Source organism: Kitasatospora phosalacinea, assembly GCF_000717185.1.
GTDB classification, from domain to species: Bacteria; Actinomycetota; Actinomycetes; order Streptomycetales; family Streptomycetaceae; genus Kitasatospora; species Kitasatospora phosalacinea_A.
This window is the reverse complement of sequence record NZ_JNYE01000044.1, coordinates 1-54910: the sequence shown is the minus strand read 5'-3', so window position 1 is coordinate 54910 and position 54910 is coordinate 1. Positions and strand designations below refer to the sequence as shown.

Here is a 54910-nt window from a genome sequence, read left to right as displayed (position 1 = left end):
AAGATCTGGGACTTCCCGCTGCAGGGGATCCCGTTCCCCGGCCACAGCTTCCAGGTGCTGTCGATGGACTACAACATCCTGGCCAACCAGTCCGGCGGCTCCACCAAGGGCGACCCCGGCAAGTACGGCCAGTGGCGCGACCAGGCCCGCGACGCGTACCTGGCGGGCTTCGACCGGGCCTACACCACCAACCGGGCGCCGTTCTTCGTCGGCAACCACTTCGAGCAGTGGAACGGCGGCATCTACATGGACGCCGTCGAGGAGACCATCAAGCGGATCGCCGACAAGCCGGACGTCCGCCTGGTCTCCTTCAAGGAAGCACCGGCGAAACACCCAAGTACATCCAGTACGAGGGCGTTCCGCCGGCACTCCCAGCCGGGCGCCCGACGCCGCGCGCTGATCCGACAAGATCGACCGGACAGGGCCTAGCGCACCCGGAGGAGCTCCGCCGCCAGGCGCTCGGACCAGATGATCGAGTAGTGGTTGGTGTCCGCGACCGGCTCGGCGGGGACGGTGACCCCCGCCGCCGCCAGCCGGGCCGGGTCGTAGAGGGCCCGGGGCTCGTCCAGCAGGCCGCGCTGCGCGTAGAGCAGGCGGGCGGGGACGGTCAGGCGGTGGACCGCCCCGGCGGCCTCCGGGTCGAGCAGGACCTGGGTGCCGTCGGTGGTGACCGCCTCGTGGACGCAGGAGGAGACCAGCTCGGGGGCCTCGCCGACCAGGTCGCGCTGGGTGTAGGCGTCCAGCTCCGCGGTCCACGGGACGAACGCGGGGTGGGCCTGCCAGAACGCGCGGTAGGCCTCGCGGTCGGCGAAGGTCATCGAGAGCCGGGCCAGCGCCGGGCCGAGGACGGCGGCGAGGGCGCCCCGCTCGTCGACGCCGGGCGGCAGCGGGAAGGTGACGCCCCCGTCGACCAGGGTGAGGTCGGCGACCAGGGCCGGGTGCCGGGTCGCGGTGAGGGCGGACACCCAGGCGCCCATCGAGTGGCCGACCAGCCGGACCGGGCCCGCGTCCAGCGCGGTGACCAGCGCGGCGACGTCCTCGGCGTGGCGGGCCAGGCCCCACGGGCCGGGCAGGTCGCGGCTGGCGGCCCGGCCGCGCAGGTCGGGGGCGTACAGGGCGGCGCGGCCGTCGAGCAGCCGGGCCAGCCCGGCCCAGGCGAGGGCGTTCGCGGTGATGCCGTGCACGGCGACCACCACGGGGGCGCCGGGCGCGGCCGCGGGCCAGTGCAGGACGGCGAGGTCGCCGCCCTCCACCGGGACGGTCAGGGTCTCGGGCCGGGGGACGGTCATGCGGCGCCTTCCGGGAGGGCGGTGGCGGGGGCCGCGGCCGCGGGGGCGCGGCCGGCGCGCAGCCGGGCGGGGAGCTTGGCGAGGCCGCCGGGCAGGAGGTAGACGACGGCGACGAAGAGGGTACCGAGCAGGAAGAGCGGCTGGGAGAGCGGGACGCGCAGCACCGGGGGGAGGTCGGCGACGGTCGCGGAGTTGGCGAGGTCGCCGAGGCGGTGGGCGGCCCAGGTGTAGAGGACGCCGCCGAGCAGCGGACCCCAGCGGGTGCCGGAGCCGCCCAGGACGACCATCACCAGCAGGGCGAGGGTGGCGTCGGAGCCCGCGGCCTGCGGGGTGGCGCCGCCGGTGAGCAGCAGGTGGACGACGCCGCCCGCACCGGCGAGGGTGCCGGAGACGGTGAAGGCGAGGAGCTTGAAGCCGTACGGGCGCAGGCCCAGGACTTCGACGCGGCGCTCGTTCTCGCGGATGCCCGCCCAGACGCGGCCGGTGGGCGAGGAGGTGGTCCAGTGGACGACGGCGAGGGTCAGGACGAGGTAGGCCAGGGCGATCCAGTACAGGTTGGCGGTGTTCTGGATGCCGACGAGCGCGTCGGGCAGGTGCTGGGCGGGGGCGGAGCGGCCCTCCTCGCCGCCGGTGCGGCCGCCCGGGTTGCGCTGGACCAGGATGGCCCCGGCCTGGGCGAAGGCCAGGGTGACCATGGAGAAGCCGATGCCGGTCACCCGCAGCGAGACCGAGCCCAGTGCGAGGGCCAGGACGGTCGAGCAGGCGGTGCCGAACACGGCGGCGGGCACGAGGTCCAGGTCGAGGTCGAGCATCGCCAGGTCGGTGGCGTACAGGCCGGTGGCGAAGTAGAGGGCGTGGCCGAAGGAGAGCAGTCCGGTGCGGCCCAGCAGCAGGTCGTAGCCGGTGGCGAGGCCGCCGTAGAGCAGGCACAGGGCGATCAGTTGCAGGCTGCCGGGGCTGCCGAGCGGCCCGTCGAGCAGGCCGGGCAGCGGCAGGGCGCTGTACGGCGCGGCGGTCAGGGCGAGCAGCAGGGCCAGCGGCCACCAGCGCTTGAGGGGGGCGGTCACGCGAGTCTCCCGGTGAGTCCTCGGGGCTTGACGAGCAGCAGGACGGCGAGCAGGACGACCACGGACAGGTCGCCGAGCCCGGCTGCCCCCAGACCGGGAACCGCAGCGTAGTTGGCGAACTGCTGGACGAGGCCGACGCCGACCGAGGCGACGGCGGCGCCGGTGACCGAGCCCGTGCCGCCCATCACGACGACGACGAAGGCGAAGACCAGCAGGCCGGTGCCCTGGGAGGGGTTGACCGAGCCGAAGTACAGCCCGGCCAGCGCCCCGCCCAGCGAGGCGGCGGCGCCGCCGATCGCGAAGACCAGGGTGAAGGCCCTGCGGACGTCGATGCCCAGGGCGGTGACCATGGCGCGGTCCTCGACCCCGGCCCGCACGATCAGCCCGTAGCGGGTGCGGGCCAGGAACAGCCGTAGCAGGAGCAGGACGGCCAGGGCGGCGGCCACCAGCACGAAGCGGTTGACCGGGACGGTCGCGCCCAGCAGGTCGACGGTGCCGGAGAGGGCGGCGGGCTGGGGGAAGGGGCGGGCGTCGGAGCCCCAGATGCCCATGAGCAGGGCGGGCAGCGCCAGGCCGACGCCGACGGTGGCCAGGATCTGGTCGCGGGGGCGGGCGTACAGCGGCCGGATCAGGACGAGTTCGAGCAGCACCGAGGCGGCGGTGCCCACCACCGTGCCGAAGGCCACCGCGAGCCAGAAGCCCAGGTGCCCGTCGGTGGCGGCCCACCAGGCGGCGTAGGCGCCGACGGAGAGCAGGGCGCCGTGGGCGAAGTTGAGGACGTCCATCAGGCCGAAGACCAGCGACAGGCCGGAGGCGACCAGGAAGTACAGCGCGCCGAGCCCCAGTCCGGTGCAGGCGAGCAGGACGACGGTGCTCATCGGGAGTCCCCTCCGGGGGTGGCGTGGTGGGTGCCGACGCCCAGCAGGCGGCGGGCGGCGTCCGCGTCGGCCAGCAGCGCGCCCGCGTCGCCCTGGTGGGCGGTGCGCCCGTCGGCGAGGACCGCGCAGCGCCCGGCGATGCGGCGCACCAGGGCGAGGTTCTGCTCGACCAGCAGGACGGGGACGGACGCGGCGGCGCGGGCCAGCACGTCGGCGACCTCGGTGACGATCTTCGGGGCGAGGCCCTTGGTGGGCTCGTCGGCGATGACCAGCCGGTTGCCGTTGAGCAGGGTGCGGGCGATGGCGACCATCTGCTGCTGCCCGCCCGAGAGCGTGCCCGCGGGCTGCCTGTGGCGCTGCTTCAGCTCGGGGAACAGCTCGAACACCAGGTCGTAGGCCGGGTTCGGGTCGCGTTCGGCCAGCCGCAGGTTCTCCGCGACGCTCAGGTGCGCGAACACGCCCCGGTCCTCGGGGGCGTAGCCGATGCCGCGCCGCACCACCCGGTGGGTCGGCAGCCCGGTGATGTCGGCGCCGTCGAAGGTGATGGCGCCGGTGCGCGGGACGAGGCCCATCACGGCCTTGACGGTGGTGGTCTTGCCCGCGCCGTTGCGCCCCAGCAGGGCGGTGACGCCGGTGGCGGCGACGTCCAGCTCCACCCCGTGCAGGATGTGCAGGCCGTCGATCACCACCCTCAGGTCACGGACCGTCAGCAGGCTCACAGCGCCTCCCCGAGGTAGGCCCCCTGCACGGTGGCGTCGGCCGTCACCGCGTCCGGGGAGTCGAGTGCGAGCAGGGTGCCGTGGTGCATCACCGCGAGCCGGTCGGCCAGCCCGAGGAGCACGTCCATGTGGTGCTCGACCATCAGCACGGTGCGGCCCTGCTCCCGGTGGACCGAGCGGATCAGCTCCACCAGCGCGGGCACCTCCTCCGCGCTGACCCCGGCCATCGGCTCGTCCAGCAGGATCAGCCGCGGCTCGCCCACCAGCAGCACCGCCAGCTCCAGCTTCCGCTTGCCGCCGTGCGACAGCGACGCGGCCACGTCGTCGGCCCGGTCGGCCAGGCCGGTGCGCTCCAGCGTCTGCTCCACCTGCTGCCGGTAGCGGTCGGCGCGGCGCCAGATCCGGTACGAGGCGCCCGGCCCCGCCGCGGCCTGCGCGGCCAGGCGGACGTGCTCGGCCACCGTCAGGCCCGGCCACAGCGAGGAGGTCTGGAAGGTGCGGCCGATCCCCCGCCGGGCCCGGGCGGGCACCGGCAGCGCGGTGATGTCCGCCCCGTCCAGGTGCAGCGTGCCGTGCGAGGCGGGGTGGATGCCGGAGACCAGGTTGAACAGGGAGGTCTTGCCCGCCCCGTTGGGGCCGATGAACGCCACGAACTCGCCCTCGGCCACCTCGAAACTCACGTCCTGCACGATCGGGACGCCGCGCACGGACCAGCCCAGCCCGTCCAGCCGCAGCACCGGGGCGGAGGTTCCCATGCCGCTCAGCCCGCCATCTTCACGACCGGCGGGGCGACCTGCTCCGCGGTCAGGATCTTCTCGGCGGCGGGCACGGCGGCGGCGCCGGTGCCGGTCAGCTTGACCTGGAACATCGGCTGCAGCAGCGCGTGGTCCTCGGCCCGGACGGTCAGCCGGCCCTTGACGCCGTCGAAGCTCCAGCCCTCCAGCGCCTTCACCAGCGCGTCGGTGTCCGCGTCGGAGCCCTTGTTGGCCTCCAGCGCGTGCACCACCATCTGCGCGGCCGTGAAGCCGTCCGGGGTGAACAGGTCGGGCTCGGAGCCGGCCTTCGTGACCGCGTCGGTCATCGCCAGTTCGGCCTCGGTGCCGCCCGCCGCGCCCGCGAAGTAGTGGTTCAGGAAGTCGATCTTCTCGGCGGCGGGGCCGAACAGCGGGTACGAGGCCGCCACGTCCAGGCCGGTGACCACCCTGGTCGCCGAGAACACGTCCTGCTGGGTCAGCGAGGTCCACAGCGCCGAGGCGGTGTCGCCCGCCCACGCCACGTACAGCAGGTCCGGCTTCGCGGCCTTCGCCTGGGTCGCGAACGGCGTCAGGTCGGTCGCCGACGGCGGCGCCAGCACCGCGTCCACGGTGGCGCCCTCGCCGCCCAGCACCTCCTTCACCGCCGCCACGTTGGCCTGCCCGAACGCGCTGTCCTGGGCCAGCACCGTGACCTTCTTGCCCTTCGCGTCGCCGATGAACGACGCCGCCGCCTTCGTGTCCTGGTACGACTGCCGCCCCGAGCGGAAGGTGTACCGGTTCAGGCCGGTGACCTTGTCCGCCGCCGCCGGGCCCGAGATGAACAGCACCTTGTTCTGCGCCGCGATCGGCCCGACCTGCAGCGCCACGCCCGACGCGGTCGAACCCGCCAGGATCCGCACGTCCTTGCCGATCAGGTCCTTCACCGCCGAGACCGCCTTCGCCGGGTCGCCCGCGTCGTCCTGCTCGGTGATCTCCACCGGGTGCCCGTCCACCGCGCCGGTGCCCCCGGTCGCGTACGCCAGCCCCGCCTTGAAGCCCTCCAGGTACTGCTTGCCGTACGCGGCCAGCGGGCCGGTCCGCGAGTACACCAGGCCGACCTTGACCGGGCTCCCGGCGCCCGCCCCGGTGGAGCTGCCCGCCGTCCCGGCCTTCGCGCAGCCCGCGGCGAGCAGCACGCAGGCCGCCAGCGCGGCGAGCTTCCGGACGGGGCGTCCGGGGGTGGCGTCCGTGACTGACATGGTGGGGGCTCCTGACGTTCCGGTGCTGGTGGGATGCCGGAACCGTAGGGGCGCGCCCACCGGGAGGACATGTGGCGGGCCCACGCATCGGCCGTCGGCGCTGTGTGGCCCGCCGCCACCCCGACGCCACCCCCGGGGGCCTGCGCCCGGCCTCCCCCGCCGCGAGCCGCCACCGGACCGCCACCGGACCGCCGGCCCGGCCGACCGAACGCCGCGGGGCCCGGGAGCGGTGCGCTCCCGGGCCCCCGCGGCCGTGCGGTCAGTCCTTGAGGTTCGGGATCTGCCAGTCGACCGGCTTCTGACCGAAGCCCTCCAGGGCCGCGTTGATCTGCGAGAACGGCTTGCTGCCGAGGAACAGCTTCGCGGACAGCGGCGAGGGGTGCGCGCCCTGCACCACCACGTGGCGCCCGGTGTCGATCAGCGGGAGCTTCTTCTTCGCGTAGCCGCCCCAGAGCACGAACACGCAGGGCTCCTCGCGGGCGCTGACCGCCTTGATCACCGCGTCGGTGAACTTCTCCCAGCCCTTGTTCTTGTGCGAGTTGGCCTCGTGCGCCCGCACCGTGAGCACCGCGTTGAGCAGCAGCACGCCCTGCTCGGCCCACGGCATCAGGTACCCGTTGTCGGGGACGGTCAGGCCGAGGTCGGTACCGAGCTCCTTGTAGATGTTGCGCAGCGACGGCGGGGTCTTCACGCCCGGCAGCACGGAGAAGCTCATGCCGTGCGCCTGGCCGTTGTCGTGGTACGGGTCCTGACCGAGGATCAGCACCTTGACGTCCTGGTACGGCGTGGCCTCCAGCGCCGCGAACTCCTGCCCGGCGGGCGGGAACACCTCGTGCTCGGCGCGCTCGGCGGCCAGGAACGCGGCCAGCTGCGCGTAGTAGGGCTTGCCGGTCTCCTCGGCGAGCACCGCCTGCCAGGACGCGGGCAGTTCCGGCACGCCGCCCGTGGACGCCTCGGCCAGCTCCGTCACGTTGTACCTCCCACCGGCCGCGCCGCACGGCGACCGTTCTCGTTCGTACGTACCGTTCCGCGGGCCCGTCCCGGACCCACCGCGCTGAACGCTACACAGTCGCGCCGACAGCCCGCTCGGCCGCCGCGGCGGCACCGGCGCCCGGCGGCCGTCCCGCCGCGGTCGCACGTGCGCGCAGGGTCCCTGCCCGGCTGTCCCCCCGGACCGCTATCTTTGTGCCCTGGCGCCCCGTGCACCCGCCACGGGAACGGGCCCGCAGGGCCCCTGGGGAGTGGGCGCCGACATCTGAAGCAGGGAGGGGCGCGGCAGGCCGCGCCCACGGGGGAAGGGGAACCACGATGCTCGAGGCATCCAGCGACGGGGGCGGCGGGGGCACCGCGCCCACCGGCATCCTCGGCAGCGCCGTGGGCGCCGCCGCGTTCGCGGCCACCCGGGCGCTGGCCGGCCAGGTCGGCGCGAGCGCGGTCAAGGTCGAGATCGAGAGCCTGCAGACCTTCAAGTCCCGGGTGGACGCCATCCTGAGCACGCTCAACAGCTCCCCCGCGAGCCGGGGCACGATCTCGCAGCAGCAGTTGACGCCCGGTCAGCTCGGCCAGAACTTCGGCCAGGCCGGCGACCTGATGAGCGCCTACAGCACCGTGCACGCCAACCTGGAGCAGCTCTCCCAGACGCTGTCCCTCCAGATCGAGGCGATGAGCGCCAGCATCGACATGGCCGCCCGCGGCTACGACAACGCCGACGCCGAACAGCAGCAGCAGTTCCACTCGATCCTCAACCAGGCGGGCGCCCAGGCGAGCCGCCCGCCGGTCGGCGGCTACGGGCAGGCCGGAGCGCAGCAGGCCGGCCACCCGGCCGCGCAGGCTCCGCAGGCCCCGCTCACCGGCACCCAGCAGGGCTCGTACTGACCGTCGGCCGGTCGGCCCACACCTCAGGGGGAAGAAACGCGATGGAACTCGAAGAGAGAAGACTGGTCCGCCTCCAGCCGGGCGAGATCGGCCGTGCCAGCCACGAGGAACTGCTGGCCATGGTGCAGGAAGCGGACCCGTTCGCGGTGTCCTACGTCGGCCGCCAACTGTCCGACGCCGCCGCGCAGATGGACCAGATCAGCGAGGAGCTGCACGCCCACATCAGCGGCCTCGACTGGGAGGGCACCGCGGCCGACAGCTTCAAGGCCTGGGGCGGCCAGGTCTCCCGCTCCACCATGGACCTGGCCTCGTACTCGCGGACCGCGGGCACCTACATGACCTCCGCGGCCGACACCCTCAGCAACGTCAAGTACGGCCTGCCGCCGGTCCCGCAGGAGGACATCGAGACGCTGCGCCGCTACGAGGCCCAGGACAACACCGCCGCGACCATCGGCGGCGCCGTGGTCGGCAGCGTCCTGATGCCTGGCGTCGGCACCGTCGTGGGCGGCTTCGTCGGCGGCAAGGTCGCCGGGATGTTCGACTCCGACTGGGTCAGCGAGGACCAGGCCCGCGCCGCGTCCGACCGCATCTTCGAGGCGCACCAGGAGGCCATCACACAGATGGAGCGCCTCAGCCAGTCGTACGAGCACGCCACCACGCAGCTCAACTCGGCGCAGGTGCCGGTGTTCCCGGCTCCGCCGGGGGCGAAGCAGAGGGACGACCTCCAGGACGTGCCGATCGGCGGGGGCGGCGGCACCGGGGGCGGCGGCGGCTACACCGGCGGTGGCGGCGGTGGCGGGTACACCGGCGGCGGGGGCGGCGGCATCGGCGGGGGCGGCGGCGGCGGGGGTTCGACGTACCGGCCGCCGACCTGGTCGCCGCCGACCACCGGCCCGACCCCCACGCCGACCCCGGGCCCGAACCCGACCCCGACCCCGCCCTGGACCTCGCCGCCGGTCACCGGCCCGACGCCCCCGCCGCTGCGGATCGCCCACACCGACCCGCCGGTCGTCACCCCGCCGGTCGGCGGCGGTGGCGGCTACACCGGTGGCGGTGGCGGTGGCGGCTACACCGGCGGCGGTTACGGCGGTGGCGGCGGCTACGTGGCCGGGGGCGGGATCCCCGGCGGCCGGGGCGGCGTCGGCGGGAGCACCCTCGGCGGCGGCGCCACCGGCGGCCGCACCGGCGGCACCGGCTCGGCCGGGACCGCCGGGACGGGTGCCCGCCCGGGCACCGGCGGCACCGGCTCCTCCACGGGTGCCGCGGGCGCCGCGGGCCAGGCCGGCCGCGCGGGCGCGGGCGGCATGGGCGGCGGCATGCACGGCGGCGGCGGTGGCGGCGCGGGCGGTGCCCGCGGCGGTGCGGGCGGCTCGCGCGGCAGCGGGATGGTCAGCCGCGCGGGCGGCACCGTCGGCGGCAGCCGCGGCACCGGCGGGCGCGGCGAGTTCACCCCGGGCGGCACCGGCCTGCGCGGCCGGGCCGAGCGGGGCGCGGACGGCCGGGCCGGGGGCTCGTTCGGCGGCGGCCAGGGCGGTGGCGGCGGCGCGAGCCGCAAGGGCAAGGCCCAGGGCAACCGCCCGGACTACCTGACCGAGGACGAGAACACCTGGACGTCCGGGATGGGCCCGGTCAACCCGAACGTGATCGAGTAGCGACCGGTTCGGACGGCCCGGTCGCGGGGGCTGCGGCTCCCGCGGCCGGGCCGAACCGTGCGGCGGGGACGCCCCGGTGCACACGACGGAGCACGAGGGAGAGTGTGATGCGGCGAACGGACAGGGCAGGACGGGGGCGGCGGTTCGCCGCAGCGGCGGCGGTCGGCGCCGTCCTGTGGGGGTGGTCGGCCGGTCCCGCGTCGGCGGTGGACTCGATCCGCGCGCAGGAGTGGCACCTGGACGCCATGCACGCCGAGGAGATGTGGCGGACCAGCACCGGCAAGGGCATCGTCGTCGCCGTGGTCGACACCGGCGTGCAGGGCGACGTCCCCGACCTGGCGGGTCAGCTCGTCCCGGGCACCGACCTGAGCGGCCTGTCCGGCGGGGAGCTCTCCGACCCGGCGGGCCACGGCACCCACATGGCCAGCGACATCGCCGGCAGCGGGAAGAGCCTGAACGGCCAGGGCGCCTACGGGCTCGCCCCCGGCGCGAAGATCCTCCCCGTCAAGATCAACGACATGGGCGGCGGCACCTTCGAGAACGACGACCGGTACACGGACCAGTTGTCCCGGGGGATCAGCTACGCGGCCGACCACGGCGCCAAGGTCATCAACGTCTCCCAGGGCACCACCAGCCTCACGGCCGCCAACCGCAGCAAGCTCCAGGCGGCCGTCGACCACGCCAACTCCCGCGGCGCGCTCGTGGTCGCCGCCGTCGGCAACGAGGGCGCCGACGGCAACCCCGTCGCGTACCCGGCCGCGCTGCCCGGCGTCGTCGGCGTGGCCGGTGCCGACCGCGACGGGAAGGCGTGGGCGAAGTCCCAGCACGGTCCGCAGGTGGCGCTGGCCGCCCCGGCCGTGGAGATCTACGGCGCGTGCACCGGCACGTCCGGCTACTGCAAGGGCGACGGCACCTCCGACTCCACCGCCCTGGTCTCCGCCTCCGCCGCGCTGGTCTGGTCCGCGCACCCCGACTGGACGGCCAACCAGGTGCTGCGGGTGCTGATCAACACCGCGAGCGGCCAGGGCCAGCGCAGCGACTTCCTCGGCTACGGCGTGGTCCGCCCCCGGATCGCCCTGACCACCCCCGGCGACCCGGGCCCGGCGGACGTCAGCCCGCTGCCCGCGGCCGCGGCCGGGAGCGGCGGCGGGGCCTCGTCCGCGCCGTCGGCCGGTGCGGACGACCAGCCGGGCGGGGCGGCGGGCGACGCCGCCGGGGCGCCCTCGGGGGCCGCTCCGGACGGGACCGCGTCCCCGGCCGCGGCGCCGGTGGCCGAGGGGGAGAAGTCGTCCGGGTCGAGCAAGCTGCCGCTGGTCGTCGGCGGTGCAGTGGCGGGCGTCCTGGTGGTGGTGCTCGTGGTGGTGCTGGTCGTGCGGCGCAACCGCTCCGCGGGCTCCGGCCCCGGCCCGGTGCCGCCCGGCGCGCCGTACGGCCAGCAGCCGCCCCAGCAGCCCTACGGCCAGCAGCCGCCCGCGTACGGCCAGCAGCCCCCCGCGCAGCCGCCCTACGGCGCCCCGCCCGCCCCTCCGGCGTACGGCCGGCAGCCGCCCGCGCCGCCCGCGTACGGGCAGCAGCCGCCGTCGGGCGGGAACCCGTACGCGAGCTGACGGCGGGCCGGTGCGGACGGCGGGCGGCGCGGGGTGTCCCGGGCCGCCCGCCGTCGGCGTCCGCGGGTGTCCCCGGCGTCCGCGGACGCGGACGCCCCTGTGGCCGACCGGCCCGGACGACTAGGCTGATCGGCGTTGGGGCAGCCTGTGGCGCCCGACCGGCCAGCGGTGTCCGGTCGGAGCGATCACGAAGATCGTTCGACCATTGCAAGACCGAGGAGACACCCACGTGGCAGACCGCAAGCCCATCGAGACCTGGCTGACCGACATGGACGGAGTCCTCATCCACGAGGGCGTGCCGATCCCCGGGGCCGATGCCTTCATCAAGCGGCTGCGTGAGTCCGGGAAGCCCTTCCTGGTGCTCACCAACAACTCGATCTACACCCAGCGCGACCTGCACGCCCGCCTCGCCCGGATGGGCCTGGACGTGCCCGCCGAGCACATCTGGACGTCCGCGCTGGCGACCGCGAAGTTCCTGGACGACCAGCGTCCGGGCGGCACCGCGTACGTGATCGGCGAGGCCGGTCTGACCACCGCGATGCACGACGTCGGCTACGTGCTGACCGACTCCGCCCCGGACTTCGTCGTGCTGGGCGAGACCCGCACGTACTCCTTCGAGGCGATGACCAAGGCAGTACGCCTGATCAACGACGGTGCCCGGTTCATCGCCACCAACCCGGACGAGACCGGCCCGTCCGCCGAGGGCGCGCTGCCCGCGACCGGTGCGGTGGCCGCGCTGATCACCAAGGCGACCGGCGTGGAGCCGTACTTCGTCGGCAAGCCGAACCCGCTGATGATGCGCGCGGGCCTGAACGCGATCGGCGCGCACTCGGAGAACAGCGCGATGATCGGCGACCGGATGGACACCGACATCGTCTCCGGCATGGAGGCGGGCATGTCGACCTTCCTGGTGCTGACCGGCCTGACCCAGGCCTCCGAGGTCGACCGCTTCCCGTACCGGCCGACCCAGGTGGTCAACTCGATCGCCGACCTGGTCGAGCTGGTCTGACCCCGCTCCCCGCAGGCCCCCGGTGCGCACCGCGCCGGGGGCCTGCGTCATGCCAGGTCGCGGGCGTCCGCGCCGGGCAGCCAGTCGCGGTCGGGGCGGTACTCCAGCCAGCGGCGGTCGCGGCCGCGGTCGGCGAAGGCCCGCAGCAGGGCGGGGACGGCGGGGTGCGGGCGTTCGCGGTGCCAGACCAGCGACCAGGCGTACAGCGGGACGGGGTCGGCGAGCGGGCGGACGGCCAGGCCGGGCGGGACGGCGAGCGGGAGTTCGGCGGGCAGCAGGGTGCAGCCGTCGGGGACGGCGCGGACCCGGTCGAGCAGGTGGGCCAGGCCGAGGTTGGCCTCGCCGGGCAGCAGCGGGACGCCGAAGCGCTCGCCGAACCGGGCCAGGAAGTCCAGCCGGGCGGGGTCGGCGGGCAGCACCAGCCGCAGCGCGGCCAGGTCGGCGGGGCGCAGCCGCTCGGCGCGGGCCAGCGGGTGGTCGGCGGGGAGCACCGCGTCGAGGGGTTCCAGCCGGACCAGCCGGTGCGCCAACTCCCGTTCGGCACCGGGCTGGTGGCGGCCGAACCCGGCGGCGCTCTCGCCCCGGACGAGGGCGGCGGCGACGGCGGCGAAGTCCCGGGCCGGGCCGACCTCGACGGCCGGCCCCGGGTCCGCGGCGAGCGCTTCGCGCACGGTGCGCAGCGGCTCGTACAGGTGGCCCCAGACGTCCAGCCGGGCGGGTGCGGAGCGCTGCCGGACGGCGGCGACGGCGGCCTGCCCGGCAGCCAGGGCGGCCCGCGCGGGGGCGAGCAACTGCTGCCCGGCGTCGGTCAGTTGCACGGCAGCGGGGCTGCGTTCGAGCAGCCGGACGCCCAACTCCCGCTCCAGGGCGGCGATCCGCTTCGAGGCGGCCTGCTGAGTGATCGCCAACTGCTCGGCGGCGCGCCCGAAGTGGCGCTGTTCTGCGACGGTGACGAAGGCGCGCAGCTGCCGGAGGTCCGGGTCGTCCATCGGGCCATCATCGCCGACAACCGCCGGTTGTCGGCGGGGAGTTCCGGTTGTTGGACCCTCCTTTGGCCCGGGGCGTTGACTGAGGCCATCGCCGGAACGGCCCGCACGACACCCCGCGAGACGCCCCGCACGGCACCCCGCACGACCCGAGGAGGTCCCCCGATGAAGGCCCTGGTCCCCGCCCGCGGCACGGTCGAGTTCGCCGAGGTCCCGCAACCCGAACCGCGCCCCGACGAGGTGCTGGTGAAGGTCGACGCGTTCTCGGTGAACCGGGGCGAGACCTTCCTGCTGGAGGACCCGCCACCGGGCTGGCGGCCCGGCAAGGACGTCGCCGGCCTGGTCGTGCAGGCCGCCGCGGACGGCACCGGCCCGGCGGTCGGGCAGCGGGTGGTGGCGCACCCGCCGGGCGCGGGCTGGGCCGAGTACGCGGCGGTGCGCACGGACGCGCTGGCGGTGCTGCCCGAGCAGTTGGACGCGGCCGCGGCCGCCGCGCTGCCGCTGGCGGGCCTGACCGCGCTGCGGCTGCTGCGCGCGGCGGGCGCGGTGACCGGGCGGCGACTGCTGCTGACCGGCGCGTCCGGCGGCGTCGGCCACTACCTGACCGAGCTGGCCGCGGCCGCCGGGGCGCAGCTGACGGCCGTCACCGCGAACGCCGAGCGCGGCGAGCGGCTGCGGGAGCTGGGCGCCGCCGAGGTGGTGCACGCGGTGGCGGGGGCGCGCGGCCCGTACGACCTGGTGCTGGAGTCCACCGGCGGCGCCGAACTGCCCCGGGCGCTGGCCCTGCTGGCGCCGCGCGGCCGGCTGCTCTGGTTCGGCCAGGCCTCCCGCGAGCCGGTCCGGCTGGACTTCTTCGCCCTGCTGAACGGCCCGGTCTCGGCCGCCGTCGAGCACTTCAGCTACGCGGACGTCGACCACCCGGACGGCCCGGACCTGCACACCCTGGTCCGGCTGACCGCCGAGGGCCGGCTGCACCCCGAGCTCGGCCTGGTCGACGACTGGCACCGCACCGCCGACGCGATCGCCGCCCTGCGCGGCCGCCGCGTCCGCGGCAACACCGTCCTGACCCTCAACTGACCCGCCCGACGAGGAGATCCGCCATGAGCACCGACCCCCGGACCGTCACCGACCCCCGCACCGTCGTCGCCGACTACGTGGCCGCCGTGGCCCGCGGAGACGCGGACGCCGTCCGGGACGCCTTCGCCGAGGACGCCGTCTGGACCTACCCGGGCGACCTGCCGCTGAGCGGCGAGTGGCGGGGCCGCAGGGCGGTCGTCGAGGACTTCCTCGGCTCGATCGGCGCCCTGATCGCCCCCGGCACCGCCGTCGAGGTCGCCCTGGTCGGCGAACCGGTCGTGCAGGGCGACCGGGTGGTCGCCGAGTGGACCTCGCGCTGCACCACCGTGCACGGCCGGCTGTACGAGAACCTCAACCTGGGCGTCTTCACCGTCCGCGACGGCCGGATCGCCGCCGTCCGCGAGTACACCGACACCCACCGCGCGGCGACCGTCCTGTTCGCGAACGGGGAGTGACCGCCCGGCCCCGGACCGTCGCCCGCGGTCCGGGGCGCCTCAACGCGGCCTTAAGCCGCCCGTAACTACCCTGACGTACCGTCAGGTCGGCCGCTCCGGCTGGCTAGCGTCCCGGACACACCCTCTCCGCACGACGCAAGGGAGCCCCTGATGGCCTCCGTCCACCGCGCCGCCGCCGCCCTGCTGCTGGCCGCCGCCGTCCTGCTCGGCGCCCCGGCCGCCCGGGCCGCCGACGCGGGCCCGGCGTCCTCCGCCTCCCCCACCGCGTCCGCCTCCCCGTCCCCGTCCCCGTCCGGGTCCGTCTCCCCCTCCCCCAGCGCCGTGCCCACCCCCGCGCCCACCCACCGGCAGCTCGCCCGGACCGGCGGCGGTGACGCGACGGCCGACGGGGTCCTGCTGTCCCTCGGATCGGTGCTGCTGCTGACGGGTGCGGCGTTCGTCGTGCTCTGTCGGCGCCGCCCCGGGAACGGCCGCTGATCCCACCGTCCGGGGGGCCGGGGTGGTTGAGTTGAGGGCATGAGCAGCACGCCCCCCGCCCCGTTCCGCGTCGGCCTGATCGGCTACGGCCTGGCAGGTTCCGCCTTCCACGCCCCGCTGATCGCCACCACCCCCGGCCTGCAGCTGGACGCGGTGGTCACCGCCAACCCCGACCGCCGCGCCCAGTTGCACCGCGACCACCCGGGCGCCCGCGCCCTCGACACTCCCGAGCAGCTGTTCGAGGACGCCGACCGGTTCGACCTGGTGGTGATCGCCTCCCCCAACCGGACCCACGTCCCGCTCGCCCGCACCGCCCTGCTCGCGGGCCTGGCCACCGTGGTCGACAAGCCGCTCGCCGCGACCAGCGCCGAGGCCCGCGACCTGTGCGAGTTCGCCGAGAAGTCCGGCCTGCTGCTGTCGGTGTTCCAGAACCGCCGCTGGGACGGCGACTTCCTGACCGTCCGCCGCCTGGTCACGGAGGGCCGACTCGGCCGGGTGCACCGCTTCGAGTCCCGGTTCGAGCGCTTCCGCCCCAAGCCCAAGCCGGGCTGGCGCGAGCTCGCCGACCCGGCCGAGGTCGGCGGCACCCTGTACGACCTGGGCAGCCACCTGGTCGACCAGGCGCTGGCCCTGTTCGGCCCGGTCGAGACGGTGTACGCGGAGATCGACGTGCGCCGCGACGGCGCGGTGGTCGACGACGACTCCTTCCTGGCCCTCACCCACACCGGCGGCGTCCGCTCCCAGCTGTGGACCAGCGCCCTCGCCCCGCTCGCCGGGCCGCGCCTGCGGGTCCTCGGCGACAGCGCGGGCTACGTCAAGTTCGGCATGGACCCGCAGGAGGCCGCCCTCCGGGCCGGGCGCCGCCCCGGCGGGCCGGACCGCCACTGGGGCGACGACGACCCCGCCGCGTACGGGCTGCTCGGCAGCGACGGCGACGCCGAACCCGTCACCACCGACCCCGGCGACTACCCGGCCTACTACGCGGGCATCGCCGCCTCCCTCGCCGACCGCACCCCGCCCCCCGTCGACCCGCGCGACGCGGTCGCCACCCTCACCGTCCTGGAAGCCGCCCGCGCCTCCGCGGCGACGGCCTCCGTGGTCCGCCTCCCCTGACCCGGCCCCGGCGACGGGGCCCGCCCTCGGGCCCCGCTCCCGGCCCCGGCTCACGGGCCCGGCTCACGGCGGGAGCACGGGAACTTCCGTCCTCCGCACGGCCGTTGAGGTAGCGTCGATCCCGGACGACCCGACCCGAGGAGGTGCGCACCGTGCTCGCCGTGCCGCTCCTCCTCGCGCTGCTGCGGGTCCTCACCGGCGACCTGCCCACCGGCCCCGGCGCCCTGACCGCGGCCGCGCTGCTGCTGCTCACCGCCGCCGTCGCCGCCACCCTGACCGCGGTCGGCCCGCCGGGTGCCCGCACCCCCGCGGCCGTGCACGCGGCCGCCCTGCGCCGCCGCGCCTACCGCACCGCCTACCTCCCCCCGCGCGACCCGGACGCCCCGGGCCGTGCGCGCCCCCGAGCCCCGGGACACCCGGCCGCGGCCGCCTGAGGGGCCCGTCCTTCCGCCGACGCTCCGCCGAACTCCCTTGCACGAGACCGGGGTTCGCCGCTCTCCCGGCCCCGCCACGCCCGCCCCCGGGCCCGTGGCGCCGCCGGGCCCCCTCCGCGCGTCCGCCCTCCGAGCACCGTCGCCCGAGCACCGCCGACTCCCGGAGAGCCACCGTGTCCGTCCTGAGCTTCCTCGACCCCGCCGTCCACCTCGCCCGCACCGCCGTCGCGGCCCTCGCCACCGCCGTCCCCACCGCGGTCGCGATCGTCCTGTTCACGCTGGCCGTCCGCGCGGCCCTGCACCCGCTGGCCCGTTCCGCGGCCCGGGCCGAGCGGGCCCGGCTGCGGCTCGCCCCGCGGGTCGCGCGGCTGCGCGAGCGGCACGCCGGGAGCCCCGAGCGGCTGAACCGCGAACTGCTGGCCCTGCACCGCGCCGAGGGCGTCGGCCCGTTCGCGGGCCTGCTGCCGGTGCTGCTGCAGGCGCCGTTCTTCTCGGTGATGTACCGCCTGTTCACCACCGCCCCGGGCCACCTGCTGGACGCGACCCTCGTGGGCGTCCCGCTCGCCGCGCACCCCGCGGCGGCCCGCACCCCGGCGCAGTTCGCGGTCTTCGCCGCCCTGGAGGCGGCCCTGCTCGCCCTCGCCTGGTCCAACACCCGCCGCGCGAAGGACACCGCCACCAAGGGCTCCACCGCGAAGGGCACCGCCACGAAGAACGCCGCTGCGAAGGGCGCCCCCACGAAGAGCGCCCCGGGCGGCGCCGCCGCCGGTCCGCTGCGCTGGCTGGCCTTCGGCACCCCGCTGTTCGCCCTGCTGCTGCCCCTCGCGGGCGGCCTCTACCTGCTGACCTCCACCGCCTGGACGGCGGCCGAGCGGTGGTACCTGCACCGCCCGGCCGCCGGCCCCGCCGGAGGCACCGGCCCTCAGGCGGTGGGCCAGCCCGCCAGGTAGGCGTCGATCTCGCCGGTCAGCCGGTGCTTGCCCGCCGCGTCCAGGAAGGACGCCTCGACGGCGTTGCGGGCGAGCGCCGCGATCCCGGCCTCGTCCAGGCCGAGCAGCTTCGCGGCGACGGCGTACTCGGTGTTCAGGTCGGTGCCGAACATCGGCGGGTCGTCGCTGTTGACGGTGACCACCAGCCCGGCGTCGACCATCTGCCGGACCGGGTGGTCCTCGATCCGCTCGACCACCCGGGTCGCCAGGTTGGACGTCGGGCAGACCTCCAGCGGGATCCGGTGCTCGCCGAGGTAGTCGACCAGGGCCGGGTCCTTGACCGACTGGGTGCCGTGGCCGATCCGTTCCGCGCCGAGCACCCGGATCGCGTCCCACACCGTCTCGGGGCCGGTCGACTCGCCCGCGTGCGGCACGCTGTGCAGCCCGGCCGCCCGGGCCCGGTCGAAGTACGGCTTGAACTGCGGGCGCGGCACGCCGATCTCGGGGCCGCCGAGCCCGAAGGAGACCAGCCCGTCGGGGGCCAGGTCCAGGGCGAGGCGGGCGGTCTCCTCGGCGGAGGCGAGCCCGGCCTCGCCGGGGATGTCGAAGCACCAGCGCAGCACGATGCCGAGGTCCTTCTCGGCGGACAGCCGGGCGTCCTCGATCGCCTCCATGAAGGCGACGTCGGGGATGCCGCGGCTGACCGACGAGTACGGGGTGACGGTCAGCTCGGCGTACCGGATGTTCTGCCGGGCCATGTCCTGCGCGACGCCGTACGTCAGCGCGCGGACGTCCTCGGCGTCCCGGACCAGGTCGACGACGCTCAGGTAGACCTCGATGAAGTGCGCGAAGTCGGTGAAGGTGAAGTACTCGGCGAGCGCCTGCGGGTCGACCGGGACCTTGCTGCGCCCGGCGTGCCGTGCCGCCAGCTCGGCCACCACCCGCGGCGAGGCCGAGCCCACGTGGTGCACGTGCAGCTCCGCCTTCGGCATTCCGGCGATGAATGCCTCGATCCCCCGGACTCCCTGGACACCCTCGGCCACGGCACGCTCCCGTCTACTCTCACCCGGACCCGGACAGACCTCGCATGCTAACCCGCGCTCGCCGGGGGGCGGGTCGTCCCGGTGCGCCGTCAGCCGCCGAGGGCGGTGCTGACGGTGTGGATGAGCAGCCCGGCGAGGGCGCCGACCACGGTGCCGTTGATCCGGATGAACTGCAGGTCGCGCCCCACGTTGGCCTCGATCTTGCGGGAGGCGTCGTCGGCGTCCCAGCCGGCCACGGTGTCGGAGATCAGCGAGGTGATCTCCTCCCGGTAGGTGGAGACCACGTACTCGGCGGCGTCCAGCAGCCAGCCGTCGGCCTTCGCCTGGAGCCTGCCGTCGGTGGCGAGCCGGCGGCCGAGCGTGCGCAGCGCCTCGGTGAGGCGGCGGCGCAGCTCGCTGTCCTCGTCCTCGGCGGCGTTCAGGACGAGGGTGCGGACGGCCGCCCAGGAGGAGGCGATCAGCTCCTGCACCTCGGGGCGGGCCAGCAGGTCGGCCTTGGCGCGTTCGACCCGGTCGATGGTGGCGGGGTCGTGCTGGAGTTCCTGGGCGAAGTCGGCGAGGAAGTTGTCGAGGGCGCCGCGGGCGGGGTGGACGGGGTCGTCGCGGACGTCGCCGACGAAGCGCAGCAGTTCCTTGTAGACGCGCTCGCCGACCTGCTGGTCGAGGAACTTGGGCGTCCAGCCGGGGGTCTTGGCGGTGACCCGGGCGACCACCTCGCCGTGGTGCTCGACCAGCCAGTCGTGGGCGCGCACCGCGACCAGGTCGACCAGGCCCCGGTGCCCGCCGTCGGCGACGACCTTGCCGAGCAGCCGTCCGGCGGGTTCGGCGACCGAGGTGGCGGCGGCCCGCCGGGTGACCGCCTCGGCGACCACGGCCTGCACGTCGTCGTCGCGGAGCACCGCGAGCAGCCCGCGCAGCGCGGCGGCGGCCTCCCGGGTGACGCGTTCGGCGCTGCCGGGCGCGGACAGCCACTCGCCGAGCCGCCGGGCCACGCCGATCTTGCCGAGCCGGGCCCGGACGACCGGCGCGGAGAGGAAGTTGTCGCCGACGAAGTCACCGAGCGAGCGGCCGAAGGCGTCCTTCTTGGTCGGGATGATCGCGGTGTGCGGGATCGGCAGCCCGAACGGGCGGCGGAACAGCGCGGTGACGGCGAACCAGTCGGCGAGCGCGCCGACCATGCCGGCCTCGGCGGCGGCGGCCACGTACCCGGCCCAGGCGCCCGCGCCGGAGGACCGGGCCCAGGTGGCGAGCGCGAACACCAGCGTGGCCAGGCCGAGCAGGCCGGTCGCGATGGTCTTCATCCGCCGCACGCCGCGCCGCTTCTCCTCGTCGGCAGCGGTGAACCTGACTCCGGGGGCCGTCTCGTCCGTGCTCACCCCGTCAGCCTGGCACACGGGGCGGCCGAAACGGCCGCCACCCCGCGAATCCGCCCGTCCGGCGTCAGCCGCCCGCGCCTACCGTGCCCCGGCCCGCCGCGCCGCCCGCGCCTCAGCCCCCGCCGCCGAGCACGATCCGCCGCACGCCCTCCCAGCGGGCCGGGTCGGTGACCCGGCGGCCGTCGAGCAGCACCCGGACGCCGGGGAAGTCGACCGCGCCGAGGTCCCGGTACTCGGGGTGGTCGGCCTGGACGACCAGCGCGGCGGCGGGCTTGCCCTCGTCCGGCGGCAGGCCGAGCGCGGCCAGTTCCGCCGGGGGGTACAGCGGGTCGCTGACGCCGACCTCGGCCCCGGCCGCGCGCAGCGCCGCGACCAGCGGGAAGACGCCGGAGTACGCGGTCTCCTTGACGCCGCCCCGGTAGGACGCGCCGAGCACGGTCACGGCGACGCCGGTCAGCGGGCCGAGTGCGCCCTCCAGCAGGCCGACCGCGTACTCCGGGACCTGCTCGTTGGCCTCGCGGGCGGTGCGCACCACGCTGGCGCCGGGGTCGTTCCACAGGTACAGCCGGGGGTAGACCGGGATGCAGTGGCCGCCGACCGCGATGCCGGGGCGGTGCAGGTGGCTGTAGGGCTGCGAGTTGCAGGCGTCGATGACCTCGGCGAGGTCGACGCCGACCCGGTCCGCGTACCGGGCGAACTGGTTGACCAGCGCGATGTTGACGTCCCGGTAGGTGGTCTCGGCGAGCTTGGCGAACTCGGCGGCCTCGGCGCCGGACAGCGCCCACACGCCGTTGCCGCGCGGCAGGTCGGGGCGCGGGTCGAAGTCGAGGACGGCCCGGTAGAAGTCGACGCCGCGCCGGGTGGAGTCCTCGTCGATGCCGCCGACCAGCTTGGGGTAGCGCCGCAGGTCGGCGAAGACCCGCCCGGTGCGGACGCGTTCGGGGCTGAACACCAGCGCGAAGTCCCGTCCGGCGGCCAGGCCGGAGCCCGCCTCCAGCCGCTGGGCGAAGCGGCCGCGGACGGTGCCGACCGGCAGGGTGGTCTCGTAGCTGACCAGGGTGCCGGGGCGCAGTCCGGCGGCGACGGCGTCGGTGGCGGCGTCCAGCAGCGCGAAGTCGGGGCTGCCGTCGGGGTCGGTGACCAGCGGGACGACGATCACCACGGCGTCGGCCCCGGCGGTCGCGGCGGCGGTGTCGGTGGTGGCGCGCAGCCGCCCGGCGGCGACGGCCTCAGCGAGGCGTTCGGCGAGGTGGGCCTCGCGCGGGAAGGGCGGCCGTCCGGCGGTGACGGCGGCGACCACGGCGGGGGCGATGTCGGCGCCGGTGACCCGGTGGCCCTTGGCGGCGTACTGGACGGCCAGCGGCAGGCCGATCTTGCCAAGGCCCACCACGCAGACGTCCAGGGCGTCCTGCTGTGCGGGGGCGCTCACCGGACGGCTCCCCGCAGGGCCGCGGCCAGCCCGTCCCGCCGGGCCCGGCGCAGCGCGCGCTTGGCGGCCCACCGGGCGCGGCGCAGCGGGGCGGGGACGAGGCGGCGCCAGCCGGCCGGGCCGGGGGCCGGGCCGACCTCGAACAGGGCGTCGGGCAGGCCGGAGCGGCGGTCGCGGAACATCGGGTAGTGGGCGTAGAGCCGGGAGCCGCGGCGGACGGGGGTGGCCTCGCCGTGGTCCTGCTCCCAGGCGATCAGGTCGCACAGCGCGTGGAGTTCGCCGCGCCGCGCCAGGGCGAGGCGCAGCCGGGCGGGGACGGGCAGGGTGCGGAACACGGCGGGCGGGCAGTGCCGCTCGGTGAACCGGGCGATCTCCTGGACGATCCGCCGCTGCATGGCGGGCGGCTCGTCCAGGAAGGGGGCCTGGAGCAGCTGCGGGACGTCCCAGCTGAAGTAGCGGGCGCGGACGGCGTCCCGGGCGGGGCCGGGCAGGGTGGCCCGGTCGAGCACCTCGTGGGCGGCGGTGAAGCCGCGCAGCCGGTCCATCGGCCCGGCCCGGTGGGTGACGTTGGAGCGGTCCCGGCGGAGCACCAGGTGGTAGTAGTCGTAGTCGGCGAGGACGGAGACCTTGCGGGCGTGCAGCAGCGCGCCGAGGGTGAAGGGCTGGTCGGAGTGGATGACCAGGTCCTCGCGGCGGCGCAGCCCGTGCCGGGTGACCAGGTCGCGGCGGAACAGCTTGGTGTCGCCGAGGGCCCAGGCGAGGGCGGAGTCGGTGAAGCCGACGTGTTCGGCGGTGCGCTCGAAGATGCCCTGCGGGACGACCCGGCCGTGCTCGCCGACCTGCTTGGGGATCAGCACGTCGGACTCCCACCGGTCGGCGGCGTCGACCATCCGCTCCAGCGCCTCGGGGCCGAGCCAGTCGTCGGAGCCGAGGTACATCAGGTAGCGGCCGCGGGCGAGTTCGGTGCCGCGGTTGGTGGGCTTGGCGGGGCCGCCGGACGCGGGCTGCCGCACGGTGCGGAACAGGCCGGGGTGGGCGGCGGCGTAGCGGGCGAGCTCCTCGGTGCTGCCGTCGCTGGAGCCGTCGTCGACGGCGACGACTTCCATCCGCTGCCGCCCGATGCTCTGGCCCACCAGCGAGTCCAGGCAGGCGGTGAGGTAGGGCATGGTGTCGTGGACGGCGATCACCACGCTGACGTCCGGTCCTTGCTCGGTCACGAGGTGTCAACTCCCGCAGCGGCCGTCCGGTCACTTCCGCCACTCCAACGAGTGAGGGCGGGGGCTCAGGGCGCGGGCGCGGACGGGACGGCGTTCCCGGCGTAGATCCGGGCGATCACGTCCTCGATGGCGGGTTCCCGCACCGACAGGTCGACCAGGGGGTAGCGCGCGGCGACGGCGGCGACGATCGGCGCGGCGCTCTGCCGGGCCGGGAAGGCCAGCCACTGGCGGGGGCCCTCGGTGCGGGCGACCCGGACGCCGGGGAGGTCGATCGGCGGGTGCGCCTCGGCGAGGTCGACGACCAGGGTGCGTTCGCTGCCGCCGATCTCGTGCAGCCGCTCCAGCGGGCCGTCCAGGACGAGGCGGCCGTGGTCGATCACCATGACCCGGCCGCACAGCTGCTCGATGTCGGTGAGGTCGTGGGTGGTGAGCAGCACGGTGGTGCGCCGTTCCCGGTTGGTCTCGCGCAGGAACGCGCGGACCTTGGCCTTGCTGACGGTGTCGAGCCCGATGGTGGGCTCGTCCAGGTACAGCACGCTGGGGTCGTGCAGCAGGGCGGCGGCCAGGTCGCCGCGCATCCGCTGGCCGAGTGAGAGCTGGCGCACGGGGGTGTCCAGCAGCGGGCCCAGGTCGAGGAGTTCGACGCAGCGGTCGAGGTTGGCCCGGTAGCGGGCGTCGGGGATCCGGTAGATCCGCCGGGCCAGTTCGTAGCTGTCGCGCAGCGGCAGGTCCCACCACAGGGTGGTGCGCTGGCCGAACACCACGCCGATCCGGCGGGCGAGTTCGGCCCGGCGGGCGGCCGGGTCGACGCCGGCCACCCGCAGCCGTCCGCCGCTGGGCACCAGGATGCCGGTGAGCATCTTGACGGTGGTGGACTTCCCGGCGCCGTTGGGCCCGATGTAGCCGACGCACTCGCCCTCCCCGACGGTGAAGCTCAGCCCGTCGACGGCCCGCACCTCGCGCCTGCCGCGGCGCCAGCGCCCTTCCCTGGTGCGGACGGTGAAGTTCCGCCGGACGTCCTCGACCTCGATCACGGCCACGGTTCCCCTTCCCTCAGCTTCCGGTGGAGCGGTAGGCGCGCAGCCCGGCCCGCCAGGCGAGCCCGGCGGCCAGCACGCACAGCGCGGCGGCCAACGGCGAGGCGAACCGGAAGGCGGCGGGCAGCCCGAGCGGGTCGGTGCGGCCCAGGACGTGCAGCGCGGGCAGCCAGTTGACGAACGCCAGCGGCACGCCGAAGACGGTTCCGGCGACGAGTTCCTTGGCGAACACGGTGGGCGGGTACTGCAGGACGGTCGCGCCGCCGTAGGTGACGGCGTTCTGCAGTTCGGCGGCCTCGCCCCACCAGAACTGCACGCAGGAGCAGCCGACGAACAGCGCGCAGAAGATGACGGTGCCGCACAGCAGCAGGGCGGGCACCATCAGCACCCGGTCCCAGGTCCAGTGCACGTCCAGTGCGGTGAGCGACCAGCCGAGCACGGCGAAGGCCTGCAGCAGGCGGCCGAGGCGGCGCAGCGAGAAGCGTTCGGCGGCGAGCTGGGCCAGCGCGGGGGCGGGCCGGATCAGCATGGTGTCCAGGCTGCCGGAGCGCACCCGCTCCCCCAGCCCGCCGACCGACCCGACCAGGACGTTGGCGGCGCCGAGCGCGACCGAGGAGGTGGCGTACAGGAAGCCGGTCTCGGCGAGCGTCCACCCGGCCAGCTGCCGGGTGTGGGCGAACATCAGCAGCAGCACCGCGAAGTCGAGGAAGGTGATGAGCGTGTTGGCGGCCAGCGAGAGCGCGAACGAGGCCCGGTAGGCCATCGTGGAGCGGATCCACATCCCGGTGATCAGCCACCAGGAGCGCACCGCCCAGCCCGCGCGCGCCGCCGCGCCGCCACCACTGCCACCGCCGCCGCCGGGTTCAGCCACCCTGGACCACCACCCGGCGCACCGCGAGCGCCTGTCCGGCCCGGCCGAGCGCCAGCAGGGCGGCGCCCCAGGCCAGTTGGAACCCGTACAGGCCGAGCAGGGCGGTGCCGGTGCGGCGTTGCAGCAGCACGTCGGCGGGCAGCTGCACCATCGCCGAGAAGGGCAGCACCCGGGCCAGCTCGCCCAGCAGGCCGGGGAAGAGGGCCAGCGGGAGGAGCATGCCGGAGAAGAACATCGACACCACGGTCATCACGGCCCGGACCCCCTCGGACTCGTGCAGCCAGAAGCCGGTGAGCGTGGCCAGGAAGCGCAGTCCGAAGCTGACCAGCACCGCCAGCGCCACCGAGAGCAGGAACTCGGCCCACACCAGCGGGTCGCCCGGCAGCACCAGGTCGAACAGCACCGCGCCCGCCAGCATCGGCACCGCGCCCCTGGTCACCAGCTGGTACCCGGCCCGGCCCAGGTCGGTGGCCAGCCACCAGCCCTGGAAGTCCACCGGCCGGTAGAGGTCGACGGCGATGTCCCCGCTGCGGAAGCGGGCCTGGAGGTCGTCCTGGAAGCCGCCGCCCCACACCGCGACGGTCACCAGCAGGCCCTGGCTGATCCAGATGTACGTGACCGCCTGCGCGGCGTCGTAGCCGCCGAGGCCCGGTCTGGTCCGCCACAGGGCGAGCACGGTGGAGGCCAGGATCATCCCGAACACGGTGTTGGTGACCGTCCCGGCGACCGTCGCCGCCCGGTACGTCGCGTACCGGCGGAAGGCCCCGCGGGCGACCGACCAGTAGACCCCGCCGCGCACGAACGTCCCCCCGTCGACCGTCCTCCGCCAGCCCGGACGGTCCACCAACCTATGCCCGCCGCCGCACCGCCCGCACCCCGTTTCCGGCAGGCGCCCGCGGCACGGCGGAGGGCGCCCGCAGCACAGCGGAGAGCGCCCGCGGCACAGCGGAGGGCGCCCGCAGCACGGACCGGCCCGCCGCGGGCGCCCTCGTGGTCCTTCCCAGCCCTACAGGTACAGCCCGGTCGAGCCCTCCAGGTCGCCGAACCGGCCCGCCGCGACCGCGTGCAGGTCGCGTTCGCGCAGCAGCACGTAGGTGGCGCCGCGGACCTCGACCTCCAGCTTGTCCTCGGGGTCGTACAGCACCCGGTCGCCCGGCTCGACCGAGCGGACGCTCTGGCCGACGGCCACCGCCTCGGCCCACGCGCAGCGCCGCGACAGCTCGGCGGTCGCCGGGATCAGGATGCCGCCGGTGGAGCGCCGCTCGCCCTCGCCGGTCTCGGTCCGCACCAGCACCCGGTCGTGCAGCATCCGGATCGGCAGCTTCTCCCCGAGCCGGTCGTGCCGCCCGTGCGGGGCGTCCTCACCGGCTGCGGCCGTGTTCTGGGTGTCGTTCTCGCTCACGCCCCGACCGTACCGGCCCCGCCGCCGCGTGCCGTCAGCCCTTGCGCCGCCGCCGCACCGAGGCGATCAGCAGCACCACGCCGACGCCGACCAGCGCGGCCGGCACGACCCGGTCGGTCCGCAGCCGGCCCTCCTCGTCCACGAACTTCGACCTGACCTGCTCGACGGTCCCGCTCGCGGCGACGTACGCCTTCCCGGCCTTCTGCTCGACCGAGGCCCGGACCTTGGCCTTGGCCTGCGCGGCGACGGTGGCCGGGTGGACGCGCATGGCGAGCTCGTCGAGGGTCGCGGCGAGCCGGTCCCTGGTCCCGGCGATGTCCGCCTCGATCTGGGCCGTCGTACGCGGTGCCGACGTGTCCTTGCCGCTCGCTGCCACTGGGGCCACCCCATCTCTGTTACCGCTAGGTACTTCTTCTCCACCGACAGTCTGTCAGCTCACCGCCGCACGCGCGCAGCGCCACCCACCAACGGGGGTAGGTTGGCCCGCAGCACGACCGTCCGTCCCGTTCCCGAGGAGACCCGAGCACTGTGAGCGAGCGCCTGCAGGCGGGCGACACCGCCCCCGCCTTCACCCTTCCCGACGCCGACGGCAAGGAGGTGTCGCTGGCCGACCACCTGGGCCGCAAGGTGATCGTCTACTTCTACCCGAAGGCCCTCACCCCCGGCTGCACCAAGCAGGCCTGCGACTTCACCGACAACCTGGAGGTGTTCGCGGGCGCGGGCTACGACGTGATCGGCATCTCGCCGGACGCGCCGGAGAGGCTGGGCAAGTTCCGCGAGACCGAGCAGCTGAAGGTGACCCTGCTGTCCGACCCGGCGCACGAGGTGCTGGAGGCGTACGGCGCGTACGGCGAGAAGGTGAACTACGGCCGCACCTACCAGGGCGTGATCCGCTCGACGATCGTGGTGGACGAGCAGGGCAGGGTCGAGCGGGCGCTCTACAACGTCCGGGCCACCGGCCACGTCGCCAAGCTGCTCAAGGACCTGGAGGTCGGCGCGTAGGTGCCGGGACGCGAAGGAGCAGTGGCGGCCGACCCCCCGACCGGGTCGACCGCCACCGCCGTTCATGGGCTCGGGATCAGCCTCAGCAGGCCCCGAGGTCCGTCCAGACGCCCCAGGCGCCGCTCAGCGAGGGGTCCTCGCCCGCGGTCCACCACTTGTTCTGGTAGTAGTGGCCCTTCCACGACACCTTGGTGACGGTGGCGTAGGTGGTCCCGGCGTTCCAGCTCGGGGCGCCCGTGCAGGCACCGGCGGTGACCGACGCGGACGGCGAGGCCGACTGCGAGGCGGAGGCCGAGGCCGACGGGGACGCCGACTGTGAGGCGGAGGCGCTGGCGGAGGCCGACGGCGACGCGGACTGCGAGGCCGAGGCGGAGGCCGACGCGGACGGCGAGGCGGTGCCCGCGGTGGTGCCGCGGGTGAAGTCGCCGGTGATGCCGTACAGGGTGCCGCCGACGTTCACCGTCCAGTTGGACGGGGTGGAGACCGGCAGGTAGTAGACGAAGGCGACGTCCACCGAGGCGCCGGGCGCCAGGGTCTGCCAGGTCGGGAGCTTCAGCGAGACCCGGTTGTAGGTGCCCTTCAGGCCGCCGACGTTGCTGCCGGTGTGGTCGGCCCGGATGACCTTGGAGCCGAAGCCGGACTGGTCGGCGGCGTTGGCGGGCGCGGAGACCGAGTAGTCGAACTGGAACTCGGTGCCGCCCGGCAGGGTGGTGGTCGAGTTGTTGACGATGTGGATCTTCGGGTTGATCGGGTAGTTGTTGTCGCCCAGCGCGAACTGGGTGAACGACACGTCGATCGGCAGGGTCTGCTGCGGCAGCGCGATGGTGGAGCGGGTCGCGCCGTACGCCGAGGCCGACTTGAACTTGTCGTACAGCAGCGAGGTCATGGTGTTGCCCTGGACGTACTCGCCCTTGCCGCCGTTGGCGGTGGCGTCCCACTTGTAGTCGCCGGCCAGCTCCCAGATCATCGCGCCGCCGACGCCCTGGTTGACCACGTAGTCGGCCTTGGCGCCGATCGACTGGTCGTCCTCGGTCGACAGGAAGACCTTCTTGTCGGCGTTCCACAGCCACGGCGCGACCAGCGACGAGCTGTAGTTGCGGCTGTAGGTGCCCTTGAGCGCGGTGTCGCTCACGCCGTACTTGGACAGGTAGTCCGGGACGACGCCCGCTTCCAGGTTCTTGGCGTGCCACATCGGGTTGGAGCCGGCGGGCGACTCCTTGCCGTTGTCGTCCAGGTCGTGCCAGATGTTGTCGATGCCGACGGCGCCGTCACCACAGGTGGTCAGGCCGGAGCCGGCCGGGCAGTTGGTGGTGGAGGAGGTGCCCCACAGGCCGTTGGTGCCGCCCTGGACGTTCTGGAAGCCGCGGGTGTAGTACGGCACGCCGAGGTTGATCCGGCCGGCCGGCATCGCGCCGCGGAAGTAGTGCACGGCCCAGTCGGTGTTCAGGTAGCCGATGCCGCCGTACTGCGAGGTGCCGTACACGTTGGCGGCCGCCAGCTCGGCGTCCTTGCCGTCGTCGTACAGCGCCGCGTTCGGGCCGACGTACTTGTTCCAGGCGCCGTGCAGGTCGTACGACATGATGTTGACGTAGTCCAGGTACTGGGTGACCTGGAAGGTCTCCATGCCGCGCAGCAGGTAGCCCGAGGACGGGGCGGCGACCGACAGCAGGTAGTACTTGCCGTCGGCGGCGGAGGCCCGGTCGAGCTTCTCGCGCATGGTCTTCATCAGCGCGGCGTAGCCCTTCATCAGGGAGGCGCGCTTGGCGTTGCTGATGGTGTAGTCGAGCGGGTTGCCCGCGTCCTTCATCGAGGTCGGGTACTCGTAGTCGAGGTCGACGCCGTTGAAGCCGTACTTCTTGATGAAGGTGACGGCCGAGTCCGCGAAGGTGTTGATGCCGGCCTGGTTGACCGACCCGTCCGCGTTGACGGTCATCGAGTAGAAGCCGCCCGAGTTGACCCGCTTGCCCGAGTCGTCGAAGTAGCCGCCGGTCTCGGCCCAGCCGCCCACCGAGACCATGGTCTTGACGTTCGGGTACTGCTTCTTGAACTTGCTGAGCAGGTTGAAGTGGCCCTTGTACGAGTACGCCGGGTCCATCTCCGCGCCCGCCACGCCCGGGAAGGTCATCCCGGTCGAGGCGTTGTTCGGGCCGTCCGTGCCGACCGACAGCGTGTTGTCGGAAGCCACGTGCGCGAACGCGTAGTTGAGGTGGGTGACCTTGTCCCAGGGGATGTTGTTCACCAGGTAGGCGGGCGTGCCGTCCTTGCCGGTGCGCCAGCTGGTGAAGTAGCCGATGACGCGGCGCTGGTGGTCGGCGCCCATCTGCTCGCGGCCGCTGGTGTCGTAGACGTTGCAGTAGGGGACGTCGACGCCGGGCGTGGTGTACATGCCGTCGGGGCGGCACGCCTGGTTGTCGACGGCGGCGGCGGACGGAGCCACGCCGAGCGTGCTCATCAGCAGGCCCGCCAGCCCCGCGGCCGCGGCGGCGCCGAACGCCACCTTGCGGCCCTTCAGGTGGCGGACCGCAGCGGTGGGACGCTGCTCCGCCTGGTTTCGGATCAACACTCGGTCCTCCTGGAGGGAGTGTCGGGCGCCCGGCCGTGGGAAGCCGCGCGCCTGTGGGGGAAGTTCCGCCGAACCTAAAAGGTCTGGACCACCCACGTCAACAGGTCTGTACCAACTTGATATGAAGGGCCGGACCGTCCGCACTCGGACGATCCGGCCCTCCGTAGGGGGAGTTGACGCTACTTCATGCTGCCGGTCATCGCGTTGACCAGCGTGCCCGACGGGTCGTCCGCCTCCAGCGAGTAGGCGAAGATCCCGCCGAGGCCCTTGGAGGTGGCGTACGCACCGCGCGCCGCGATGGCCTGCGGGGTGTCACCGGTCCACAGGTTGGTGCCGTCGTAGATCCACGAGCTCTGCGTGGTCGGGTCCCAGTGCACCGGGGAACCGGTGGTCTTCCCCGCCGCCACCAGCTCCTTCCAGAACGCCACGCCCGCGGTCTGGCTGGTGCCCTGCGCCGCCGCCGGACCGGTCGCGGCCTGGTACAGGCCGTAGTTCGAGCCGGCCGGCACCCCGGTCCACCCGCGCAGGTAGAACGGCACGCCCAGCACCAGCTTCTTCGCCGGGAAGCCGCCCTTGATCCCGTACGCCGGGGCGCCGTTCAGGTAGGCGTTGACCGCGTTGTCCACGGTGTACTTCTGGGTGCCCGGCGCGACGGGGACGCTCGGGTCGTTCGGGCTGTCGTACAGCGGGTCCTGCAGGTTGGTCGGGCCGGTCGCGTCCCAGGCGCCGTGCATGTCGTAGGACATCACGTTGCCGTAGTCCAGGTACGTGCCGATCCGGTCGGTCTGCAGCAGCGCGATCTTGTCCTGACCGGACGGCAGGGCCGCGGTGAGCAGGTACTTCTTGCCGACGGTCCGCCCGTACGCGTCCAGCTGGTTGCGGAACTCGGCCAGCAGCGCGGTGAAGTTGGCGGTGTCGGCGGCCGCGTAGTGGTTGCCGGTGTGGCCGCCCGCCGAGGCCGGGTACTCCCAGTCGATGTCGATGCCGTCGAAGATTCCCATCGCCGCGGCGGCGCCGCCGGTGGCGTCGCCCTGGATCGAGGGCAGGTTGCCCTTGATGAACATGTCGATGCAGGAGGAGACCAGCTTCTTGCGCGAGGCGTCGGTGGCCGCCGCGTCGGAGAAGTACTTGGAGTACGTCCAGCCGCCCAGCGACATGGTGATCTTCAGGTTCGGGTACTTCGCCTTCAGCTCGCGCAGCTGGTTGAAGTTGCCCTTCAGCGGCTGGGTCCAGGCGTCGGTGGTGCCGTCCACCGCGATGTCCGCGGTGTATCCCTTCTGGTAGTCCGCGAACGCGTCGCCCGCGCCGTCCCCGGCGCTCGGGTTGTTGTCGTTGGTGTCCGCGGCCTTGATGGTCTCGAAGCAGGTCAGCGTCGACGGGTTGATGTTGGCGAACGCGTAGGTCATCGTGTTCAGCCCGCTCGCCGCGCCGGTGGCGGCCATCGTCGACGGGTAGTACTTGTTCCCGTAGATGCCCCACTGCGCGAAGTACGCCGACTTGAGCGCGCCGGTCGGGGCCGCCCCGGTGGTGACGGTCACCGGCGCGGTGAACCCGCTGCTGTGGCCGTCCTTGTCGTAGCCCTGCACGGTGAAGGAGTACGAGGTGTTCGGCAGCAGCGAGGAGACGGTGACCGAGGTGCCCATCGAGGTCGCGGTCTGGGTCGTGGTGCCGCCGGTGAAGATCCGGTAGACCGCGCTGTTGCCGTTCTGCGCGTTGTCGGTCGAGGCGTTCCACTTCAGCGTCACCGAGGTGCCCGACACGCTCGCGGTCAGCCCGGTCGGCGTGGTCACCACCCCGTCCCCGCCCGGCGTCCCGCTCTGCGAGGCGCTCGCCGAGGGCGAGGCGCTCTGCGAGGGCGAGGCGGACGAGGACGGGCCGGCCGAAGCACTCGCACTCGCACTGGCGCTGGCGCTCGCGCTCGAACTCCCGCTCGCCGAGGGGCTGCTGGAGCCAGACCCGCCGGGGCCGGTGAGGACCAGGTCGTCCGCGTAGTAGGTGCCCTGGCCGTACCAGCCGTGGGTGTAGACCGTCACCGAGGTGGTCGAGGCGCCGGTGGTGAAGGTGGTGCTGCGGCTGGCCCAGTCACTGCTGGAGCCCCAGGCGCTGGTGTCGGTGGTGCCCGTCCCGGTGACGCCCAGGTAGGTGTAGTTGCCCTTCAGCCAGCCGCTCAGGCTGTACGTGGTGCCGGGGCTGACCGCGACGGTCTGCGAGCACTGGGCGGTGTCCGAGGCGGAGGCCGCCGCCTGCAGCGCCTTGGTGCCGCCGTGCGGGGCGGTGGAGGTGACCGAGCCGAGGCCGGCCGAGCAGTTCCAGCCGCTCGTCGTGCCGCTCTCGAAGTCGCCGTTGGCGAGCAGGTTGACGGTGGCGGCCGAGGAGGCGCCGCCGATCGCGGTGACCAGTCCGGCGGCACCGGCCACCAGCGCGGTCGCGGTCGCCAGCGCGGTGCCGGCCTTCATCGGACGCCGCCCGGATCGGGCGGCGGAGCGCACGGCTGTGGCGCGTTCGGGCATGGTCGCTCCAATGCTCGCGCCCGGGGTGGGGGCCGGGCGTCGTGGGGGAGGAAGACGTGCCTGGGCCCGGCCGTTGCGCACCGCCCGGGACCCGGATTTCCGCGGATCGGCGCGAACGTACGTGGCCCGGACCACACCGGTCAATAGGTCCATACCAATTCTTGAACAAGCCAGGACACCCCGAGCCACCGCCCGAAAGGGTGGTGCACGCCCGCGCAACGGGCCAGTAGCATGGCGGGAGCCACGCATCGGCGGTCTTGGCGGAATTGGCAGACGCCCGGGTTTTAGGTGCCCGTGAGAGAGATCTCGTGAGGGTTCGAGTCCCTCAGGCCGCACCGGAGTTCAGCACGCGAAGAGGCCCGCCCCGGGAGCCGGGGCGGGCCTCTTCGCGGTGCGGGCCTCTTCGCGGTGCGGGCCGCCTCAGCCGAGCAGTTCGGCGACCACCGGCGCGAGCGAGCGGAAGGCCTGCCCGCGGTGGCTGATCGCGTTCTTCTCCTCGGCGCTCAGCTCGGCGCACGTCCGGCTCTCGCCGAGCGGCTGCAGGACCGGGTCGTAGCCGAAGCCGTTCGTCCCGGCCGGCTCGGTGCGCAGGGTGCCGTGCAGGCGGCCCTCGACCACCCGCTCGGTGCCGTCCGGCAGGGCGAGCGCGGCGGCGCAGGCGAAGGACGCGGCGCGGTGCTCGGCGGCGATGTCGCCGAGCTGGGCCAGCAGCAGGTCCAGGTTGGCCCGGTCGTCGCCGTGCCGCCCGGCCCAGCGCGCGGAGAAGATCCCGGGCGCCCCGCCCAGCACGTCCACGCACAGCCCGGAGTCGTCGGCGACGGCCGGCAGCCCGGTCGCCTTCGCCAGCGCGTGCGCCTTGAGCAGCGCGTTCTCGGCGAAGGTCACCCCGGTCTCCGGCACGTCGGGCACCTCCGGGAAGGCGTCCGCGCCGACCAGTTCGACGTCCAGTCCGGCCGCGCCGAGGATGTCGCGCAGCTCGGCGACCTTGTGCTGGTTGCGGGTGGCGAGAACGAGTCGCTTGGTCATGCCGCCCAGCCTAGGCCCTGGCCGATCAGCCGGTGCACACCTTGCTGACCCGCCCCGCCGCGCTGACCAGCGGCCCGAGGTCGGGGGTCTGGTTGCCGTCGACGGCCTTCTGCACGTTGTCGACCTGGGTCTGCAGGTCGGTGACGGCCTGGGAGAGGTCGGCGTCGCCGGAGTTGCGCCCGAGCTTGTCCAGGTCGCCCTTGAGGTTCTGCAGCGCCTGCCCGGTGGCGGCCGGGTCCTCGTCGACGTTGTTGACCGCCTCGCCGAGCTGGGCGACGTGCGAGCTGATCTGCACCGCGGTGTTGGCGCAGCTCAGCGCCTTCTCCGCGGCGGAGCAGCTGACCGCGCTCAGCGGCAGCACCAGGGCCAGTGCGGCGACGGCGAGCGCGGTGGTGCGGTTGATGCTCAGCGGGTGCTGCATCGGCGAGTCCTCCAGGAGGGTGTGCGGGCTCACCCCGAACGTTAAGGCCCGGCCCGCGCGCCTGTACAGCACCCGTCGGCCCGCGCACCTCCCCTGACGGCCGTTCAGCCCTCCGCCGTTCCTAGACCTCCAGGGCCTTGCGCTGGATCTCGTCGAGCTCGGCGCAGCCCAGGCTGCCCAGGTCGAGCAGCTGGTTGAGCAGGTCGCGGTCGAAGGGGGCCCCCTCGGCGGTGCCCTGGACCTCCACGAAGCGGCCGTCCGAGGTGCAGACGATGTTCATGTCGGTCTCGGCCCGGACGTCCTCCTCGTAGCGGAGGTCGAGCATCGGGACGCCGTCGATGATGCCGACGCTGACCGCGCTGACGCCGCCGGTGATCGGCTGGCCCTTGGCCCGCAGCAGCTTCTTCCCGCGCGCCCAGGAGACCGCGTCGACCAGGGCCACGTACGCGCCGGTGATCGCCGCGGTGCGGGTGCCGCCGTCGGCCTGGAGGACGTCGCAGTCGAGCACGATGGTGTTCTCGGCGAGCGCCCGGTGGTCGATCACGGCGCGCAGCGAGCGGCCGATCAGGCGGCTGATCTCGTGGGTGCGGCCGCCGATCTTGCCGCGGACGGACTCGCGGTCGCCGCGGGTGTTGGTGGCCCGGGGCAGCATGGCGTACTCGGCGGTGACCCAGCCCTCGCCGCTGCCCTTGCGCCAGCGCGGGACGCCCTCGGTGACGCTGGCGGTGCACAGCACCTTGGTGTCGCCGTAGGAGACCAGGACGGAGCCTTCGGCGTGCTTGCTCCAGTTCCGTTCGATGGTGACGGGGCGGAGCTGGTCGGGGGTGCGGCCGTCGATGCGAGACATGTCCCCGAGCGTATCGGGTCCCCGTCCGCCCCCCGGCGGGGGCGCACGCGCGACGGCCCGCCGACCGGTGGTCCCCGGCGGGCGGGCCGTGCGAGTGGGCCGTGCGGGCGGGCCGTACGGGTGGAGCGGCCCGCGGGGGGCTCAGCTCACATCATGTCCTCGATCTCGGCGGCGATCGGGTCGGCGTCGGTGCCGATGACGACCTGGATGGCCGTGCCCATCTTCACCACACCGTGGGCACCGGCCGCCTTGAGCGCCGCCTCGTCGACCTTGGAGGCGTCGTGGACCTCGGTGCGCAGCCGGGTGATGCAGCCCTCGACCTCGTCGATGTTCTCGATTCCGCCGAGACCGGCGACGATCTTCTCAGCCTTGCTGGCCATGGTCTTTCTCCCTCTGTCTCGGCGCTTCGGCGGTCGGTCGCCGGGTGCCGTACTGCGTGTGCGGTGGTGCCGGCCGGAGGTGACCCGGGATCAGTTTGCCGCGTCTTCCGACGGCGCGACCAGCATCACCCGATTCCGACCGGTATGCCACGTTAGTCCACTTTCGGGCTATCTCCGCGCGCGGCCGCCTCCGCGGCCGCCGGAGGATGACGATCATCGGGTTCTCGAACCCGCGGACCGCCACTGCCTCGAAAATGGTCTACACCAATCCTAGGTGTACTCGGGACAACGCAGAACGGTCCGCCGGTGTTCCTGGCCCCGCGCACGGATGAACCCCCAGCGGGGGACGGGAACGGCAGCGGAGGGCCGACGATGAGTTCACCAGGCGCCACGGCGCACCAGTCCACGTGGTGGCACACCTTCTACGGCGGCCTGCAGAAGATGGGCCGCAGCCTCCAGCTGCCGGTAGCCGTCCTGCCCGCCGCGGGCCTGCTGACCCGGCTCGGCCAGGACGACATCTTCGGCAAGGACGGCCTCGGCTGGGACAAGGTCGCCGCGGCGATCGGCGCCGCCGGCGGCGCGCTGCTCAACCCGGCGCTCGGCCTGCCGCTGCTGTTCTGCATCGGCGTGGCGATCGGCATGGCCAAGAAGGCGGACGGCTCGACCGCGCTCGCCGCGGTGGCCGGCTTCCTGGTCTACTACACCGTCCTGCAGGCGTTCCCGAAGGACTGCCCGGCCGGCTCGACGCTCGACCACTCGATCTGCGTCAACTACACGGACAAGACCGTGGAGTCGGCCGACTTCCAGAACCCGGGCGTGCTGGGCGGCATCCTGATGGGCCTCTTCTCGGCCTGGCTGTGGGTGCGCTACCACCGGGTCAAGCTGGTCGACTGGCTCGGCTTCTTCAACGGCCGCCGCCTGGTCCCGATGATCACCGCCCTGGTCGGCCTGCTGTTCGGCTCGCTGATGGTGTGGATCTGGCAGCCGATCGGCGACGGCCTGGCCGACTTCTCCAAGTGGCTCTCCGACCTGGACGCCGTCGGCTCCGGCATCTTCGGCGTCGCCAACCGCGCCCTGCTGCTGATCGGCATGCACCAGCTGCTGAACACCTTCGTCTGGTTCCAGTTCGGCGAGTACACCAACCCGGAGACCGGCAAGTCCGGCACCGGTGACATCGGCCGCTTCCTGGCGGGCGACCCGGACGCCGGCCAGTTCCTCTCCGGCTTCTTCCCGATCATGATGTTCGCGCTGCCCGCCGCCGCGATGGCCATCGCCTCCTGCGCCAAGCCGCACCGGCGCAAGGAGATCTACGGCCTGATGTTCTCGGTCGCGCTGACCTCCTTCGTCACCGGCGTCACCGAGCCGATCGAGTACTCCTTCGCCTACGTGGCCCCGCTGCTGTACGGCATCCACGCGATCCTCACCGGCGTCTCGATGGCGGTCACCTGGGGGCTCGGCGTCCACGACGGCTTCAGTTTCTCGGCCGGATTGATCGACTACCTGCTCAACTGGAACCTGGCCACGAAACCGTGGCTGATCATCCCGATCGGCCTGTGCTTCGCGGCGGTCTACTACGTGGTCTTCCGGTTCGTCATCGTCAAGTTCAACCTCAAGACCCCCGGTCGCGAGGACGACGACGAGGTCGAGGACGTGACCAAGGCCTGATCCCGGGCCGGCTCGGCCACGGAGCCGCGGCGCCCCCGGCGGGAGGAATTCCCGTCCGGGGGCGCACTTTGTTTCCTGTCAAACCAAAAGGCGTGAGATCCACGTCAATTGATCCGGCGTCAACCCGGCCCAGGTTTCGATTCCGCAGCGCTTGTCCCCCGCGAACCTTAAGAGGGTTCCGGAGCCCGTTCGGCCCGTGCTAGAAAGCTGAACGAGACCTTAAGTGGTCTAGACCAAGACCGCGCTGCCGTGAGGAACCACCGCTATGAGTACGTCCGCGCAGAACTCCCGGCCCGCGGCGGCGTCCGGCGGCCGGGAGCTGCGCTCCCGGGTCTTCGCGTCCCTCCAGAAGATCGGCCGCAGCCTCCAGCTGCCGATCGCCGTGCTGCCCGCCGCGGGCATCCTGCTGCGGCTCGGCAAGGAGGACGTCTTCGGCGACCAGGGCCTGGGCTGGACCAGGGTCGCCGAGGTCTTCTCCGCCTCCGGCCACGCCGTCTTCGACTGGATGCCGCTGCTGTTCTGCATCGGCATCGCCATCGGCTACGCCAAGAAGTCCGACGGCTCCACCGCGCTCGCCGCCCTGGTCGGCTTCCTCACCTACCACCAGGTCCTCACCGCCTTCCCGAAGACCGCCTACCAGGAACTGCCCGGCCCGGACGTCGCGGCCACCTACCAGGACCCCGGCGTGCTCGGCGGCGTGGTGGTCGGCCTGCTCTCCGCGGTCCTGTGGCAGCGGCTGCACCGCACCCGGCTGGTCGACTGGCTCGGCTTCTTCAACGGGCGGCGGCTGGTCCCGATCGTGATGGCCTTCGTCGGCACCGCCCTGGGCGTCTTCTTCGGCCTGTGCTGGGGCCCGATCGGCAGCGTCGTCGACCGCTTCAGCAGCTGGACGATCGGCCTCGGCGCGCTCGGCTCCGGCCTGTTCGGCCTGATCAACCGGGGCCTGCTGCCGTTCGGCCTGCACCAGTTCGCCAACACCTTCTTCTGGCAGCAGGCCGGGACGTACCGGGCCGGCGGCCAGGAGTTCCACGGCGACCAGACCCGGTTCTTCCAGCACGACCTCGCAGCCGGCCAGTTCATGTCCGGCTTCTTCCCGATCATGATGTTCGGCCTGCCCGCCGCCGCCCTCGCCATCGCCCACTGCGCCCGCCCGGAACGCCGCCGCGCCGTCCTCGGCATGATGTTCTCGCTCGCCCTGACCTCCTTCGTCACCGGCATCACCGAGCCGATCGAGTTCGCCTTCCTGTTCATCGCCCCCGTCCTGTACGCCCTGCACGCCGTGCTCACCGGCCTGTCCATGGCCCTCACCTGGGCGCTGGGCGTGCACCACGGCTTCACCTTCTCCGCGGGCGTCATCGACTACGTCCTGAACTGGAACCTGGCCACCGAGCCCTGGCTGATCCTCCCGATCGGCCTGTGCTTCGCCGTGGTCTACTACACGCTCTTCCGCTTCGTCATCCTGCGCTTCGACCTGAGGACCCCGGGCCGCGAGGAGGACGACGGCCTCGAGGACGGGTAGTCCCCGGCGGCGCTAGATCCAGCCCAGCCGGGCCGCGTGCACGCCCGCCTGGAAGCGCGACTGGGCGCCCAGCGCGGTGGTCAGGTCGGCGACCAGGCGGCGCACCGTGCGGTCGGAGACCTCCAGCTTGCGGCCGATCGCCTGGTCGGTGAGCCCGGCCGCGAGCAGGCGCAGCACCTCGCGGTGGCGGTCGTCGGGGGTGGTGCGGCCGAGCAGCTCCGGCGGGATCCAGCTGGCCGCCCAGAAGTGCTCGAACAGCTCGCGGACCACGCCGACCACCGCCGGGTCGCGGACCACCACGGCCGCGCTGCCCGGCGGCTCCCCCGGCGCGGGCAGCACGGCCAGGCCCGCGTCGACCACGATCAGCCACAGCGGCAGGGTGTGCGCGACCCGGATGTGCGCGCCGGCCGCGGTCAGCGCCTGGACGTGGGCCAGCACCGGGCCCTGGTGCAGCGCGGCGGCGGGGTAGATGGTGCGCAGCACCACCCCGTGGGCCAGCGCGATCCGCTCGCGGGCGAGCTTCCCGGCCAGGCCGCTCTCGGACTGGTCCTGGCCGGGGCGCAGCGACAGCGCCTCGGTGCGGGCGCCGCGGGCGGCGTCCTCCAGCAGGGCGGCGACCCGGTCGGCGCCGCGGACGAGTTCGTGGGCGGTGCCGGTCTGCAGCGGCAGGTAGCGGGCGTGCAGGTGCTCGACCTGCTCGCGGGTGCGGCGGGCCTCGCCGAGCAGTGCGGTGAAGCGGCGGTCGGAGTCGGCGAGCAGGCGGCGCACCGCGGTGTCGATCGAGACGGCGGTGACCCCGCTGCCGGTGGCGGAGGTCTGCCGGAGCAGCCCGAGGCCGCGCAGTTCGCCCAGCGCCTGCTCGAACTCCCCTTCCGGGCAGCCGAGTTCCTCGCGCAGGGAGTCCAGCGGCAGGCCGGGTTCAGCGAGCAGGCGGGCGTACAGGGCGGTGCTGGTCTCCACCCTCCGGGAGCCTAGGGCCGCGGTCGGCGGACGGACCGCGGTTTTCAGCATGCGAGACGGCGGACGGGCGGGCGGCGCGCGAGGGGCGCGGCCGGGACAGCGGGCGTCCGGCATCCGAGACGGGGGCTCCGGTGGCGGCCATGGCCTGATCCGGCGCGGCCGGGGGCCTTCGCCGGGCGGCCCGGGGTCTCCAGGATGGTCGGCATGGCGATTCCCGAGTCTTCCGTGATCTGGTTCGACGGCGCGCTGGTGCCCTGGCAGGAGGCCCGCGTCCACGTGCTGACGCACGCGCTGCACTACGGCACCGGGGTACTGGAGGGCACCCGGGTGTTCGAGACCGCGGACGGGCCCGCGGTGTTCCGGCTGGACGAGCACCTGGCCCGGCTGGAGCGCAGCGCCCGGATGCTGCGTATCGAACTCCCGTACAGCCGGGAGGAGTTGGCGGCGGCGACGGTGGCGCTGGTGGCGGCCAACGGCCACCGCTCCTGCTACCTGCGGCACCTGGCGTTCCTGGGCTACGGCTCGATGGGGCTGGACATGCGCAACTCCCCCACCAGCGTGTCGATCGCCTCCTGGGAGTGGCCGGCCTACCTGGAGGCGGGCCGCGGGCTGCGGCTGATGACCAGCAGCTGGCGGCGCACCGACCCCAACTCCGTCCCCCCGGCGGCGAAGGCCACCGGCCCGTACCTCAACTCGGCGCTGGCCCGGCGGGAGGCGACCGACGCGGGCTTCGACGAGGCGCTGCTGTTGGCGCCGGACGGCACGGTCAGCGAGTGCAGTTCGGAGAACGTGTTCGCGGTCCGCGGCGGCGTGCTGCGCACCACCCCGGCCAGTGCGGGCGCCCTGGAGGGCATCACCCAGGACACCCTGCTGACGCTGGCCCGGGAGCTGGGCGTGGAAGTCCGGGTGGAGAGCCTGCTGCGCTCGGACCTGTACGCGGCCGACGAGCTGTTCGTCTCCGGGACGGCGGCCGGGGTGGTCCCGGTGGCCTCCCTGGACAACCGCGAACTACCCTCCGCCGAGGGTGAGTTGACCAAGCGCCTGGCCGAGGCGTACCGGGCCGCGGTGAGTGGCGCCGACGCCCGGTACCGGCACTGGCTGACGCCGGTTCACAGCTCGTAGACGGCCCCGGCGCGGGCGAGTTCGACCGGTCCGGCGAAGACCGCGGCGGCGTCCGTGCGGTTGCGCTCGGCGTCGGTCCACGGCGGGACGTGGGTGAGGACCAGCCGGGCGGCGCCGGCGGCGGCGGCGTGCTCGCCGGCCTGGGTGCCGTTGAGGTGGATGGAGTCGAAGGTCTCCTTGCCGTCCGTGTAGGCCGCCTCGCACAGGAACAGGTCGGTGCCGCGGGCGAGTTCGACCAGGCCGGGGCAGACGCCGGTGTCCCCGGAGTAGACCAGGCTGCGGCCGCCCGCCTCGATCCGGAAGCCGTACGCCTCGCAGTCCAGGTGGTTGACCCGGACGGCGGTGACGGTGAACGGGCCGAGCTCCAGCCGGGCGCCGTCGCTGAGGTCGCGGAAGTCGAAGACCTCGGTCATGCCGGGCTTCTCCGGCATGTCGTAGGCCCGGGCGAGGCGTCCGGCGGTGCCGCTCGGCCCGTGCACGGGCAGCGGGTCGGGGCAGCCCTCGACCCGGTAGTTGCGGGCCACCCAGTAGGCGCACAGGTCGACGCAGTGGTCGGCGTGCAGGTGGCTGATCAGGACGGCGTCCACCTCGTACAGGCCGGTGTACTTCTGCAGGGCGCCGAGCGCGCCGTTGCCCAGGTCGACGACCAGGCGGTAGCCGTCGTGCTCCACCAGGTAGCTGGAGCACGGGGAGTCCACGGACGGGAAGCTCCCCGAGCACCCCACCACGGTCAGTTTCATGCCGAGCCCTTCCCGCCCCGCCGGGCCATCGTCCGCGGACGTCCGCACCGCCGGTCGGGCGGGGCGGGGTTCTTCGACTCCGTCGGTGCTTTGACTGTCGAGAGTAAGGGCCGGGCGGCACTTTGCCCCCTCTCCCGTGCCGGGCTGTGGGCGGAATCACCAGGACGGGGCGGGGGCGTTCGAAGGGTGTGCTAACGGCGGCCGGGGCGGGCCAGCGCCCAGGCGCGGATGGTCTCCGGGTACCAGCGGGGGTGGCCCGCGGTGTCCACCCGGTCGGGCTCGGGCAGCAGTCCGTGCCGCTTGTAGTTGCGCACGGTCTCGGTCTGCACGTTGATGTGCAGGCCGATCTCGACGTAGGACCAGAGCTCTCGGCCGGGCATCGCGCCCACCTCCAGGAGACGGCGAACCAGTGGTGCGCCGCCAGCCTGGCGGGGTGGTCCGCGGCGGCCGGGGCGTGACCGGCGCGGTGGCGGTTCCGTGACGAACCAGTCACCCGGAACGGACAAATGCTGCGTTGTCACAGCGGATCGATGATCGGACAAGCGGACGGCGCGGCCCCCGGACGGGGTGCCGCGCCGTGGTGCCGCCGTCGGTTCAGGCCCAGAGCTGGCCCTGCAGCGCCTCGACCGCCGCCTCGGTGGTCTCGGCGGTGTAGATGCCGGTGGACAGGTACTTCCAGCCGCCGTCGGCGACCACGAACACCACGTCCGCCCGCTCCCCGGCCTTGGCGGCCTTGCGGGCCACGCCGATCGCGGCGTGCGCGACCGCGCCGGTGGAGACGCCCGCGAAGATGCCCTCCTGCTGGAGCAGTTCGCGGGTGCGGGTGACGGCGTCGGCCGAGCCGACCGAGAAGCGGGTGGTGAGCACCTCGGCGTCGTACAGCTCGGGGACGAAGCCCTCGTCCAGGTTGCGCAGGCCGTAGACCAGGTCGTCGTAGCGGGGCTCGGCGGCCACGATCTGCACGCCCGGGACCTTCTCGCGCAGGTAGCGGCCGATGCCCATCAGGGTGCCGGTGGTGCCCAGGCCCGCCACGAAGTGGGTGACGGTGGGCAGGTCGGCGAGGATCTCCGGGCCGGTGGTGGCGTAGTGCGCCCCGGCGTTGTCCGGGTTGCCGTACTGGTAGAGCATCACCCAGTCGGGGTGCTCGGCGGCGATCTCCTTGGCGATCCGGACCGCGGTGTTGGAGCCGCCCGCGGCGGGCGAGGGGATGATCTCGGCGCCCCACATCCGGAGCAGCTCGCGGCGCTCCTCGCTGGTGTTCTCCGGCATCACGCAGACCATCCGGTAGCCCTTGAGCTTGGCCGCCATGGCGAGCGAGATGCCGGTGTTGCCGCTGGTGGGCTCCAGGACGGTGCAGCCCGGGGTCAGCCGGCCCTCCGCCTCGGCGCGCTCGATCATGCGCAGCGCCGGGCGGTCCTTGATCGAGCCGGTCGGGTTGCGGTCCTCCAGCTTGGCCCAGAGCGTGACCCGGCCGTCCTCGTTCCCGGGGATGCCGGCCGAGAGCCTCGGCAACCGCACCAGGGGCGTGTTGCCGATGGCCTCGATCGGGCTGTCGTAGCGCATTACTTCATACCGCCGGCCACGGCCGGGAGGATGGTGACGCTGTCGCCGTCGGAGAGCGCGGTGGAGACGCCGTCCAGGAAGCGGACGTCCTCGTCGTTCAGGTAGACGTTGACGAAGCGGCGCAGCTCGCCGCCGTCCAGCAGCCGGGCGGCGATGCCGGGGTGGCGGGAGTCGAGGTCGGTGAAGAGCTCCCCGAGGTCGGCGCCGTTGCCGTCGACGGCCTTGGCGCCGTCGGTGTAGGTACGGAGGATGGTCGGGATGCGGACCTCGATGGCCATGGCTGCGCTCCTGTGGAGTGGGTTCGGGCTGCCGGGCCGGGCGGGGCGCGGCAGGGGGAAGGGCCCCGGGGCGGCGGGGCGGGCGGTCTGGTGTGGCGGTCGGCTCTGCCGGTCGGCGGTCAGCGCGCGGCGGTGCCGGGACAGATCGCGCTGGCGAGCCGGCACAGGTCGACGTGCAGGCGCGCCACGAGGCGGATGCCTGGGGCCTGATTGCTCACATCGACGGAACGCATGGACTCATCGTATAGATTCCCGACCCCGCTTTGACATGCTTGTCTCGGCATCCGGTCCGCGGCGTTCCGAGGCATGAGAAAACGGGCCGGTCCGCAGCGCGGGGCGCAGGTCGGACCGGCCCGTCGCCGGGCGGGCGGGGGTCAGGCGGCGTACGCCTCGACCACCTCGACGTCTTCCTCCGTGATCACGCCGTCCACGATGCGGAACGAGCGGAACTGGTAGGGGTCCTCCTCGCCGGTGCCCTCGGCGGTGGAGACCAGCACGTAGTGGGCGAACGGCTCGGAGGCGTAGCTCACGTCGGTGCGGGAGGGGTAGGCCTCGGTGGCGGTGTGCGAGTGGTAGACCACCACCGGCTCCTCGTCGCGGTCGTCCATCTCGCGGTAGAGCTTGAGCAGGTCGCCGGAGTCGAACTCGTAGAAGGTGGGCGAGCGGGCCGCGTTGAGCATCGGGACGAACCGCTCGGGACGCCCGGTGCCGGCCGGTCCGGCGACCACGCCGCACGCTTCGTCCGGGTGGTCGGCGCGGGCGTGGGCGACGATCCGGTCGCGCAGTTCTCGGGTGATGGTCAGCATGCGGCCAGGATAGCGAGGCGTCAGCCGCCCCCGGCCGGGCGGCCGTCGGGGTGCGCGGCGGCCCGGTCGCGGCGGCGCAGCACCGCGTAGCCGACCACCAGGAACAGGGCCCAGCCGGGGAAGACGTACAGCGAGATCCGGGTGTCGGGGTCGACGCCGATCAGGACGGCGACCAGGGCGAGGAAGGCCAGGGCGAGGGCGCGGCTCCAGTTGCCGCCGGGGGCGCGGAAGCCGGGGGCGGGCAGCCGCCCGGACGTCCAGGCGGCGCGGTAGCGGATCTGGCTGGCCAGGATGGCGCCCCAGGTCCACAGGCCGCAGACGGTGGCGACCGAGGTGATGTACTGGAAGGCCCGTTCCGGGACGCAGTAGTTGAGCACCACCCCGGCGCCCATCAGCAGGCAGGAGACGGTGATCGCGGTGGCGGGGGTGCGGCGGGCGTTGAGCCGGGTGAGCCGCCCGGGGGCCTGTCCGCGCAGGGCCAGGTCGCGCAGCATCCGGCCGGTGGAGTACATCCCGGAGTTGCAGGAGGAGAGCGCGGCGGTGAGCACCACGAAGTTGACGATCCCGGCCGCCGCCGGGATGCCGACCTTGCCGAAGGCGGCGACGAACGGGCTGACGCCGGGCTGGAACTCGCTCCACGGCACCAGCGACAGGATGACCACCAGCGCGCCGACGTAGAACAGCGCGATCCGCAGCGGCAGGGTGTTGATCGCCCGCGGCAGGGTCCTCTCCGGGTCCTCGCTCTCGCCCGCGGTGACGCCGACCAGTTCCACGCCGACGTAGGCGAACATGACGATCTGCAGGGTCATCACGGTGGCGCCGACGCCCTCGGGGAAGAAGCCGCCGTCCTGCCACAGGTTGGCGACCGAGGCGGTGTCCCCGGCGTCCGAGAAGCCGAGGGTGAGCACGCCGACGCCGATCAGGATCATCCCGAGGATCGCGGTGACCTTGACCATGGAGAACCAGAACTCGATCTCGCCGAACAGCTTCACCGAGATCAGGTTGGCCGCGTACAGCAGCAGCAGGAAGGCCAGCGCGGTGGTCCACTGCGGGACGCCGGGCGCCCAGAAGCGGACGTAGACGGCGGCGGCGGTGGTCTCGGCCATGCCGGTGACCACCCAGAACAGCCAGTACGTCCAGCCGGTGGCGAACCCGGCGAACGGGCCGAGGAACTCGCGGGCGTACTCGGCGAAGCTCCCGGCCACCGGGCGGTAGGTGAGCAGTTCGCCGAGCGCCCGCATGATCACGAAGATCACCACGCCGGCCACCGCGTAGCTGAGGACCAGGCTGGGACCGGCCTTGGAGATGGCGGTGCCCGCGCCGAGGAACAGGCCGGTGCCGATCGCGCCGCCGATCGCGATCATCTGGATCTGCCGACTGCCCAGGCCGCGCTGGTAGCCCTCCTCCTCCCCGGGGACCGGCCCGGCCGTCTCGTCCGTCACCTGCTGCGTCATCCGCCGCCTCGCCTCCCGGTCCGCGCCGGCCGGGCGGCCGACGGGCCCCGTCTTCCCGGGGAGGCAGCAGTGAACCACGCGAAGGCCCCGGAACGGCTCACATCCGGGCGCCTCCGGAGCAATCGGACCATATGAACGAAACGGTCGGCCGGGCGGGCGCTCAGCCCGCCATCGCCTCCAGCAGGCTCTCCTGCAGCGCGCCCAGCCACAGGTAGGCGATCACCAGCGGCTTGCGCGGGTCGGACTCGGGCAGCCGGTACAGGCCCTCCTCGTCCTCCTCGGTGACCTCCAGCCGGCTGCCCAGGGTCAGCCGCAGGTCGTTCAGGGCGCCCAGCCAGTGCGGGAAGTCGCCGGGCTTCACCTCCAGCACCCCGCCCTCCCCGCCCAGCCCGTCCAGCCCGCGGACCACGAACAGCGCGTCCTCGCGCTTGCGGGCCCGCAGGTCCAGCTCGGTGTAGCGGCGGAACTCGGACGCCATCTCGGCCGTCTGCGGGTCCTCGGGCGCCCCCGGCCCGCCGTACGCGTCGGGGAACAGCCGCAGCAGCGCCGGGTCCGCGGGGGCCTCGCTCGGGCCCTCGGCGAACAGCGCGGCCAGCGGGTCGTCGCTCTCCCCGCCGGGCGGCGGCCCGATCAGCTCCAGCATCTGCACTTCCAGCGAGCGCAGGATGGACGCCTCGAACTCGTCCAGCGCGATCGCCGCGCCGCCGTTGCCCGCACTCTCGAACAAACCGGCCATGTGTGTGGAATCAGTCCCTCGTGGATGGTGGGTGACGGGCCGTCAGTCGTGCTGCAGGGTGGCCCACAGGCCGTAGCCGTGCATCGCCTGCACGTCGCGCTCCATCTCCTCGCGGGTGCCGCTGGAGACCACGGCCCGGCCCTTGTGGTGCACGTCCATCATCAGCTCGTGCGCCTTGTCCTTCGGGTAGCCGAAGTAGCTCTGGAACACGTACTGGACGTAACTCATCAGGTTGACCGGGTCGTTGTGGACGATGGTCACCCACGGCGTGTCCGGCTCCGCGACCGGAACCCCCTCCACCTCGGGGCGCTCGACCTCCACCGGCGCGACACTCACAGTCCGTCTCTCCTCGTCGACCTCGGATTCCCCCCGTCCCATGCTTCCATCCGAGGGACGCAGGAGCGAATCAGGGTGCCCGGCACGGCCCGGCGCGGTCCGACACGGTCCGACACGGGTCCCCCCGCGAGAGAAATCGTCAAACTGACGCTAAGTGGTAGTAGCATTATTCCCATGGACGCCATCACCGCGCACCGCAGCTCCGCGCTGCTCACCGACCGCTACGAGCTGACCATGCTGCAGGCCGCGCTGCGCAGCGGCGCCGCCCACCGCCGCTCGGTCTTCGAGGTCTTCACCCGCCGCCTGCCCGACGGCCGCCGCTACGGCGTGCTGGCCGGCACCGGCCGGGTGCTCGACGCCATCGAGGACTTCCGCTTCACCGCGCCGCAACTCGACTGGCTGGCCGACCAGCGGGTGGTGGACGAGGACACCCTGCGCTTCCTCGCCGACTACCGCTTCACCGGCAGCGTGCACGGCTACCCCGAGGGCGAGGCGTACTTCCCCGGCTCGCCGCTGCTCACCGTCGAGGGCAGCTTCGCCGAGGCGGTGATCCTGGAGACGGTGATCCTGTCGATCCTCAACCACGACTCGGCGATCGCCGCCGCCGCGTCCCGGATGACCGCCGCCGCGGGCGGGCGCCCGGTGATCGAGATGGGCGCCCGGCGGGCCCACGAGCAGTCCGCGGTGGCCGCCGCCCGGGCCGCCTACCTGGCCGGTTTCGCCGCCACCTCCGACCTGGAGGCCGGGTTCACCTACGGCATCCCCACCACCGGCACCGCCGCGCACGCCTTCACCCTGCTGCACGACAGCGAGAAGGACGCCTTCACCGCCCAGGTCGACTCGATGGGCCGCGGCACCACCCTGCTGGTGGACACCTACGACCTCGCCGAGGCCGTCCGCACCGCCGTCGAGGTGGCCGGCCCGCAGCTGGGCGCCGTCCGGATCGACTCCGGCGACCTGACCCTGCTCGCCCACCGGGTGCGCCGCCAGCTCGACGAGCTCGGCGCCACCGACACGAAGATCATCGTCACCTCGGACCTGGACGAGTACGCCATCGCCGCGCTCGCCGTCGCCCCGGTCGACGGCTACGGCGTCGGCACCAGCCTGGTCACCGGCAGCGGCCACCCGACCTGCGCGATGGTCTACAAGCTGGTCGCCCGCGAGTCGGTGCCCGGCGGCGAGCTCGTCCCGGTCGCCAAGCGCTCGGCGGGCGGCAAGAGCAGCGTCGGCGGCCGCAAGTGGGCCGCCCGCCGCCCCGACCGGGACGGCGTCGCCGAGGCCGAGGTGGTCGGCACCGGCCCCGTCCCCGCCGAGCTGGAGCCGCACCTGCTGCACGTCCCGCTGATCACCGACGGCGAGGTGGTCGGCCGCGAAACGCTGGACGCCGCCCGCGAGCGCCACCGCCGGGCCCGCGCCGCCCTGCCGCTGTCGGCCACCCAGCTCTCCCGCGGCGAGCCGGTGATCACCACCGAGCGGTACGCCGGCTGAACCCGGCGCGCCCGGGCCGGAGCTTTGCCCGGCTTTGCCCGCCGGGCCTTCCGCCCCCGGCCCGGCACTGCCTAGAGTGCCAACCGCCGTACCGTCCGGGCCCCGCCCGGGCTCCCTGACGCCACCGCGGCCGAGACCCCCCGGGGGCTTCGGACCGCACCCCCCGAACGAGCCCACGAGAGAAGAGCCAGCCATGCACCGGGCCCTGATCGTCGTCGACGTGCAGAACGACTTCTGCGAGGGCGGCAGCCTTCCCGTCGCCGGCGGGGCCGAGGTCGCGGCCGCGATCACCGACCTGATCGCCGAATCCGCCCCCGGCTACGCCCACATCGTCGCCACCCGCGACCACCACATCGACCCCGGCCCGCACTTCGCCGCCGAGCCCGACTACGTCCGCTCCTGGCCCGCGCACTGCGTGGCCGGCACCGAGGGCGTGGGCTTCCACCCCAACTTCGCCCCCTCGGTGACCTCCGGCGCGGTCGAGGCGGTCTTCTCCAAGGGCGCGCACGCCGCCGCGTACAGCGGCTTCGAGGGCTTCGACGAGCACGGCGGCACCCTCACCGACTGGCTGAACGAGCGCGGCGTCACCGACGTCGACGTGGTCGGCATCGCCACCGACCACTGCGTCCGCGCCACCGCCCTGGACGCCGCCCGCGAGGGCTTCGCCACCCGCGTCCTGCTCGACCTCACGGCCGGCGTCGCCCCCGCCACCACCGCCACCGCGCTGGACGAACTGCGCACCGCGGGAGTCGAGTTGACCGGAACGCCGATCGTCCGCAGCTGACGCTCCGTCAACTCGCCACAGCTCAACGGTCGGTGACCAGCAGCTCCACCACGTCCTCCCCGCCGATCCCGTACGCCTCGGCCAACTCGCCGCCGACCGACTCCCGTTCGGCGGCGAGCCGGGTGGAGCCGACGTACACCACCCGCACGCCCAGGTACTCCATCCGGTGCTGCCCGCCGCGCACCCAGGCCGCCTCGCCCTCGCTGACGCAGCGCAGCTCGGAGTCGACCTCCAGCGCCACCGCCGCCTCCGGCCAGTACAGGTCCGGCACCGCGACGTAGGTGCCGCCGCGCATCCGCAGCTCCGGGCCGCACAGCGGCATCGGCAGGCCCAACTCCACCGCCAGCGCGACCAGTTCGGCGAACGCGGCCTCCCGGCGCGCCGCCAGCAGCTCGTCCACCGCCGCCCGCACCCGGGGCTCCGCCAGCAGCTGCGCCTCGGCCAGCTCGGCCAGCAGCTCCTCCGCCGTGCAGTCGCCCCCGCGGCCGCCGGCCAGCGCCTCGCGCAGCAGCGCCCGCAGCAGGCCCGGGCCGATCCGGCCGGACTCGAACGCGCCCTGCTCGCCCCACTCGCGGACCGCGTCCGCCACCGCCAGGGCCACCGGGGCGACCGCCAGCCCGTGCACCGACCTGGCCTCCAACTCCCGCCCGGTGCGCCGGATCCGCACCTGCCCGGCGTCCCGCAGGCGGCGCTGCCGGGGCACCAGCACCTCCACCCCGAGCACGGCCGGCAGCCGCGGCACCGATACGAACCCGTACAGCGCCAGCGCCGCCGCCCCGGTGATCACCGCCCCCTCGCGGGCCCCCTCCTCGGCCGGGCCGTTCTGCGCCGCGTACAGCAGCGCGGCCCACATCCGCTGCTCGGGCGTCGGCGCGCCCTCCTGGAGCAGGTAGACCCGCGGCAGCAGCCGCTGCCACGGCCCGCCGCTGCGGCAGTGCTCGCTCACCATGCGGGCAGGCACCCCGCGGGCGCGGAGCTGGCTGGCGGTCACCACGTTCTGCTGGCGCCGGGCGAGTTCTTCGAGGGAGACGGGCTGCTGCGGAATCCGGTAGCTCATGACGTCCACGTTCCCCCGCGCTTCTGACACCCAGCACCCGACCTGACGACCTGTTACGCAACCGTCGTCAAACCGGGACTGCTCCGCACTAAAGTCCCCATACCCTCACCCATTCGGCGTATCGGATGTTCACTCCCTTGCCGTAATAGATCGGACTTGTTTTCTACTATCCGATTTTCATCGGATCGACACAGCATTGCGATCCCATCGAGTCCGCGCCGCCGACCTGCGCGATCTGACCCGACGTGAGCGACCCCACACCCAACGTCACCACCCCTGGCGGCGGCCACCACCCCGAATTGCCTACCATCGGGCACATGCCCCGCGACGAGACATCAGCCCAGCGCGCCGCCCGACTACGCCTCGGCCGCCTGCCCGGCTACGTCCGCCAACCGGATCCCGCCCGGCGCGGCGGGGAGGACGGACGTACGTACAAGAAGGGCTGGGAAGTGCGTTTCACGGCGCGCAGCGAAGCGGAGATAACCGAGATCCGCGAACTCGTGGCCGCCGCCGGCTTCGCCCCCGCCCGGCCCTTCTTCAAGGGCCACCAGCTCATCCAGCCGGTCTACGGCATCGCCGCGGTGCAGGCCTACCTGGCCGCCCGCGAGAGCCTCGAAGCCGCCGGGACGACCCTCCGGACCGAGACCCGGACCGAGACCCGGACCGAGGCTCCGACCGGGGCTCCGACCGAGATCCGCACCGACCCGCGCACCGCCGGCATCCCCGAGCAGACCCGCCGCGAACCCGACAGCGTCGCGGCCGCGGCCCGCGCCGCCGAGAGCGCGGCGGCCCTGGCGGCAGCGACGGCCCGGGCGGCGGCGGAGGCGGCGGCCCGGGCGGGCCGGGCAGGTCGGGAGGAGCGGACGGGCGGGGCGAACCGGACCGGCGGGGCGGCGCGCGAGCGCTGAACGGCGCGCACGGGGGAGCGCCGTACGGCCCGTCGACGGCCCGGGCGCGCCGGGGCCGCCCCGGAAGCCCCACCGTCCTCCCGAGAGCCGCAGAAGCCCGCCCAGGGGCCTACTGGCCCCGCTGGCGGGCTTCCTGACGGTACGTCAGTTTTCCGAACGCCCCTCCCGCGGCGTGATCAGACCGTCTCGGCCGGGGCGTGGTCGATGTGCACGGTCGCGGCGAGCAGCCGGGGGACGGCCCGGATCAGGGCCCGTTCGGCGGCCTCCGCGACCTGGTGGCCGGCCACCACCGTCAGCGTGCGGTCGACCACCACGTCCGCCTCCGCGCGCAGCGCGTGGCCGATCCAGCGCATCCGCACCGCGCCGACCCCGCGCACCCCGTCCACCGCCGCGAGCTCCCGCTCCGCCGCGTCCAGCAGGGCCGGGTCGACGGCGTCCATCAGCCGCCGGCCCACCTCGCGCACCGTGCCGCGCAGCACGCCCAGGATCGCCACCGTGATCAGCAGCCCGACCACCGGGTCCGCGTACCGCCAGCCCAGCGCGCTGCCCCCGGCGCCGAGCAGCACCGCCAGCGAGGTCAGCCCGTCGGTGCGGGCATGCAGGCCGTCCGCGACCAGCGCCGCCGAACCGATCCGGCGGCCGGTGGCGATCCGGTAGCGCGCCACCCACTCGTTGCCGGCGCACCCCGCGAGGGCCGCGGCGGCCACCGCCCACAGGTGCCCCACCGGCTCCGGGTCCAGCAGCCGCTGCACCGCCGTCCACCCCGCCACCAGCGAGGACGCCGCTACCGCCAGCACCACCGCGACGCCCGCCAGGTCCTCGGCCCGCCCGTACCCGTACGTGTAGCTGCGGTTCGCCGCCCGCCGCCCCAGCAGGAACGCGACCCCCAGTGGGACGGCGGTCAGCGCGTCCGCGACGTTGTGCACGGTGTCGCCGAGCAGCGCCACCGAGCCCGACAGCGCGGCGATCACCGCCTGTGCGGCGGCCGTCGCGCCCAGCACCAGCAGCGAGACCCAGAGCGTGCGCAGGCCCTCGGCGGAGGACTCCATCGCCGCGTCGACCCGGTCGGCGGCGTCGTGCGAGTGCGGGCGCAGCAGGTGCGCCAGGCGGTGCCGCAGGCCGCGGCCGTTGTGCCGGTGCCGGTGGTGGGGCGCGGCGTGGGGCTCGGCGTGGGGCGCGTGCCGGTGCTCCGTGCGCCGATCCGCGGTGGGAGTCTCCGTTCCGGGGGCGGTGCCGCCGGGCGGGTGGTGGTGGTCGCGGGGGTCGTGGCCGGGGATCTCCGGCCGGTCCGGTGTGTGATGGTGGTCATGCCCGTGGCCCGGGATTCGCCCGTGGAGGTGAGTCCCGTCGCCGTTCCAGCGTTCACCCATGGGGCTTACAGTGGCACACCGACTCCCCTGCAGCCACTGTCGATGTACCACCTCTGACCAGGTGCGATGCTCTCGCAGCTGCACCCGGCGGGCGGCATTTGCTGACGTGTCGTCACACAACGGCCCGAATCCGCTCCAGGCCCGGGCATCTCAGCAGACTTGTCACCCACAGCACCCACCCGAGGGCCTAGAGTGAGCGCTGACGCTCCCCGTCCGGACCCAGATCGAGAGGCAGCTGATGTGACTGACCGTCATGTCCCGGCCGCAGACTCGGCATCCGCTGATCGGTCCACCGAACTCCCGCACGTGTCCGTCGAGTTCGCCGCCTTCTGCGAGCTCCACGAGCCCAGGTACCAGAGCTACGCCCGGGTCTGGTTCCAGGAGCCGGGCGCCGCCCACCGGGTGGTCCGGCTCGCCCTGCACACGATCGCCTCGGTGTGGCCCACCGTCCTGGAGAGCCCGAACCCGGCCGCCGAGGCCTGGCAGATCCTCCGCGACACCGTCACCGAGCAGCACGGGACCGCCGAACCCGCCGGCCTGCGCCCCGACGTGGACGGCGACGAGGACCTGGCGATCCTGCACTACGTGGTCGGCCTGGCCACGCCCGAGATCGCGGACGTGGTGGGCGGCGACACCGCCAGCATCACCAGCCAGCTCCGCCAGACCCACCGCAGGCGCGCCACCGACTGGTGACCCCGCCGCGCCCGTTGCACCGCCGCGCCCGTCATGTCCACCACGCCCGACGGGCGCGCGGAACGGGCCGCGCGCCCCCGGGGCGCCTCGACCGCCGACGGCGTGCCCCCGCGCCCGCGGACCGCGCCCGCCGGGCCGGACGGCTCCCTCCCCCGCCCAGGCCGGTCGCGCCCGAAGGGCCGGTGATCGAGATCACCCCCGGCGCACTACCCCCGCGCTCCCGGCGGGCGAAGGATGGGGCCGAGTGATCACCACCGCACGACCGTCGAGAACGGAGACCCCCGGGATGCCGCTCGCCCACGCCGTGGCCATGTTCCGCCACCAGGCGGACTCCTGCGCCGAGTTGGGCTCGCCGCTGTCCGCCGCACTGCTGCGCCGGGCCGCCGAGGACCTCGCCGCGGGCGGGCCCTGCGCCGAGGCGATCGCCGGGCACGAGGACGCCCCCGGACCGGACGCCGTCGCCCTGCGCCTGCTCGGCGCCGTCCACGCCCTGGTGCTGTCCGACCTGGCCCCCGACCTCGCCGCGCACTACCCCAGCGTCGGCGGACACTTCGACCCCGCCGCCCCGGACGCCCCCTGGCCCGCCTTCCGCGCCGCCGTCGCCGCCCACCTGCCGTTCGTCCGCGAGTGGCTCACCCGCCCGCCGCAGACCAACGAGGTGGGCCGGGCCAACCTGCTACTCACCGGCCTCGCCTGGGCCCAGCAGCAGCTCGCCGCCGCGTCCCCCCTCCCGGTGCGGCTGCACGAACTCGGCTCCAGCGCGGGCCTCAACCTGCTCGCCGACCGGTTCCGCTGCACCTCCGGGAGCTTCTCGTACGGCCCGCCGGACTCCCCCGTCGTCCTCGCCGACGCCTGGCAGGGCGAGCCGCCCGCCTGGCTGCCCGACGCCCCGCCGCAGCGGGTGACGGAGCGCCGCGGCTGCGACCCCACCCCGATCGACCCGCGCTCCGCCGACGGCGCGCTGGCCCTGCGCTCCTACGTGTGGGCCGACCAACTCCCGCGCGTGCAACGGCTGAACGGCGCCCTCGCCCTCGCCGCCGAAACGCCCGCCCCGGTCGAACGGCTCGGCGCGGCCGCGTTCCTGCGCGACGTCCGGGCCGCCGAGGGCGCGCTCACGGTGGTCTGGCACTCGATCATGCGGCAGTACGTCCCCGCCGGGGAATGGCGCTCCGTGGAAGGCGAGTTGGCCCGGCTCGCGGCCGCCTCGTCCCCCGCCGCCCCGTTCCTCCACCTCGCCTTCGAGCCCCGCCGGGTCGGCACCGCCCACCGCTTCCTGCTCACCGCCCGCCTCGGCACCGGCCCGCAGCAGACGCTCGCCGAAGCCAAGCCGCACGGCCTGCCCGCCCGCACCCTGGCACAGGACGACCCGGCCCTCCTGCCGTAGCGTCAACTCACCTGGTGCGGCAGCCCCGTGACGTCGTAGCGGTGGTGCACCGGGTCGTGGACCAGGTAGCGGGCGAAGGACTCCACGGTGAACCGGGCACCGTCGCTGCGGTCACCGGTGCGCTGCCGGTCGGCCACCGCCACCGACTCGAAGGAACGCGCCAACTGCTCGCCCGCCGCCGCCAGTTCGACGGCGACCACGGCCGGGTCCTGCTCGTGGTAGCGCTCCGCGACGGCGGTGGCGTCCTGGTCCCAGTTCGCGAACAGCGGCCCGTCCTCGTCCAGCATCAGCCGCAACCGCACGTCGAACAGCCGGAACACGTCCCGGACGTGGCAGGCGTACTCCAACTGCGACCACACCCCCGGCCCCGGCCGCCCGCGCAACCCCGCCCCGTCACCGCCCAGCAGGGCGACCCAGAACTCCGCGTTCGCACGCACCAGGCCCGGCACCGCCTCGAAGGCGATCGCCGGGGTGTCCAGGCCGCAGTCGGCGCAGGGACGTTCGAGGACCCAGGTCCAGTCCTTGGTGTCAGGAGTGATCATGCCCCCAGCATGGCCGCCCCCTCACCCGCCCCACCAGCAGCGAGAACGCCACCCGCCGTCGACATCCCGCCACCCCCGCCACCTGCCCTCACTCCCCCAGCGCGGCGGCCAACCGCCCGGCCAACTCGTCCATCCGCTCCACCGGGACCGCACCCCCACCCGCCCGCAACAACCCGAACACCCGGGGCCCCCGCCACTCCACCGGCAACCCCTCCGCCCGCGGCACCACGTGGAAGTGCACGTGCGCGAACCCCTCCGCCTCCCCGAACTGCGCCACGTACGCCTTCCGGCACCCCGTCACCACCTCCAACGCCCGCGCCAGCCGCACCTGCCACACCCCCAGCGAAGCCGCCTCGGCGTCACTCAACTCCGCCACCGACTCCAGATGCCGCCGGGGCAGCAACACCAGCCACCCCGGCAACGCGCAATCCACCGCGTGCGCCACCCGCCAGTGCTCGTCCACCGCGATCCGCTGGTACGCGGGCAGCCGCGCGAACTCACCCTCCCGGGCACACGCGTAACACTCCCCACCCGTCATCCCCCCACCCTACGACCGCCCTCAGCCCTCTCCCGCCCCGTTCACCGCACACACCCAAGAGGTCGGCACCAGCCCCGGCAACAACCCGTCCAACAACCGCGAACACACCTCCCGCTGCTCCTCGTCCCGCACCCCCTCGGCCACCGCCACCCCCGGCACCCCCACCACACCCGCCACCACCACGACCAACCCCGCCACCGCACACTTCCACCGCACCACAGCAACCACCTCCGGGCATCCGACGACCACACTCCCGCCATCTCCTACCCCGCCACCCCCACCC

57 protein-coding genes and 1 tRNA gene (1 of these 58 cut by a window edge) are annotated in these 54910 nt (G+C 74.0%); 21 read left to right on the top strand and 37 right to left on the bottom strand.

Annotated elements, in window-relative coordinates:
• On the top strand, window positions 1–429 hold the final stretch of the coding sequence (locus OO57_RS19640) for a hypothetical protein (protein ID WP_234337414.1). Its footprint begins 828 nt before the window's first position; 429 of the gene's 1257 nt are visible here — the last part of the coding sequence; the start codon falls outside the window, past its left edge; it ends in the stop codon at window positions 427–429.
• Here the strand turns inward: OO57_RS19640 and OO57_RS19635 are convergent.
• The 7 genes from OO57_RS19635 to OO57_RS19605 all read right to left on the bottom strand — a co-directional run bounded on the left by OO57_RS19635 (window position 426) and on the right by OO57_RS19605 (window position 6916).
• Window positions 426–1289 carry an alpha/beta fold hydrolase gene (locus OO57_RS19635; RefSeq protein WP_033253846.1) on the bottom strand — a complete coding sequence of 288 codons (864 nt, stop codon included), beginning with the start codon at window positions 1287–1289 and terminating at the stop codon, window positions 426–428. The genes OO57_RS19640 and OO57_RS19635 overlap by 4 nt on opposite strands.
• On the bottom strand, window positions 1286–2356 hold the full coding sequence (locus tag OO57_RS19630) for a branched-chain amino acid ABC transporter permease (protein WP_051777975.1): 1071 nt from the start codon (window positions 2354–2356) through the stop codon (window positions 1286–1288). The genes OO57_RS19635 and OO57_RS19630 overlap by 4 nt, the downstream gene beginning before the upstream one ends.
• Window positions 2353–3234, bottom strand: coding sequence for a branched-chain amino acid ABC transporter permease (locus OO57_RS19625; RefSeq protein ID WP_033253845.1), 882 nt, complete (start codon window positions 3232–3234; stop codon window positions 2353–2355). Before OO57_RS19625 ends, OO57_RS19630 begins: the two co-directional genes overlap by 4 nt.
• A complete protein-coding gene (locus OO57_RS19620; protein ID WP_033253844.1) occupies window positions 3231–3953 on the bottom strand; it encodes an ABC transporter ATP-binding protein in 723 nt (240 codons plus the stop codon). The genes OO57_RS19625 and OO57_RS19620 overlap by 4 nt, the downstream gene beginning before the upstream one ends.
• Window positions 3950–4708: an ABC transporter ATP-binding protein gene (locus OO57_RS19615; protein ID WP_051777974.1), complete on the bottom strand. Its 759-nt coding sequence runs from the start codon at window positions 4706–4708 to the stop codon at window positions 3950–3952. The genes OO57_RS19620 and OO57_RS19615 overlap by 4 nt, the downstream gene beginning before the upstream one ends.
• Before the next feature lie 5 nt (window positions 4709–4713).
• The gene (locus tag OO57_RS19610) at window positions 4714–5946 is read right to left on the bottom strand and encodes a substrate-binding domain-containing protein (protein ID WP_033253843.1); all 1233 of its coding nucleotides are present in this window, start codon (window positions 5944–5946) and stop codon (window positions 4714–4716) included.
• A gap of 259 nt (window positions 5947–6205) precedes the next feature.
• Window positions 6206–6916: a uracil-DNA glycosylase gene (locus tag OO57_RS19605; protein ID WP_081973807.1), complete on the bottom strand. Its 711-nt coding sequence runs from the start codon at window positions 6914–6916 to the stop codon at window positions 6206–6208.
• 338 nt (window positions 6917–7254) lie between these two features.
• Here OO57_RS19605 and OO57_RS39595 point away from each other — a divergent pair, with 338 nt between their 5' ends.
• The 4 genes from OO57_RS39595 (at window position 7255) to OO57_RS19585 (ending at window position 12089) form a co-directional block, all read left to right on the top strand.
• The gene (locus OO57_RS39595) at window positions 7255–7821 is read left to right on the top strand and encodes a hypothetical protein (protein WP_051777973.1); all 567 of its coding nucleotides are present in this window, start codon (window positions 7255–7257) and stop codon (window positions 7819–7821) included.
• A 41-nt stretch (window positions 7822–7862) separates the two neighbouring features.
• Window positions 7863–9473, top strand: coding sequence for a WXG100 family type VII secretion target (locus OO57_RS44795; protein ID WP_051777972.1), 1611 nt, complete (start codon window positions 7863–7865; stop codon window positions 9471–9473).
• 107 nt (window positions 9474–9580) lie between these two features.
• Window positions 9581–11080: a type VII secretion-associated serine protease mycosin gene (gene mycP, locus OO57_RS19590; RefSeq protein ID WP_081973804.1), complete on the top strand. Its 1500-nt coding sequence runs from the start codon at window positions 9581–9583 to the stop codon at window positions 11078–11080.
• Between the two features lie 229 nt (window positions 11081–11309).
• On the top strand, window positions 11310–12089 hold the full coding sequence (locus OO57_RS19585; protein WP_033253842.1) for an HAD-IIA family hydrolase: 780 nt from the start codon (window positions 11310–11312) through the stop codon (window positions 12087–12089).
• Window positions 12090–12136: 47 nt separating this feature from the next.
• Here OO57_RS19585 and OO57_RS19580 read toward each other — a convergent pair whose 3' ends face one another.
• Window positions 12137–13078 carry a LysR family transcriptional regulator gene (locus OO57_RS19580; protein ID WP_033253841.1) on the bottom strand — a complete coding sequence of 314 codons (942 nt, stop codon included), beginning with the start codon at window positions 13076–13078 and terminating at the stop codon, window positions 12137–12139.
• 162 nt (window positions 13079–13240) lie between these two features.
• On the opposite strand from OO57_RS19580, the gene OO57_RS19575 reads away from it, so the two are divergent.
• The 6 genes from OO57_RS19575 to yidC all read left to right on the top strand — a co-directional run bounded on the left by OO57_RS19575 (window position 13241) and on the right by yidC (window position 17581).
• Entirely contained in the window at window positions 13241–14152 is a 912-nt protein-coding gene (locus OO57_RS19575) for a zinc-binding dehydrogenase (protein WP_033253840.1), read from the top strand.
• Window positions 14153–14175: 23 nt separating this feature from the next.
• A complete protein-coding gene (locus tag OO57_RS19570; RefSeq protein WP_033253839.1) occupies window positions 14176–14607 on the top strand; it encodes a nuclear transport factor 2 family protein in 432 nt (143 codons plus the stop codon).
• Window positions 14608–14757: 150 nt separating this feature from the next.
• Window positions 14758–15084: a hypothetical protein gene (locus tag OO57_RS46845; RefSeq protein ID WP_033253838.1), complete on the top strand. Its 327-nt coding sequence runs from the start codon at window positions 14758–14760 to the stop codon at window positions 15082–15084.
• A 39-nt stretch (window positions 15085–15123) separates the two neighbouring features.
• Window positions 15124–16197 carry a Gfo/Idh/MocA family oxidoreductase gene (locus OO57_RS19560; RefSeq protein ID WP_033253837.1) on the top strand — a complete coding sequence of 358 codons (1074 nt, stop codon included), beginning with the start codon at window positions 15124–15126 and terminating at the stop codon, window positions 16195–16197.
• A gap of 143 nt (window positions 16198–16340) precedes the next feature.
• On the top strand, window positions 16341–16631 hold the full coding sequence (locus OO57_RS19555; RefSeq protein WP_081973803.1) for a DUF6412 domain-containing protein: 291 nt from the start codon (window positions 16341–16343) through the stop codon (window positions 16629–16631).
• Window positions 16632–16804: 173 nt separating this feature from the next.
• Window positions 16805–17581, top strand: a complete 777-nt coding sequence (gene yidC, locus OO57_RS19550) for a membrane protein insertase YidC (RefSeq protein ID WP_051777970.1) — start codon at window positions 16805–16807, stop codon at window positions 17579–17581.
• Here yidC and OO57_RS19545 read toward each other — a convergent pair.
• The 9 genes from OO57_RS19545 to OO57_RS19505 form a co-directional block, all read right to left on the bottom strand.
• Window positions 17554–18552 carry an adenosine deaminase gene (locus OO57_RS19545; RefSeq protein ID WP_033253836.1) on the bottom strand — a complete coding sequence of 333 codons (999 nt, stop codon included), beginning with the start codon at window positions 18550–18552 and terminating at the stop codon, window positions 17554–17556. The genes yidC and OO57_RS19545 overlap by 28 nt on opposite strands.
• Window positions 18553–18692: 140 nt before the next feature.
• Complete coding sequence (locus tag OO57_RS19540) at window positions 18693–19979, bottom strand: DUF445 domain-containing protein (RefSeq protein WP_324606790.1); 1287 nt, start codon at window positions 19977–19979, stop codon at window positions 18693–18695.
• A gap of 112 nt (window positions 19980–20091) precedes the next feature.
• Complete coding sequence (locus tag OO57_RS19535) at window positions 20092–21381, bottom strand: nucleotide sugar dehydrogenase (protein ID WP_033253858.1); 1290 nt, start codon at window positions 21379–21381, stop codon at window positions 20092–20094.
• A gap of 23 nt (window positions 21382–21404) precedes the next feature.
• Window positions 21405–22625 (bottom strand): glycosyltransferase family 2 protein, encoded by a 1221-nt coding sequence (locus OO57_RS19530; protein WP_051777968.1) that lies wholly within the window; start codon window positions 22623–22625, stop codon window positions 21405–21407.
• 65 nt (window positions 22626–22690) lie between these two features.
• A complete protein-coding gene (locus OO57_RS19525; protein WP_033253834.1) occupies window positions 22691–23665 on the bottom strand; it encodes an ABC transporter ATP-binding protein in 975 nt (324 codons plus the stop codon).
• A gap of 13 nt (window positions 23666–23678) precedes the next feature.
• A complete protein-coding gene (locus tag OO57_RS19520; protein WP_081973810.1) occupies window positions 23679–24443 on the bottom strand; it encodes an ABC-2 family transporter protein in 765 nt (254 codons plus the stop codon).
• A gap of 82 nt (window positions 24444–24525) precedes the next feature.
• Window positions 24526–25332 carry an ABC transporter permease gene (locus OO57_RS19515; RefSeq protein ID WP_033253832.1) on the bottom strand — a complete coding sequence of 269 codons (807 nt, stop codon included), beginning with the start codon at window positions 25330–25332 and terminating at the stop codon, window positions 24526–24528.
• A gap of 207 nt (window positions 25333–25539) precedes the next feature.
• A complete protein-coding gene (locus tag OO57_RS19510) occupies window positions 25540–25842 on the bottom strand; it encodes a GroES family chaperonin (RefSeq protein ID WP_051732111.1) in 303 nt (100 codons plus the stop codon).
• Between the two features lie 127 nt (window positions 25843–25969).
• Entirely contained in the window at window positions 25970–26320 is a 351-nt protein-coding gene (locus OO57_RS19505; protein ID WP_418909897.1) for a DUF3618 domain-containing protein, read from the bottom strand.
• Between the two features lie 143 nt (window positions 26321–26463).
• On the opposite strand from OO57_RS19505, the gene bcp reads away from it, so the two are divergent.
• On the top strand, window positions 26464–26937 hold the full coding sequence (bcp, locus tag OO57_RS19500) for a thioredoxin-dependent thiol peroxidase (RefSeq protein ID WP_033253830.1): 474 nt from the start codon (window positions 26464–26466) through the stop codon (window positions 26935–26937).
• A gap of 82 nt (window positions 26938–27019) precedes the next feature.
• On the opposite strand, the gene OO57_RS19495 is transcribed toward bcp, so the two are convergent.
• Together OO57_RS19495 and OO57_RS19490 are read right to left on the bottom strand one after the other, a co-directional pair.
• Window positions 27020–29449, bottom strand: a complete 2430-nt coding sequence (locus tag OO57_RS19495) for a chitinase C-terminal domain-containing protein (RefSeq protein WP_033253856.1) — start codon at window positions 29447–29449, stop codon at window positions 27020–27022.
• A gap of 230 nt (window positions 29450–29679) precedes the next feature.
• Complete coding sequence (locus OO57_RS19490) at window positions 29680–32010, bottom strand: glycosyl hydrolase family 18 protein (RefSeq protein WP_199811290.1); 2331 nt, start codon at window positions 32008–32010, stop codon at window positions 29680–29682.
• 251 nt (window positions 32011–32261) lie between these two features.
• Here OO57_RS19490 and OO57_RS19485 point away from each other — a divergent pair.
• A tRNA-Leu gene (locus tag OO57_RS19485) sits at window positions 32262–32345 on the top strand.
• A gap of 85 nt (window positions 32346–32430) precedes the next feature.
• On the opposite strand, the gene rdgB is transcribed toward OO57_RS19485, so the two are convergent.
• The 4 genes from rdgB to OO57_RS19465 all read right to left on the bottom strand — a co-directional run bounded on the left by rdgB (window position 32431) and on the right by OO57_RS19465 (window position 34684).
• A complete protein-coding gene (gene rdgB, locus OO57_RS19480) occupies window positions 32431–33036 on the bottom strand; it encodes an RdgB/HAM1 family non-canonical purine NTP pyrophosphatase (RefSeq protein WP_033253828.1) in 606 nt (201 codons plus the stop codon).
• A gap of 25 nt (window positions 33037–33061) precedes the next feature.
• Window positions 33062–33490, bottom strand: coding sequence for a hypothetical protein (locus OO57_RS19475; RefSeq protein WP_051777967.1), 429 nt, complete (start codon window positions 33488–33490; stop codon window positions 33062–33064).
• Window positions 33491–33578: 88 nt separating this feature from the next.
• Complete coding sequence (gene rph / locus OO57_RS19470) at window positions 33579–34304, bottom strand: ribonuclease PH (RefSeq protein ID WP_033253827.1); 726 nt, start codon at window positions 34302–34304, stop codon at window positions 33579–33581.
• Window positions 34305–34450: 146 nt separating this feature from the next.
• Window positions 34451–34684, bottom strand: coding sequence for a glucose PTS transporter subunit EIIB (locus OO57_RS19465; protein WP_014135942.1), 234 nt, complete (start codon window positions 34682–34684; stop codon window positions 34451–34453).
• A 372-nt stretch (window positions 34685–35056) separates the two neighbouring features.
• Here OO57_RS19465 and OO57_RS19460 point away from each other — a divergent pair, with 372 nt between their 5' ends.
• Both OO57_RS19460 and OO57_RS19455 read left to right on the top strand, forming a co-directional pair.
• Complete coding sequence (locus tag OO57_RS19460; protein ID WP_033253826.1) at window positions 35057–36349, top strand: PTS transporter subunit EIIC; 1293 nt, start codon at window positions 35057–35059, stop codon at window positions 36347–36349.
• A gap of 265 nt (window positions 36350–36614) precedes the next feature.
• On the top strand, window positions 36615–37868 hold the full coding sequence (locus OO57_RS19455) for a PTS transporter subunit EIIC (RefSeq protein WP_033253825.1): 1254 nt from the start codon (window positions 36615–36617) through the stop codon (window positions 37866–37868).
• A 12-nt stretch (window positions 37869–37880) separates the two neighbouring features.
• On the opposite strand, the gene OO57_RS19450 is transcribed toward OO57_RS19455, so the two are convergent.
• Entirely contained in the window at window positions 37881–38828 is a 948-nt protein-coding gene (locus OO57_RS19450) for a helix-turn-helix domain-containing protein (RefSeq protein WP_033253824.1), read from the bottom strand.
• A gap of 204 nt (window positions 38829–39032) precedes the next feature.
• Between OO57_RS19450 and OO57_RS19445 the strand changes: the two genes are divergently transcribed.
• Window positions 39033–39950: a branched-chain amino acid transaminase gene (locus OO57_RS19445; protein WP_033253823.1), complete on the top strand. Its 918-nt coding sequence runs from the start codon at window positions 39033–39035 to the stop codon at window positions 39948–39950.
• Here the strand turns inward: OO57_RS19445 and OO57_RS19440 are convergent.
• The 9 genes from OO57_RS19440 to clpS all read right to left on the bottom strand — a co-directional run bounded on the left by OO57_RS19440 (window position 39938) and on the right by clpS (window position 45863).
• The gene (locus tag OO57_RS19440; RefSeq protein WP_033253822.1) at window positions 39938–40690 is read right to left on the bottom strand and encodes an MBL fold metallo-hydrolase; all 753 of its coding nucleotides are present in this window, start codon (window positions 40688–40690) and stop codon (window positions 39938–39940) included. The two genes, OO57_RS19445 and OO57_RS19440, sit on opposite strands and share 13 nt — an antisense overlap.
• A gap of 191 nt (window positions 40691–40881) precedes the next feature.
• Window positions 40882–41070 carry a MarR family transcriptional regulator gene (locus OO57_RS19435; protein WP_033253821.1) on the bottom strand — a complete coding sequence of 63 codons (189 nt, stop codon included), beginning with the start codon at window positions 41068–41070 and terminating at the stop codon, window positions 40882–40884.
• A gap of 214 nt (window positions 41071–41284) precedes the next feature.
• The gene (locus OO57_RS19430; protein WP_033253820.1) at window positions 41285–42253 is read right to left on the bottom strand and encodes a PLP-dependent cysteine synthase family protein; all 969 of its coding nucleotides are present in this window, start codon (window positions 42251–42253) and stop codon (window positions 41285–41287) included.
• Window positions 42253–42531, bottom strand: coding sequence for a MoaD/ThiS family protein (locus OO57_RS19425; RefSeq protein WP_033253819.1), 279 nt, complete (start codon window positions 42529–42531; stop codon window positions 42253–42255). The genes OO57_RS19430 and OO57_RS19425 overlap by 1 nt, the downstream gene beginning before the upstream one ends.
• A gap of 119 nt (window positions 42532–42650) precedes the next feature.
• Window positions 42651–42764, bottom strand: coding sequence for a putative leader peptide (locus OO57_RS47215; RefSeq protein WP_324606789.1), 114 nt, complete (start codon window positions 42762–42764; stop codon window positions 42651–42653).
• Between the two features lie 141 nt (window positions 42765–42905).
• The gene (locus OO57_RS19420; RefSeq protein ID WP_033253818.1) at window positions 42906–43337 is read right to left on the bottom strand and encodes a Mov34/MPN/PAD-1 family protein; all 432 of its coding nucleotides are present in this window, start codon (window positions 43335–43337) and stop codon (window positions 42906–42908) included.
• A 20-nt stretch (window positions 43338–43357) separates the two neighbouring features.
• Complete coding sequence (locus OO57_RS19415) at window positions 43358–44791, bottom strand: amino acid permease (RefSeq protein WP_033253817.1); 1434 nt, start codon at window positions 44789–44791, stop codon at window positions 43358–43360.
• 160 nt (window positions 44792–44951) lie between these two features.
• Window positions 44952–45527, bottom strand: coding sequence for a DUF2017 domain-containing protein (locus tag OO57_RS19410; RefSeq protein WP_033253816.1), 576 nt, complete (start codon window positions 45525–45527; stop codon window positions 44952–44954).
• Between the two features lie 42 nt (window positions 45528–45569).
• On the bottom strand, window positions 45570–45863 hold the full coding sequence (gene clpS, locus OO57_RS19405; protein ID WP_199811289.1) for an ATP-dependent Clp protease adapter ClpS: 294 nt from the start codon (window positions 45861–45863) through the stop codon (window positions 45570–45572).
• A 174-nt stretch (window positions 45864–46037) separates the two neighbouring features.
• On the opposite strand from clpS, the gene OO57_RS19400 reads away from it, so the two are divergent.
• On the top strand, window positions 46038–47351 hold the full coding sequence (locus OO57_RS19400; RefSeq protein ID WP_199811288.1) for a nicotinate phosphoribosyltransferase: 1314 nt from the start codon (window positions 46038–46040) through the stop codon (window positions 47349–47351).
• A 193-nt stretch (window positions 47352–47544) separates the two neighbouring features.
• Complete coding sequence (locus OO57_RS19395; RefSeq protein ID WP_033253814.1) at window positions 47545–48135, top strand: isochorismatase family protein; 591 nt, start codon at window positions 47545–47547, stop codon at window positions 48133–48135.
• A gap of 22 nt (window positions 48136–48157) precedes the next feature.
• On the opposite strand, the gene OO57_RS19390 is transcribed toward OO57_RS19395, so the two are convergent.
• Window positions 48158–49192, bottom strand: a complete 1035-nt coding sequence (locus OO57_RS19390; RefSeq protein ID WP_051777966.1) for a type IV toxin-antitoxin system AbiEi family antitoxin domain-containing protein — start codon at window positions 49190–49192, stop codon at window positions 48158–48160.
• Window positions 49193–49509: 317 nt separating this feature from the next.
• Between OO57_RS19390 and OO57_RS43950 the strand changes: the two genes are divergently transcribed.
• Complete coding sequence (locus tag OO57_RS43950; RefSeq protein WP_158715171.1) at window positions 49510–50100, top strand: hypothetical protein; 591 nt, start codon at window positions 49510–49512, stop codon at window positions 50098–50100.
• A gap of 176 nt (window positions 50101–50276) precedes the next feature.
• Here OO57_RS43950 and OO57_RS19380 read toward each other — a convergent pair whose 3' ends face one another.
• On the bottom strand, window positions 50277–51470 hold the full coding sequence (locus OO57_RS19380) for a cation diffusion facilitator family transporter (RefSeq protein WP_033253812.1): 1194 nt from the start codon (window positions 51468–51470) through the stop codon (window positions 50277–50279).
• Window positions 51471–51776: 306 nt separating this feature from the next.
• Here OO57_RS19380 and OO57_RS39580 point away from each other — a divergent pair, with 306 nt between their 5' ends.
• Together OO57_RS39580 and OO57_RS19370 are read left to right on the top strand one after the other, a co-directional pair.
• The gene (locus OO57_RS39580; RefSeq protein WP_051777965.1) at window positions 51777–52163 is read left to right on the top strand and encodes a hypothetical protein; all 387 of its coding nucleotides are present in this window, start codon (window positions 51777–51779) and stop codon (window positions 52161–52163) included.
• Window positions 52164–52407: 244 nt separating this feature from the next.
• A complete protein-coding gene (locus OO57_RS19370; RefSeq protein WP_234337412.1) occupies window positions 52408–53547 on the top strand; it encodes a DUF2332 domain-containing protein in 1140 nt (379 codons plus the stop codon).
• Window positions 53548–53549: 2 nt separating this feature from the next.
• On the opposite strand, the gene OO57_RS19365 is transcribed toward OO57_RS19370, so the two are convergent.
• Entirely contained in the window at window positions 53550–54089 is a 540-nt protein-coding gene (locus OO57_RS19365) for a DinB family protein (protein ID WP_033253810.1), read from the bottom strand.
• A gap of 88 nt (window positions 54090–54177) precedes the next feature.
• Window positions 54178–54627: an HIT family protein gene (locus OO57_RS46840; RefSeq protein ID WP_033253809.1), complete on the bottom strand. Its 450-nt coding sequence runs from the start codon at window positions 54625–54627 to the stop codon at window positions 54178–54180.
• Window positions 54628–54910: the final 283 nt, after the last annotated feature.

Excerpts from the sequence above, each read along its gene's own strand:
- OO57_RS19635 (WP_033253846.1), bottom strand. The coding sequence starts at position 1,289 with ATGACCGTCCCCCGGCCCGAGACCCTGACCGTCCCGGTGGAGGGCGGC.
- OO57_RS19615 (WP_051777974.1), bottom strand. The coding sequence starts at position 4,708 with ATGGGAACCTCCGCCCCGGTGCTGCGGCTGGACGGGCTGGGCTGGTCC.
- OO57_RS19510 (WP_051732111.1), bottom strand. The coding sequence starts at position 25,842 with ATGCTGCACGACCGGGTGCTGGTGCGGACCGAGACCGGCGAGGGCGAG.
- OO57_RS19380 (WP_033253812.1), bottom strand. The coding sequence starts at position 51,470 with ATGGGTGAACGCTGGAACGGCGACGGGACTCACCTCCACGGGCGAATC.
- OO57_RS19400 (WP_199811288.1), top strand. The coding sequence starts at position 46,038 with ATGGACGCCATCACCGCGCACCGCAGCTCCGCGCTGCTCACCGACCGC.
- OO57_RS19445 (WP_033253823.1), top strand. The coding sequence starts at position 39,033 with ATGGCGATTCCCGAGTCTTCCGTGATCTGGTTCGACGGCGCGCTGGTG.
- OO57_RS19365 (WP_033253810.1), bottom strand. The coding sequence starts at position 54,089 with ATGATCACTCCTGACACCAAGGACTGGACCTGGGTCCTCGAACGTCCC.
- OO57_RS19465 (WP_014135942.1), bottom strand. The coding sequence starts at position 34,684 with ATGGCCAGCAAGGCTGAGAAGATCGTCGCCGGTCTCGGCGGAATCGAG.
- OO57_RS19415 (WP_033253817.1), bottom strand. The coding sequence starts at position 44,791 with ATGACGCAGCAGGTGACGGACGAGACGGCCGGGCCGGTCCCCGGGGAG.
- rdgB (WP_033253828.1), bottom strand. The coding sequence starts at position 33,036 with ATGACCAAGCGACTCGTTCTCGCCACCCGCAACCAGCACAAGGTCGCC.
- OO57_RS19425 (WP_033253819.1), bottom strand. The coding sequence starts at position 42,531 with ATGGCCATCGAGGTCCGCATCCCGACCATCCTCCGTACCTACACCGAC.
- OO57_RS19430 (WP_033253820.1), bottom strand. The coding sequence starts at position 42,253 with ATGCGCTACGACAGCCCGATCGAGGCCATCGGCAACACGCCCCTGGTG.
- OO57_RS39595 (WP_051777973.1), top strand. The coding sequence starts at position 7,255 with ATGCTCGAGGCATCCAGCGACGGGGGCGGCGGGGGCACCGCGCCCACC.
- OO57_RS19520 (WP_081973810.1), bottom strand. The coding sequence starts at position 24,443 with ATGTGGATCCGCTCCACGATGGCCTACCGGGCCTCGTTCGCGCTCTCG.
- OO57_RS19580 (WP_033253841.1), bottom strand. The coding sequence starts at position 13,078 with ATGGACGACCCGGACCTCCGGCAGCTGCGCGCCTTCGTCACCGTCGCA.
- OO57_RS19575 (WP_033253840.1), top strand. The coding sequence starts at position 13,241 with ATGAAGGCCCTGGTCCCCGCCCGCGGCACGGTCGAGTTCGCCGAGGTC.
- OO57_RS19435 (WP_033253821.1), bottom strand. The coding sequence starts at position 41,070 with ATGCCCGGCCGAGAGCTCTGGTCCTACGTCGAGATCGGCCTGCACATC.
- OO57_RS19570 (WP_033253839.1), top strand. The coding sequence starts at position 14,176 with ATGAGCACCGACCCCCGGACCGTCACCGACCCCCGCACCGTCGTCGCC.
- OO57_RS19625 (WP_033253845.1), bottom strand. The coding sequence starts at position 3,234 with ATGAGCACCGTCGTCCTGCTCGCCTGCACCGGACTGGGGCTCGGCGCG.
- OO57_RS19395 (WP_033253814.1), top strand. The coding sequence starts at position 47,545 with ATGCACCGGGCCCTGATCGTCGTCGACGTGCAGAACGACTTCTGCGAG.
- OO57_RS19455 (WP_033253825.1), top strand. The coding sequence starts at position 36,615 with ATGAGTACGTCCGCGCAGAACTCCCGGCCCGCGGCGGCGTCCGGCGGC.
- mycP (WP_081973804.1), top strand. The coding sequence starts at position 9,581 with ATGCGGCGAACGGACAGGGCAGGACGGGGGCGGCGGTTCGCCGCAGCG.
- OO57_RS19490 (WP_199811290.1), bottom strand. The coding sequence starts at position 32,010 with ATGCCCGAACGCGCCACAGCCGTGCGCTCCGCCGCCCGATCCGGGCGG.
- OO57_RS19610 (WP_033253843.1), bottom strand. The coding sequence starts at position 5,946 with ATGTCAGTCACGGACGCCACCCCCGGACGCCCCGTCCGGAAGCTCGCC.
- OO57_RS19420 (WP_033253818.1), bottom strand. The coding sequence starts at position 43,337 with ATGCTGACCATCACCCGAGAACTGCGCGACCGGATCGTCGCCCACGCC.
- OO57_RS19440 (WP_033253822.1), bottom strand. The coding sequence starts at position 40,690 with ATGAAACTGACCGTGGTGGGGTGCTCGGGGAGCTTCCCGTCCGTGGAC.
- rph (WP_033253827.1), bottom strand. The coding sequence starts at position 34,304 with ATGTCTCGCATCGACGGCCGCACCCCCGACCAGCTCCGCCCCGTCACC.
- OO57_RS43950 (WP_158715171.1), top strand. The coding sequence starts at position 49,510 with ATGCCCCGCGACGAGACATCAGCCCAGCGCGCCGCCCGACTACGCCTC.
- OO57_RS19560 (WP_033253837.1), top strand. The coding sequence starts at position 15,124 with ATGAGCAGCACGCCCCCCGCCCCGTTCCGCGTCGGCCTGATCGGCTAC.
- OO57_RS44795 (WP_051777972.1), top strand. The coding sequence starts at position 7,863 with ATGGAACTCGAAGAGAGAAGACTGGTCCGCCTCCAGCCGGGCGAGATC.
- OO57_RS19460 (WP_033253826.1), top strand. The coding sequence starts at position 35,057 with ATGAGTTCACCAGGCGCCACGGCGCACCAGTCCACGTGGTGGCACACC.
- OO57_RS46845 (WP_033253838.1), top strand. The coding sequence starts at position 14,758 with ATGGCCTCCGTCCACCGCGCCGCCGCCGCCCTGCTGCTGGCCGCCGCC.
- OO57_RS19410 (WP_033253816.1), bottom strand. The coding sequence starts at position 45,527 with ATGGCCGGTTTGTTCGAGAGTGCGGGCAACGGCGGCGCGGCGATCGCG.
- OO57_RS19545 (WP_033253836.1), bottom strand. The coding sequence starts at position 18,552 with ATGCCGAAGGCGGAGCTGCACGTGCACCACGTGGGCTCGGCCTCGCCG.
- OO57_RS47215 (WP_324606789.1), bottom strand. The coding sequence starts at position 42,764 with ATGCGTTCCGTCGATGTGAGCAATCAGGCCCCAGGCATCCGCCTCGTG.
- OO57_RS46840 (WP_033253809.1), bottom strand. The coding sequence starts at position 54,627 with ATGACGGGTGGGGAGTGTTACGCGTGTGCCCGGGAGGGTGAGTTCGCG.
- OO57_RS19390 (WP_051777966.1), bottom strand. The coding sequence starts at position 49,192 with ATGAGCTACCGGATTCCGCAGCAGCCCGTCTCCCTCGAAGAACTCGCC.